The 55,783-nt window shown below is 61.2% G+C and carries 60 protein-coding genes and 1 pseudogene (1 of these 61 cut by a window edge); 29 read left to right on the forward strand and 32 right to left on the reverse strand.

Going from position 1 to position 55,783, the window contains the following annotated elements; all coding sequences use genetic code 11:
- Positions 1-108 precede the first annotated feature (108 nt).
- The 3 genes and pseudogenes from AB9K34_RS18030 to aat all read left to right on the forward strand — a co-directional run.
- A pseudogene (locus AB9K34_RS18030) lies at positions 109-450 on the forward strand (acetyl-CoA carboxylase biotin carboxyl carrier protein subunit); the annotation flags it as partial.
- A gap of 9 nt (positions 451-459) precedes the next feature.
- Positions 460-1,812 carry an acetyl-CoA carboxylase biotin carboxylase subunit gene (accC, locus tag AB9K34_RS18035; protein ID WP_369955816.1) on the forward strand — a complete coding sequence of 451 codons (1,353 nt, stop codon included), beginning with the start codon at positions 460-462 and terminating at the stop codon, positions 1,810-1,812.
- A 35-nt stretch (positions 1,813-1,847) separates the two neighbouring features.
- On the forward strand, positions 1,848-2,480 hold the full coding sequence (gene aat, locus AB9K34_RS18040; RefSeq protein ID WP_369955817.1) for a leucyl/phenylalanyl-tRNA--protein transferase: 633 nt from the start codon (positions 1,848-1,850) through the stop codon (positions 2,478-2,480).
- Here the strand turns inward: aat and AB9K34_RS18045 are convergent.
- The 3 genes from AB9K34_RS18045 to AB9K34_RS18055 are packed head-to-tail and all read right to left on the reverse strand — an operon-like array spanning position 2,444 to position 3,670.
- A complete protein-coding gene (locus AB9K34_RS18045) occupies positions 2,444-2,812 on the reverse strand; it encodes a DUF2155 domain-containing protein (RefSeq protein WP_369955818.1) in 369 nt (122 codons plus the stop codon). The two genes, aat and AB9K34_RS18045, sit on opposite strands and share 37 nt — an antisense overlap.
- On the reverse strand, positions 2,809-3,261 hold the full coding sequence (mlaD, locus tag AB9K34_RS18050; RefSeq protein WP_369955819.1) for an outer membrane lipid asymmetry maintenance protein MlaD: 453 nt from the start codon (positions 3,259-3,261) through the stop codon (positions 2,809-2,811). The genes AB9K34_RS18045 and mlaD overlap by 4 nt, the downstream gene beginning before the upstream one ends.
- Before the next feature lie 25 nt (positions 3,262-3,286).
- Complete coding sequence (locus tag AB9K34_RS18055; protein WP_369955820.1) at positions 3,287-3,670, reverse strand: NADH:ubiquinone oxidoreductase subunit NDUFA12; 384 nt, start codon at positions 3,668-3,670, stop codon at positions 3,287-3,289.
- A 301-nt stretch (positions 3,671-3,971) separates the two neighbouring features.
- Here AB9K34_RS18055 and AB9K34_RS18060 point away from each other — a divergent pair, with 301 nt between their 5' ends.
- The 4 genes from AB9K34_RS18060 (at position 3,972) to AB9K34_RS18075 (ending at position 6,843) form a co-directional block, all read left to right on the forward strand.
- Positions 3,972-4,850, forward strand: coding sequence for an S-methyl-5'-thioadenosine phosphorylase (locus AB9K34_RS18060; protein ID WP_369955821.1), 879 nt, complete (start codon positions 3,972-3,974; stop codon positions 4,848-4,850).
- A 102-nt stretch (positions 4,851-4,952) separates the two neighbouring features.
- Positions 4,953-5,582 (forward strand): LysE family translocator, encoded by a 630-nt coding sequence (locus tag AB9K34_RS18065; RefSeq protein ID WP_369955822.1) that lies wholly within the window; start codon positions 4,953-4,955, stop codon positions 5,580-5,582.
- Between the two features lie 68 nt (positions 5,583-5,650).
- Positions 5,651-6,190, forward strand: coding sequence for an adenine phosphoribosyltransferase (locus AB9K34_RS18070; protein ID WP_369955823.1), 540 nt, complete (start codon positions 5,651-5,653; stop codon positions 6,188-6,190).
- Between the two features lie 173 nt (positions 6,191-6,363).
- Positions 6,364-6,843, forward strand: a complete 480-nt coding sequence (locus AB9K34_RS18075; RefSeq protein ID WP_369955824.1) for a fasciclin domain-containing protein — start codon at positions 6,364-6,366, stop codon at positions 6,841-6,843.
- Positions 6,844-6,925: 82 nt separating this feature from the next.
- Here AB9K34_RS18075 and AB9K34_RS18080 read toward each other — a convergent pair whose 3' ends face one another.
- From AB9K34_RS18080 to coxB, 11 genes are all read right to left on the reverse strand, one after another.
- Positions 6,926-8,341: an FAD-binding oxidoreductase gene (locus AB9K34_RS18080; protein ID WP_369955825.1), complete on the reverse strand. Its 1,416-nt coding sequence runs from the start codon at positions 8,339-8,341 to the stop codon at positions 6,926-6,928.
- Between the two features lie 30 nt (positions 8,342-8,371).
- Positions 8,372-9,202, reverse strand: coding sequence for an MBL fold metallo-hydrolase (locus tag AB9K34_RS18085; RefSeq protein WP_369955826.1), 831 nt, complete (start codon positions 9,200-9,202; stop codon positions 8,372-8,374).
- 67 nt (positions 9,203-9,269) lie between these two features.
- Positions 9,270-9,854 carry a GNAT family N-acetyltransferase gene (locus tag AB9K34_RS18090; RefSeq protein WP_369956005.1) on the reverse strand — a complete coding sequence of 195 codons (585 nt, stop codon included), beginning with the start codon at positions 9,852-9,854 and terminating at the stop codon, positions 9,270-9,272.
- A 10-nt stretch (positions 9,855-9,864) separates the two neighbouring features.
- Entirely contained in the window at positions 9,865-11,127 is a 1,263-nt protein-coding gene (locus AB9K34_RS18095) for a M16 family metallopeptidase (RefSeq protein WP_369955827.1), read from the reverse strand.
- Entirely contained in the window at positions 11,124-12,512 is a 1,389-nt protein-coding gene (gene thrC, locus AB9K34_RS18100; RefSeq protein WP_369955828.1) for a threonine synthase, read from the reverse strand. The genes AB9K34_RS18095 and thrC overlap by 4 nt, the downstream gene beginning before the upstream one ends.
- Complete coding sequence (locus AB9K34_RS18105) at positions 12,509-13,189, reverse strand: SURF1 family protein (protein WP_369955829.1); 681 nt, start codon at positions 13,187-13,189, stop codon at positions 12,509-12,511. Before AB9K34_RS18105 ends, thrC begins: the two co-directional genes overlap by 4 nt.
- Before the next feature lie 93 nt (positions 13,190-13,282).
- On the reverse strand, positions 13,283-14,095 hold the full coding sequence (locus AB9K34_RS18110; RefSeq protein ID WP_369955830.1) for a cytochrome c oxidase subunit 3: 813 nt from the start codon (positions 14,093-14,095) through the stop codon (positions 13,283-13,285).
- 23 nt (positions 14,096-14,118) lie between these two features.
- The gene (locus tag AB9K34_RS18115) at positions 14,119-14,697 is read right to left on the reverse strand and encodes a cytochrome c oxidase assembly protein (RefSeq protein ID WP_369955831.1); all 579 of its coding nucleotides are present in this window, start codon (positions 14,695-14,697) and stop codon (positions 14,119-14,121) included.
- The gene (locus AB9K34_RS18120; protein ID WP_369955832.1) at positions 14,697-14,861 is read right to left on the reverse strand and encodes a hypothetical protein; all 165 of its coding nucleotides are present in this window, start codon (positions 14,859-14,861) and stop codon (positions 14,697-14,699) included. The genes AB9K34_RS18115 and AB9K34_RS18120 overlap by 1 nt, the downstream gene beginning before the upstream one ends.
- Positions 14,858-15,799, reverse strand: coding sequence for a heme o synthase (gene cyoE, locus AB9K34_RS18125; protein ID WP_369955833.1), 942 nt, complete (start codon positions 15,797-15,799; stop codon positions 14,858-14,860). Before cyoE ends, AB9K34_RS18120 begins: the two co-directional genes overlap by 4 nt.
- A 52-nt stretch (positions 15,800-15,851) precedes the next feature.
- A complete protein-coding gene (gene coxB, locus AB9K34_RS18130) occupies positions 15,852-16,691 on the reverse strand; it encodes a cytochrome c oxidase subunit II (protein ID WP_369955834.1) in 840 nt (279 codons plus the stop codon).
- 179 nt (positions 16,692-16,870) lie between these two features.
- On the opposite strand from coxB, the gene tldD reads away from it, so the two are divergent.
- The 5 genes from tldD to AB9K34_RS18155 all read left to right on the forward strand — a co-directional run bounded on the left by tldD (position 16,871) and on the right by AB9K34_RS18155 (position 23,840).
- A complete protein-coding gene (gene tldD / locus AB9K34_RS18135; RefSeq protein WP_369955835.1) occupies positions 16,871-18,292 on the forward strand; it encodes a metalloprotease TldD in 1,422 nt (473 codons plus the stop codon).
- 151 nt (positions 18,293-18,443) lie between these two features.
- Positions 18,444-19,595 (forward strand): DNA-processing protein DprA, encoded by a 1,152-nt coding sequence (gene dprA, locus AB9K34_RS18140; protein ID WP_369955836.1) that lies wholly within the window; start codon positions 18,444-18,446, stop codon positions 19,593-19,595.
- 207 nt (positions 19,596-19,802) lie between these two features.
- On the forward strand, positions 19,803-22,412 hold the full coding sequence (gene topA / locus AB9K34_RS18145; protein WP_369955837.1) for a type I DNA topoisomerase: 2,610 nt from the start codon (positions 19,803-19,805) through the stop codon (positions 22,410-22,412).
- A 97-nt stretch (positions 22,413-22,509) separates the two neighbouring features.
- Positions 22,510-23,214, forward strand: coding sequence for a CoA transferase subunit A (locus AB9K34_RS18150; protein WP_369955838.1), 705 nt, complete (start codon positions 22,510-22,512; stop codon positions 23,212-23,214).
- Positions 23,214-23,840 carry a 3-oxoacid CoA-transferase subunit B gene (locus AB9K34_RS18155; RefSeq protein ID WP_369956007.1) on the forward strand — a complete coding sequence of 209 codons (627 nt, stop codon included), beginning with the start codon at positions 23,214-23,216 and terminating at the stop codon, positions 23,838-23,840. The genes AB9K34_RS18150 and AB9K34_RS18155 overlap by 1 nt, the downstream gene beginning before the upstream one ends.
- Positions 23,841-23,957: 117 nt before the next feature.
- On the opposite strand, the gene AB9K34_RS18160 is transcribed toward AB9K34_RS18155, so the two are convergent.
- Positions 23,958-24,881: a lytic transglycosylase domain-containing protein gene (locus AB9K34_RS18160; RefSeq protein ID WP_369955839.1), complete on the reverse strand. Its 924-nt coding sequence runs from the start codon at positions 24,879-24,881 to the stop codon at positions 23,958-23,960.
- 354 nt (positions 24,882-25,235) lie between these two features.
- Between AB9K34_RS18160 and AB9K34_RS18165 the strand changes: the two genes are divergently transcribed.
- From AB9K34_RS18165 to pdeM, 16 genes are all read left to right on the forward strand, one after another.
- Entirely contained in the window at positions 25,236-25,421 is a 186-nt protein-coding gene (locus tag AB9K34_RS18165; protein ID WP_369955840.1) for a hypothetical protein, read from the forward strand.
- A gap of 406 nt (positions 25,422-25,827) precedes the next feature.
- Complete coding sequence (locus AB9K34_RS18170) at positions 25,828-26,022, forward strand: hypothetical protein (protein WP_369955841.1); 195 nt, start codon at positions 25,828-25,830, stop codon at positions 26,020-26,022.
- 97 nt (positions 26,023-26,119) lie between these two features.
- Complete coding sequence (locus tag AB9K34_RS18175; RefSeq protein WP_369955842.1) at positions 26,120-26,308, forward strand: hypothetical protein; 189 nt, start codon at positions 26,120-26,122, stop codon at positions 26,306-26,308.
- Positions 26,309-26,461: 153 nt separating this feature from the next.
- Positions 26,462-27,319, forward strand: coding sequence for a Flp pilus assembly protein CpaB (cpaB, locus tag AB9K34_RS18180; protein WP_369955843.1), 858 nt, complete (start codon positions 26,462-26,464; stop codon positions 27,317-27,319).
- Between the two features lie 193 nt (positions 27,320-27,512).
- Positions 27,513-28,937: a type II and III secretion system protein family protein gene (locus tag AB9K34_RS18185; RefSeq protein ID WP_369955844.1), complete on the forward strand. Its 1,425-nt coding sequence runs from the start codon at positions 27,513-27,515 to the stop codon at positions 28,935-28,937.
- 13 nt (positions 28,938-28,950) lie between these two features.
- Entirely contained in the window at positions 28,951-29,586 is a 636-nt protein-coding gene (locus AB9K34_RS18190) for an OmpA family protein (protein WP_369955845.1), read from the forward strand.
- Positions 29,587-29,795: 209 nt separating this feature from the next.
- The gene (locus tag AB9K34_RS18195) at positions 29,796-31,034 is read left to right on the forward strand and encodes a CpaE family protein (RefSeq protein WP_369955846.1); all 1,239 of its coding nucleotides are present in this window, start codon (positions 29,796-29,798) and stop codon (positions 31,032-31,034) included.
- 21 nt (positions 31,035-31,055) lie between these two features.
- Complete coding sequence (locus tag AB9K34_RS18200) at positions 31,056-32,519, forward strand: CpaF family protein (protein ID WP_369955847.1); 1,464 nt, start codon at positions 31,056-31,058, stop codon at positions 32,517-32,519.
- Entirely contained in the window at positions 32,519-33,487 is a 969-nt protein-coding gene (locus AB9K34_RS18205) for a type II secretion system F family protein (protein ID WP_369955848.1), read from the forward strand. The genes AB9K34_RS18200 and AB9K34_RS18205 overlap by 1 nt, the downstream gene beginning before the upstream one ends.
- A 10-nt stretch (positions 33,488-33,497) precedes the next feature.
- Positions 33,498-34,481, forward strand: a complete 984-nt coding sequence (locus AB9K34_RS18210) for a type II secretion system F family protein (protein WP_369955849.1) — start codon at positions 33,498-33,500, stop codon at positions 34,479-34,481.
- Positions 34,482-34,484: 3 nt separating this feature from the next.
- A complete protein-coding gene (locus tag AB9K34_RS18215; RefSeq protein WP_369955850.1) occupies positions 34,485-35,075 on the forward strand; it encodes a tetratricopeptide repeat protein in 591 nt (196 codons plus the stop codon).
- A gap of 32 nt (positions 35,076-35,107) precedes the next feature.
- A complete protein-coding gene (locus AB9K34_RS18220) occupies positions 35,108-35,956 on the forward strand; it encodes a tetratricopeptide repeat protein (RefSeq protein WP_369955851.1) in 849 nt (282 codons plus the stop codon).
- Between the two features lie 5 nt (positions 35,957-35,961).
- Positions 35,962-36,456 (forward strand): prepilin peptidase, encoded by a 495-nt coding sequence (locus AB9K34_RS18225; RefSeq protein WP_369955852.1) that lies wholly within the window; start codon positions 35,962-35,964, stop codon positions 36,454-36,456.
- Between the two features lie 109 nt (positions 36,457-36,565).
- Positions 36,566-37,873 carry an ATPase gene (locus tag AB9K34_RS18230; protein WP_369955853.1) on the forward strand — a complete coding sequence of 436 codons (1,308 nt, stop codon included), beginning with the start codon at positions 36,566-36,568 and terminating at the stop codon, positions 37,871-37,873.
- Positions 37,874-37,929: 56 nt separating this feature from the next.
- Entirely contained in the window at positions 37,930-40,338 is a 2,409-nt protein-coding gene (locus tag AB9K34_RS18235) for a ligase-associated DNA damage response DEXH box helicase (RefSeq protein ID WP_369955854.1), read from the forward strand.
- 102 nt (positions 40,339-40,440) lie between these two features.
- A complete protein-coding gene (gene pdeM / locus AB9K34_RS18240; RefSeq protein WP_369955855.1) occupies positions 40,441-41,109 on the forward strand; it encodes a ligase-associated DNA damage response endonuclease PdeM in 669 nt (222 codons plus the stop codon).
- 65 nt (positions 41,110-41,174) lie between these two features.
- On the opposite strand, the gene AB9K34_RS18245 is transcribed toward pdeM, so the two are convergent.
- From AB9K34_RS18245 to AB9K34_RS18320, 16 genes are all read right to left on the reverse strand, one after another.
- Positions 41,175-41,885, reverse strand: coding sequence for a LytTR family DNA-binding domain-containing protein (locus tag AB9K34_RS18245; RefSeq protein ID WP_369955856.1), 711 nt, complete (start codon positions 41,883-41,885; stop codon positions 41,175-41,177).
- Between the two features lie 320 nt (positions 41,886-42,205).
- A complete protein-coding gene (locus tag AB9K34_RS18250) occupies positions 42,206-42,790 on the reverse strand; it encodes an MOSC domain-containing protein (RefSeq protein WP_369955857.1) in 585 nt (194 codons plus the stop codon).
- A gap of 135 nt (positions 42,791-42,925) precedes the next feature.
- A complete protein-coding gene (gene ftsH / locus AB9K34_RS18255; protein ID WP_369955858.1) occupies positions 42,926-44,842 on the reverse strand; it encodes an ATP-dependent zinc metalloprotease FtsH in 1,917 nt (638 codons plus the stop codon).
- 75 nt (positions 44,843-44,917) lie between these two features.
- Positions 44,918-46,171, reverse strand: coding sequence for a tRNA lysidine(34) synthetase TilS (tilS, locus tag AB9K34_RS18260; RefSeq protein WP_369955859.1), 1,254 nt, complete (start codon positions 46,169-46,171; stop codon positions 44,918-44,920).
- Positions 46,168-47,007, reverse strand: a complete 840-nt coding sequence (ybgF, locus tag AB9K34_RS18265) for a tol-pal system protein YbgF (RefSeq protein ID WP_369956008.1) — start codon at positions 47,005-47,007, stop codon at positions 46,168-46,170. The genes tilS and ybgF overlap by 4 nt, the downstream gene beginning before the upstream one ends.
- Positions 47,008-47,015: 8 nt before the next feature.
- The gene (pal, locus tag AB9K34_RS18270; RefSeq protein ID WP_369955860.1) at positions 47,016-47,528 is read right to left on the reverse strand and encodes a peptidoglycan-associated lipoprotein Pal; all 513 of its coding nucleotides are present in this window, start codon (positions 47,526-47,528) and stop codon (positions 47,016-47,018) included.
- Between the two features lie 69 nt (positions 47,529-47,597).
- The gene (gene tolB / locus AB9K34_RS18275) at positions 47,598-48,917 is read right to left on the reverse strand and encodes a Tol-Pal system beta propeller repeat protein TolB (RefSeq protein ID WP_369955861.1); all 1,320 of its coding nucleotides are present in this window, start codon (positions 48,915-48,917) and stop codon (positions 47,598-47,600) included.
- A complete protein-coding gene (locus AB9K34_RS18280) occupies positions 48,914-49,936 on the reverse strand; it encodes an energy transducer TonB (RefSeq protein WP_369955862.1) in 1,023 nt (340 codons plus the stop codon). Before AB9K34_RS18280 ends, tolB begins: the two co-directional genes overlap by 4 nt.
- A gap of 12 nt (positions 49,937-49,948) precedes the next feature.
- Positions 49,949-50,419 carry a protein TolR gene (tolR, locus tag AB9K34_RS18285; protein ID WP_369955863.1) on the reverse strand — a complete coding sequence of 157 codons (471 nt, stop codon included), beginning with the start codon at positions 50,417-50,419 and terminating at the stop codon, positions 49,949-49,951.
- Positions 50,420-50,422: 3 nt separating this feature from the next.
- Entirely contained in the window at positions 50,423-51,118 is a 696-nt protein-coding gene (gene tolQ / locus AB9K34_RS18290; protein WP_369955864.1) for a protein TolQ, read from the reverse strand.
- A gap of 104 nt (positions 51,119-51,222) precedes the next feature.
- Complete coding sequence (ybgC, locus tag AB9K34_RS18295) at positions 51,223-51,618, reverse strand: tol-pal system-associated acyl-CoA thioesterase (protein ID WP_369955865.1); 396 nt, start codon at positions 51,616-51,618, stop codon at positions 51,223-51,225.
- A gap of 177 nt (positions 51,619-51,795) precedes the next feature.
- Positions 51,796-52,419, reverse strand: a complete 624-nt coding sequence (locus tag AB9K34_RS18300; protein WP_369955866.1) for a hypothetical protein — start codon at positions 52,417-52,419, stop codon at positions 51,796-51,798.
- A 50-nt stretch (positions 52,420-52,469) separates the two neighbouring features.
- A complete protein-coding gene (gene ruvB, locus AB9K34_RS18305) occupies positions 52,470-53,489 on the reverse strand; it encodes a Holliday junction branch migration DNA helicase RuvB (protein ID WP_369955867.1) in 1,020 nt (339 codons plus the stop codon).
- 41 nt (positions 53,490-53,530) lie between these two features.
- A complete protein-coding gene (gene ruvA / locus AB9K34_RS18310; protein WP_369955868.1) occupies positions 53,531-54,199 on the reverse strand; it encodes a Holliday junction branch migration protein RuvA in 669 nt (222 codons plus the stop codon).
- Positions 54,196-54,693 (reverse strand): crossover junction endodeoxyribonuclease RuvC, encoded by a 498-nt coding sequence (gene ruvC / locus AB9K34_RS18315; RefSeq protein WP_369955869.1) that lies wholly within the window; start codon positions 54,691-54,693, stop codon positions 54,196-54,198. Before ruvC ends, ruvA begins: the two co-directional genes overlap by 4 nt.
- Positions 54,674-55,036 carry a hypothetical protein gene (locus AB9K34_RS18320; RefSeq protein ID WP_369955870.1) on the reverse strand — a complete coding sequence of 121 codons (363 nt, stop codon included), beginning with the start codon at positions 55,034-55,036 and terminating at the stop codon, positions 54,674-54,676. Before AB9K34_RS18320 ends, ruvC begins: the two co-directional genes overlap by 20 nt.
- 4 nt (positions 55,037-55,040) lie before the next feature.
- Between AB9K34_RS18320 and AB9K34_RS18325 the strand changes: the two genes are divergently transcribed.
- On the forward strand, positions 55,041-55,259 hold the full coding sequence (locus tag AB9K34_RS18325; RefSeq protein WP_369955871.1) for a DUF1127 domain-containing protein: 219 nt from the start codon (positions 55,041-55,043) through the stop codon (positions 55,257-55,259).
- A 161-nt stretch (positions 55,260-55,420) separates the two neighbouring features.
- Here AB9K34_RS18325 and AB9K34_RS18330 read toward each other — a convergent pair whose 3' ends face one another.
- Positions 55,421-55,783, reverse strand: the 3' end of a protein-coding gene (locus tag AB9K34_RS18330; RefSeq protein ID WP_369955872.1) for a 50S ribosomal protein L11 methyltransferase. The gene runs 510 nt beyond the window's last position; only the last 363 of its 873 coding nucleotides appear in the window; the start codon falls outside the window, past its right edge — the gene reads right to left on this strand; it ends in the stop codon at positions 55,421-55,423.

Below are 55,783 nucleotides of genomic sequence, written 5' to 3' on the forward strand. Positions count from 1 at the left end.
TCTGGACTCCGCGTTGCGCGCGGCGGTCGAACGGCACAGCGGCGATCGTCAAGGTCCCGTCCACCACTTCCACGCGCAGTGGTCATGACGGACATCACCATCATAGGGGCCGGTGTCGCTCCACTCCCCGTCCGCGCGGCCCCCGCCCCCGGACGCGGGCCGCGCGCGGCCGCGGCAGCCGCGGCAAGCGACGTGATCGAGGACCCTGCCAGCGATCCGGGTGCGGTTCTGTCGCCGATGGTCGGCACGGTCTATATGCAACCCGAACCCGATGCCGCACCCTTTGTCACCGTGGGGGCCAGCATTTCCGAGGGTGATACGCTGCTCATCGTCGAGGCCATGAAGACCATGAACCACATCCCGGCCCCGAAGTCGGGCACGGTCAAGCGCATCCTTGTCGAGGATGGCGCAGCAGTGGAATACGGCACCCCGCTGGTCATCATCGAATAAGGCGATCCCATGTTTGACAAGATACTGATTGCCAATCGCGGGGAGATCGCCTTGCGCGTGGTCCGCGCGGCGCGTGAAATGGGCATCGGCTCGGTCGCGGTACATTCCACCGCCGACAGCGACGCGATGCATGTCCGCATGGCCGATGAATCGATCTGCATCGGCCCGCCGCAAAGCAGCCAGAGCTACCTGTCGCTTCCCGCGATCATTTCGGCATGCGAAATCACCGGCGCGCAGGCGATCCATCCCGGCTATGGTTTTCTCTCCGAAAACGCGAATTTCGTGCAGATCGTCGAAGATCACGGGCTGACCTTCATCGGGCCGACCGCCGAGCATATCCGCATCATGGGCGACAAGATCACCGCCAAGGATACCATGAAGGCGCTTGGCGTTCCCTGCGTGCCGGGCAGCGACGGTGGGGTTCCCGATCTCGCCACGGCCGAACGAATCGGTGCTGAAATCGGCTATCCGGTCATCATCAAGGCCACGGCCGGCGGGGGCGGCAAGGGCATGAAAGTCGCCAACAGCGCCGCCGAGATGGAGCGGGCGTTTCAGACCGCGCGCGCCGAGGGCAAGAGCAATTTCGGCAATGACGAAGTCTATATCGAAAAATACCTGACCACGCCGCGTCATATCGAAATCCAGGTCTTTGGCGATGGCAAAGGCAGGGCCGTGCATCTGGGCGAACGCGACTGTTCGCTGCAACGGCGCCACCAGAAGGTCTTTGAAGAGGCCCCCGGCCCCACGATCACCCCCGAAGAGCGGGCCCGGATCGGCAAGGCCTGCGCCGACGCAGTCGCCAAGATCAACTATATCGGTGCGGGAACCATCGAGTTTCTCTACGAAAACGGCGAGTTCTATTTCATCGAGATGAACACCCGCCTGCAGGTCGAGCATCCGGTCACCGAGGGCATTTTCGGGGTCGATCTGGTGCGGGAACAGATACGGGTGGCCGCCGGCCTGCCGATGTCGTTCACGCAGGACGAACTCGCCATCAACGGCCATGCGATCGAGGTGCGCATCAACGCCGAAAAGCTGCCCAGCTTCTCGCCCTGTCCCGGCAAGATCACCCAGTATCACGCGCCCGGCGGGTTGGGTGTGCGGATGGATTCGGCGCTCTATGACGGCTATTCCATCCCGCCCTATTACGACAGCCTGATCGGTAAGCTGATCGTGCATGGCCGCGATCGCCCCGAAGCGCTGGCGCGGCTGAACCGGGCCCTGGGCGAACTGATCGTCGATGGTGTGGACACCACGATTCCGTTGTTCCGGGCCCTGCTCGCCGAACCCGACATCCACAACGGTGATTACAACATCCACTGGCTGGAACACTGGCTGGAAACCAATCTTACCGACGGATAAGGCAGGAGCAGCCCGGCCGCTCTCATGATACGCGGATGACCCTGACACCCGAGATCCTGTTGCGCGGCTATACAATCGGGATTTTCCCGATGGCCGAGCAACGTGATGATGCCGAGATTTTCTGGGTCGATCCCAAACGTCGGGGCATCATTCCGCTGGACGGTTTTCATATCTCGCGATCCCTGCGCCGCCGCCTTCTGCGGTGCGGGTTCCAGATACGCGTGAATACGGCCTTTGCCGAGGTCGTGGACGGCTGCGCCGATCGCGCCGAAACATGGATCAACGCCGAGATTCGCGAACATTACATCGCTCTGCATCACGCGGGATACGCGCATTCGCTCGAGGTGTGGGACGATGACGAGCTTGTCGGCGGTGTTTACGGTGTCGCGATTGGTGCCGCGTTCTTTGGCGAGAGCATGTTTTCGCGCCGCACAGATGCGTCAAAAATCGCGCTCGCCTATCTGGTCGACCGGCTTCGCCTCGCCGGATTCCGATTGTTCGACACGCAGTTTCTGACCGATCATCTCGCATCGCTTGGCGCAGTCGAGATCCCGCGCGGCGATTATCATCACCGCCTGGACAAGGCGATCAGCGAGACCGGTGACTTTCTTGCACCGCAGGTGCCGGCCCCTCAGGACGTGATACAGCGCAACACCCACACATCGTAGCGACTGTGGTCAAGCGCGTTCAAGGCCGGAGATGAGGCGATCATCCAGCCCTGGAAGTCGATCTCGGTCTCACCGGTATCGCGGATTATCATATACGCAAAGGCATCCCCGGTCGGGTTCTCGGCCGGATACCGGCAATCGGCGAGTTCGACAGTCAGGCCGAATGCGTCAACAGCCCCGCCGGATTGCACGCTGAAATCGATTGTCTTGCCATCCACCTTGTCCAGCGCACGGAGCACCGCCCCCGCCGCCGAAACCGCATTCTGGTGCTGCGCCGCAACAGGCGACGCAACGAAGGCACAAAGCGCCAGCGCGGCCAGGTTGCGGATCACTCGCCGTCTCCGCTTCCGGCGACAAATTTGACGAGCAGCGAAATCAGGCTCACGGCCCCTTGCGTGTCCTCGATCGTATCGCCCGCCTCCAGGTAGAACGGAGAACCGCCCGGCATGATTTCGACGAAATTGCCGCCCAGCAGCCCCTCTGACGACACCACAACAGCACTGTCATCCGGCACCGGTATCCCGTCACGGACCGAAAATGTCGTATCGGCTCGATAGGTCTCGGGATTCAGGTCCACATTGGTCACGGTGCCGATCTTGACCCCGGCCAGTCGCACATCCGTGCCGACGCTGACACCCTCCAGCGACCGGAAACTCGCATTGAGTTCATACCCGGTTCCCGCACCGGAAAGACCCGTTGCCTGTCCGGCATACAAGGCAAATGCAAGGGCCCCTGCCAGAACAGCACCGCCAACGGCGATTTCAGTTGTATTATGCGACATGTCGCGCTCCGTTGATATGCAGGCCCTATTCCGGGCTCCATGCTTCGTAGTCACGCTGGGGTGCCGGATGCGCCCGACGAAGCGAACCCGGTGGCGCATAGGCCGAAGCGGTACCGGTCAGGTTTTCGTGGTGTGGCTTTTCCCAGGGTTTATGCGCAAGCGGTTGTTCGGTCGGAGGCGCATCCCAGGTGTGATGAAGCCAGCCATGCCAATCCGGGCCAACCCGGCTGGCCTCGACTTCGCCGTTGAAGATGACCCATCTCTTGCTGCCATCAGTGTTCCTGTAAAACACGTTGCCCTGGCTATCCTCTCCCACCCGGATGCCCTTGCGCCAGGTAAAGATCTGGGTGTTGAGTGTCTGACCGTTCCACCAGGTCACAGCGCGAAGCAGAGAGTTGAGAATGCCCATCGGAGTCTCCGTGAAATCACCACCGGTATGCCGTATCCATCAGCAAAGGTCCAGAGACAGCGCGTGCCGGTGTCGGGCCCTTCGACCCGATGCGCAGATGAACCCGGGTTCGACGCGACAATTGCAACCGGGCAAGCCGCTGTGAAGCGGCTTGGAAAACGTCTTTACAGACGTTTTCACGCGAATTCGAATTCGCGTATCCAAGGCCGTTCGAACGGCCTTTTCCGGGACCCGATATCAATGTGTTGATTTCCATAGACAACCTCGTCAGGGTTCAGGCGCAATATCATCGGAAGTAGCCATGACCAAAACCAAACTCGGTGTCATAGGTGGATCGGGTCTGTATCAGATCGACGGCCTGAAGCATGCCGCTTGGCAACACGTGGAGAGTCCCTGGGGTGCGCCCTCTGATGCGGTGCTCACCGGCATCCTCGAAGGTGTCGATATGGTATTCCTGCCACGACACGGCAGAGGCCACCTTCACGCGCCGGGCACCGTTCCCTATCGGGCCAATATCGATGCGCTGAAACGTCTGGGTGTCACGGATGTGATCAGCGTCTCCGCCTGCGGCTCTTTTCGCGACGAGATGGCCCCGGGTGATTTCGTGATCGTGGATCAATTCGTTGATCGTACCTTTGCACGCGACACGTCATTCTTCGGTACCGGCTGTGTGGGTCATGTCAGCCTTGCGCACCCGACGTGTCCCCGGCTCGGCGATGCCTGCGAAGCTGCGGCCCGTGATGCTGGCGTCAGGGTACATCGCGGTGGCACTTACCTGGCGATGGAAGGGCCGCAATTCTCCACGCTGGCCGAATCACGCATGTACCGTGAAAGCTGGGGCTGCGATGTCATTGGCATGACGAACATGCCCGAGGCGAAACTGGCCCGTGAAGCGGAGCTGTGTTATGCATCGGTGGCCATGATCACCGACTATGACAGTTGGCACCCGGACCATGGCGAAGTGGACATTTCCGACATCATCACCACCCTGACGGGCAACGCGGACAAAGCCCGGTCGTTGGTCCGTCGTCTGCCCGAACTTGTCGGGGCAGAGCGCGAGCCTTGTCCTCATGGATGTGACCGTGCGCTCGACCACGCGATACTGACCGCGCCTGATGCTCGGGATCCGGAACTGGTGGCACGTCTGGATGCCGTTGCCGGGCGGGTCCTCGGGCGCTGACATCGCTGCCGGCGTCGCTTGCGGACATCGCCACGGGATCTGTCTCGCTGGACAAATGCGATCGGGCATGGTGTCCTTCTGACGATAAACCCGGAGGAAACCATGCCATTCGATCTCTGGCTCGCCTTTGCCGCCGCCTCGACTGCCTTGTTGCTGATCCCCGGACCGACCGTGCTGTTGGTTCTCAGCTACGCGCTGTCCAAGGGCCGCAGCGTTGCGATCGCATCGGCCAGCGGCGTCGCCATGGGCGATCTCATTGCAATGACGGCCTCGCTCGCGGGGCTCGGGGCACTGGTGGCAGCCTCGGCAACCCTCTTCTCGATACTGAAATGGGCAGGTGCCGCCTATCTCGTCTATCTCGGCGTCAGGCTGGTGCGCAGCGCACCTTCGGCAGGGCTGGATACAGTCGCAACCGGACGGGACGTCACGCCCCGAGGCGTATTTCTTCACGCGGCGGGCGTTACCGCGCTGAACCCCAAATCCATCGCCTTTTTCATCGCCTTCGTGCCTCAGTTCATCCAGGCAGGTGAACCGATGCTGCCGCAGTTCGCACTCCTGATCAGCACATTCGTGAGTCTCGCGGCGATAAATGCGCTGGCCTACGCGTTGCTGGCGGACAAGCTTCGGAAAACCGTGCGCAAGCCGGGCGTGATCACCGCGCTGACACGTGGCGGCGGTGTGACGCTGATCGGGATGGGCCTGTTTACCGCATTCCTGCGCCGGCCTGCCTGAGCCACGGTTGCACCGCAACGCGCAATAGGCCAAACCGTGGGCGAGCGCCACAGCTAACCGGAGCGAACATGCCCAGAAACACCTCGGTCCGCGACTATATCCGCACGATCGCCGATTTCCCCAAGGAAGGGATCATGTTTCGTGACGTGACCACGCTGTTTGCCGATCCGCGCGGGTTTCGCATGGCAATCGACCAGATGCTGCACCCCTATGCCGGCGAGCAGATCGACAAGGTTGTCGGGCTGGAAGCCCGCGGCTTCATCCTCGGCGGGGCCATAGCGCATCAACTCAGTGTCGGGTTCGTGCCGATCCGCAAAAAAGGCAAGCTGCCCGGCACCACGATAAGTCAGGACTACAAGCTGGAATACGGTGAGGCGATTGTTGAAATCCATGACGACGCCATCCAGCCGGGCGAGAAAATCCTGGTGGTCGATGACCTGCTCGCCACGGGCGGCACCGCAGCCGCCGGCATCAGGTTGATCGAGCGTCTGGGCGGTGAGATCATCAGTTGCGCCTTCATCGTCGATTTGCCCGATCTAGGCGGCCGCAAACTACTCGAAAACCTTGGCATGGACGTGCATGCGCTCTGCGCTTACGAGGGCGACTGATCGCGAAGCCATCACAATCAGTTGACTGGATATCCCAAACTGCCGCTGCTTAGGGCCAAAGCGCCCAAGGTCAAGCGCATCGGCAACAAAAAAGGCATGATCCGGATAGGCTGACAGGACGTAATCCCCTCGATGTCACCAAGGGCATCTCTGATAAATCGAGGATGATTTCCATGTTCCGCAAGACCATACTCTCCGTTACCTCTGCCATGATGATTGCCGGAGCGGCATTTGCCGACGACGCGTCCAAGGATATTGTGGACACGGCGGTTGCGGCTGATGACTTCGACACACTCGTTGCCGCGGTGCAGGCCGCCGGGTTGGTCGAGACGCTGAAAGGCGAAGGACCGTTTACTGTGTTCGCGCCCACGGATGCAGCCTTTGCGGCGCTGCCAAAGGGTACCGTCGAAACGCTGCTTGAACCCGAAAACAAGGATCAACTGGTCGCGATTCTGACCTACCATGTGGTTCCGGGCAAGGTCATGTCCGGTGATCTCAGCGACGGCATGACCGCAACCACCGTACAGGGTGGCGATATCACGATCGATCTTGATAACGGTGTCATGGTCAACGATGCGACGGTCGTCGCCGCCGATATCGAGGCAGAGAACGGCGTCATCCATGTGATCGACAAGGTAATCATGCCCAAGTGATGTCTTGCTGTTGAAAAAGGTCACCCGGTTCCGGCCGGGTGACCGTCATCACCGGTCGCACCGCGACCGCCCGTCAGACCATTTAAAGTCGAAGGACCGCGCCGGGGTTCATGATGCCCTGCGGGTCCAGTGCCGACTTGATAGCGCGCATGGCCGCGATTTTCGTGGGATCGCCATAAATCTCAAGCTCTGTGACCTTGCTCCGCCCGATGCCATGCTCGGCGCTGATCGAGCCTTCAAATTCCGCGACCAGATCGTGTACCGCGCGCGCCACGATGCCGCTTTGCGCCTTGAATGCCGTACGATCCGCTCCCTTCGGCGGGAATATATTGTAATGCAGGTTGCCGTCGCCCAGGTGACCAAAGCAGTTGATGCGGAAATCTCCGATCTCGGAAATCCGTTCCGCTGCTTTCGCAATAAATTCGGGAAGCGCCCGCAGCGGGATCGAGACATCGTGGCTCGACACCGAGCCGATCCTGCGGTTTGCCTCTGGCACCTGTTCGCGTACCATCCAGAACCCATCGCGTTGGGCCTCTGATTGCGCAATCAGCCCGTCCGATGCAAGGTCGCGCTCAAGCGCCGCCTCGAACAGTTCGGCAAGCTGCTCTTGCGGGTCCAGTGCCGCGATCAGGCCAAGCTCGATCAACACACACCACTCCGGCGGCGTATCAAAGGGTTGCCGGATATCCGGTAGTGTTTCGGACAGGAAGTCGAACCCCTGCCCGCTGAGCAATTCGAAGGCGCTGATCCCTTCACCGACGCGATCACGAGCCAGCGACAACAGGTCGATTGCGGCGCGCGGCGACGCCACCACGAAAATCGCCGTTCCGCTGCGTGCCGGGATCGGGGCCAGCCTGAGCGCCGCTGCGGTGATCACGCCCAGCGTGCCTTCCGAACCGATCAGCAGGTTTCGCAGATCATAGCCGGTATTGTCCTTGCGCAGTCGCGTCAGCCCGTTCCAGATGCGCCCGTCCGGCAGCACCGCCTCAAGCCCCAGACACAAATCCCGTGTATTGCCATAGCGCAAGACATTGACCCCGCCCGCGTTGGTCGCGAGATTTCCGCCGATCCGTGCCGATCCCTCCGACGCAAGCGACAGCGGGAACAGCCGATCCGCAGCCCGCGCCGCAGCCTGCAAGTCGGCAAGGATCGCCCCGGCTTCCGCGACAATGACGTTCTCATCCGCATGAACCGCACGAATGGCGTTCATGCGCTCCAGCGACAGGATCAGAGGTGCCGGGCCTTCGGTCAGCACCTGACCACCGACAAGGCCTGTACCGCCCCCATAAGGCACGACCCCCACGCGCGCGTCATGCGCCGCGCGGATCAGCGCGGCAACCTCCTGCGTCGTGCGCGGGCAGGCGAGCAGGCCCGCCCGCCCCTGCAAGCGACCGCGCGGCTCTTCGAGATAGCGCGGTTCAATCTCGCGGAACACGCCGGATGGCACCACACCGTCCAGCGCAGCGGCAAAATCGGCGTCCGCCGGGTTCAACATCATGTCTTGTACCTGCAGGCAACAGAAAAGGGATCAGTCGTCGTCCGTGAGATAGGATGACTGCAGGACAACCACGGTAGGCCGATCAGGCAGGTCGCGCAGCGACAGTTCGATATGGGACGCGTTGGAACGCCGGATTGCGAATTCATCTGTCATGCCACCCAGAAATGTGTCGAGCGTATAGCTGCTGAACCAATGCATCGGAATGACCACCGACGATTTGAGCCGTTTCAGGATACTGATCATCTCGGGAAGCGGCAATGTCATACCGCCATCCACCGGCGCCATGACAACGTCCAGTCGCCCAATCGCAGCGAATTGCTCATCGTTCGGAATGTGATGCAGATGCCCCAGATGACCGATACAAAGCCCCGCAACCTCGAAGATGAAGATCGAATTGCCATTCTCCTCGACGCCCCCGGACCGGGAGCGGATGTCGGTCGAGACATTGCGCACCAGCATCTCGCCAAGATCAAGATGATGGTCGATCCCCTCACCGAACGGTCCCCAGCCCGGCAGCACATGCGGGATCGCCGGATCGGGAAAGGCGGTCCAGTGGGTTTCATGCGCGCGGTTCATCGTGACGATATCGGGGATCATGCGGGTCGAACCGATAAACCCGGTGAAATCGGTCACCGCACTCAGGCCGCCGGGGGTTTGCAGCAAAAAGCTCGAATGGTCGATATAGGACAGCCGCACCGAGAAATCCGGAAGCGGGTCGCGAAATGCCGTCTTGTAAACATAGCTGAGACCCGGTGCGGAATCGGCGATGGCGATACAGTGACTCGGCCTGCGCTCCTGCGCCGCCAGCGGCGCAATGCACAGGACCAGCAGCATCGACATAAAGGCACGCAAGACCAGCATCTGTGATAAAGATAGGCGAAACGGCGAAAAAGTCAGCCCCCACCGCGCGATTTCGCCGCTTTGGCGCCTAGCCTGCGTCGGTGCGCCCGCGTCGATCGCTGCGCAACGACGCGTAGAGGACATGGGTGCGCCAGCGACCGTTGATCTGCAGGTAGGACTGCGCCACACCTTCGTACTTGAAGCCCGATTTCTCGAGCAACCCGCGAGAGGCGGCGTTTTCCGGCAGGCAGGCTGCTTCGATCCGGCTGAGATCGAGTTGCGAGAACGCGTAATGTACCACCGCCCCGATCGCCTCGCGCATGTATCCCTGGCGGGCGAATTGCGCACCGGTCCAATAGCCCAGGGTCCCGGCCTGCGCCGGTCCGCGCCGGATGTTGTCGAGCGTGATCGCACCAACAAGGCTCTGGTCATGACGGCGGAACAGGAACAGCGGCACCGCCGACCCGTTTCCAATGGATCGCTGCGCCCAGTAGACGCGATTGGCAAACCCCTTGCGGCTGAGATGGTCCGTGGCCCAGCTGGGTTCCCACGGAACCAGGAAATCGCGACTGTCCTCGCGCATGGCCGCCCAGTCGCGGAAATCCGAATGCCCCGGAGGCCGCAGGGTCAGCCGCTCGGTTTCGAGCTTGAGCTTGCGTTTGGCCAGCAGCATCAGACCGTCATCAGGCGGCACGCCTTCCCTGCAATTCGGCCAGGGTCGGCGCCGCGTCGATTGGCCCATAGAGCGCCAGCGCAAGGCCGGCCCGGGCGGCGACGGTCTCGGCAAACTCGCGCACATCGCCGGTAGATACGGCATCGATGCGGGCCACCGTATCGTCCAGCGACGGCACCTCGTCCCAGATCTGGACCAGACGCGCCAGCCGCTCGGCGCGGTTGGACGGGCTCTCCAGTCCCATGAGCATCCCCGCCTTCATCTGGGCGCGGGCGCGGGCGACCTCTTGCGGGCTCATGTCCTCGGCGGCGCGCTTCATCTCGTCAAAGGTGATATTGGCCAGTTCGGCGATCTGTTCGGCGCTGGTTCCGGCGTAGATCGTCGTCGTGCCGGTATCGGCATAGGCACCGGTCTGCGCAAAGATCGTGTAACACAGCCCGCGTTTTTCCCGGACTTCCTGGAACAGGCGCGAAGACATGCCCCCACCCATCGCACTGGAATAGATCTGCGCCGTGTAGATTTCATCGTCGCGATAGCCGGGGCTTTCGACGGCAAGCGCGAAATGCGCCTGCTCCAGAGCCTTGGACCGCCGGGTTTCCCCGCCGGTGAAGCGCGCGGTTTCCGCCGCGAGCTCGGGCTTGGGTTCAAGATGGCCGAAAATGTCCTCTGCCATACGCACGATCTCGGCGTGATCGACAGCGCCGGCCGCCGACAGGATCATCTGCCCCGGCCCGTAATGCTCGGCGACGAAATCCGACAGGTCCTCTCGCGAGAAACTTCGCACCCGTTCGGACGGCCCCAGGATCGTGCGCCCCAATGCCTGATCGCGATAGCTGTCTTCCTGCAACCAGTCAAAGATCACATCATCGGGCGTGTCATGTGCCTGACCGATCTCCTGCAGGATCACGCCGCGCTCGACCTCGATCTCCTTGGGGTCAAAGACCGGATTGAGAACGATATCCGAAATCACGTCCATCGCCAGCGATACGTCATTCTGCAACACGCGGGCGTAATAGGCGGTCACTTCACGGCTGGTATAGGCGTTGATATAGCCGCCCACATCCTCGATGGCTTCGGCGATCTGCACCGCGGTGCGCTTGCGCGTGCCCTTGAACGCCATGTGTTCGAGAAAATGCGCGATGCCGTTCTGTTCGATCCGTTCGTGGCGGCCCCCTGCGGAAACCCAGATTCCGATAGCGGCGGATTGCAGGCCCGGCATGTGTTCGCTGACGATGCGAAACCCGTTGCCCAAAGTATGCTGTTCAACCGTCACTTGGCGATATGTCCCCTGATATAATCCTTCATGGCAGCGAGATCATTGGCGATCCGCGTCACCCGTTCCGGCCTGTCATACAGATCGGACATGCGCGGGGGAAGAGGCGGATGAATGCCGCTGGCCTGCTCGACCGCGGCAGGGAATTTTGCCGGATGCGCCGTGGCGAGCGTGATCATCGGCACATCGGCCGTGCGGTGTTCATTGGCGACCTTTACCCCGACCGCCGAATGCGGACACAACAATTCGGTACTGCTCGCGAGCGTGCCCGCAATGGTGGCCAGCGTTTCCTCTTCCGACGCGCGCCCGGACGCGAAATTTTCCTGCAGGTAGCCAAGCGCGCCCTGCGAAAGGTCAAAGCCGCCCTGCCGCAGTTCTTCCATCAATTGCGACACCGCGCGCCCGTCGCGCCCATAGGCGTCAAACAGAACCCGTTCGAAATTGGAACTGACCTGGATGTCCATCGACGGGCTGATCGAGGGGTGGGTTGGCCCCTTGTAATAGCCCTGCCCGCTCAGGCAGCGATGCAGGATGTCGTTCTGGTTGGTCGCAACCACCAGCCGGTCGATCGGCAGGCCCATCTGCCGGGCGATATAACCGGCAAAGATGTCGCCGAAATTGCCGGTCGGGACGGTAAAGCTCACCTCGCGATGCGGAGCGCCCAGGCTGACCGCCGAGCTGAAGTAATAGACCACCTGTGCCAGCACCCGAGCCCAGTTGATCGAATTCACACCGGCGAGCTTCACGCCGTCACGAAACTCGAAATCGTTGAACATGTCCTTGAGAGCAGCCTGACAATCGTCAAAATCCCCGTCCACGGCGAGCGCGTGGACATTTGCCTCGCTCGGCGTGGTCATCTGGCGACGCTGCACCTCGCTGACGCGGCCATGCGGAAAGAGGATGAACACGTCAACATTGGACAGCCCCTTGAATGCTTCGATTGCCGCCGACCCGGTGTCGCCGCTTGTCGCACCGACGATGGTGACACGGTCGCCCCGACGGGCCAGCGCCGCCTGGAACAACTGACCGATCAGTTGCATGGCAAAATCCTTGAACGCCAGCGTCGGGCCGTGGAACAGTTCCAGCAGGAAATGGTTGGAATCCAGTTGCACGAGAGGCGCACGCGCGGCATGGCCGAACGGGGCATAGGCGCGGTCTATGATGGCGCGAAATTCGGCATCGGTGAACGTGTCGCCGATAAAGGGCCGCATGATGCGAAACGCCGTTTCCTCATAGCTGAGCCCGGCAAGCGCCGCGATGTCTTCCCGGCTCATCTGCGGCACCTCGGAGGGCACGTACAGCCCGCCATCGCGGGCCAGACCGGACAGCATCGCCTCTTCAAAGCTCAGTTCGGGCGCGGTACCGCGCGTGGATACGTATTTCATTGGCCTCGGCTCTCGGATGGTGTGCGGGTGCGCCACAGGAAATATGCGGTCATCGCCGCCCAGATCAGGGCAAGTGAAAACCAGGTGATTGCGTACTGCAAGTGATCGTTGGGCACCCCGGCGGAGTCAACCGGCAGCGGCCTGACATTCGGGTCGGTTTGCGAGCGCGCGATCAGCAGAACGGGTTCCGTACCCAGAGCCTCTGCCATACGCGGCACATCACGAGCGAACCAGATGTTGCCGGCGATATCCGGCTCGGGGGTATAGCTGTCGATCTCGTCGGGCCAGTGCAGGTTGCCGGTGACCGTCATCCGGCCCGTCTGACGCGGGCGGTCCTTGTCTTCGGTGGCGACAAAACCACGGTCCAGAAGAATCGTGCGGCCCGTATCATCCGTGAACGGCGCGATGATGCGGTATCCGGGACCGACATACTTGACGGACACCAGCACATGAAGTTCCTGCGCGCCCACGGTTCCGGACACCGATACCGGCATGTATTTGTCATTCTGCACATCCGGCGACGCCGGCAGGGGCTGAAACCCTGCCGAGATGCGGCTGTCGATCTCGGCCAGAATGCCCCGCTTCACATCCAGCCGCTGCATCTGCCAGATTCCGAGCGCGATCAGAATGGCGAATCCGGCCACACCGAAAAACAGCAGAAAAACAGTTCGACGCATTGTCAGCACGACCCCGAAAAGAAACATGGCGCGCGGTAAACCGGCGCGCCATGCTTGATACGTCCTGTCAGCGGAGATTCAACCGCAATCGACCTAGGTGATTTGCGACGTACCCCAGATGTAGACGACGAAGAACAGGAAAAGCCAGACCACGTCGACAAAGTGCCAGTACCATGCCGCCGCTTCAAAGCCGACATGCTGCTTGGGCGTAAAGTCGCCCCGCTTGGCCCGCACGAGGCAGACAATCAGGAAGATCGTACCGATGATCACGTGAAAACCGTGGAAGCCCGTGGCCATGAAGAAGTTGGAATAGAAGATGTCTTCGCCGAACTTCCAGCCTTCGTGCAGCAGTTCCATGTATTCATAGGCCTGCAGGCCGGTGAAGGCGATCCCCAGTGCCACGGTCAGTGCCAGGCCAGTGATCAGGTCCTTGCGCACGTTGCCATGCACCAGCGCATGGTGCGCCCAGGTTATGGTACAGCCCGACAGCAGCAGGATCACCGTGTTGATCAGCGGCAGGCTGAACGGATCCACCGGGTAGATGACGGGGATCACATATTCGCTGCCCTCGTAGTCGCTCATCGAGTACATCAGGTGTTTGAACACCGACCAGAACCACGCCGCAAAGAACATCACTTCGGACATGATGAACAGGATAAAGCCATAGCGCAGACCGATCTGGACCACAGGTGTGTGATCGCCGGCATGGCTTTCGTGCACCACATCGGTCCACCAGCCGAACATGGTGTAAAGAACACCGGCCAGGCCGATCCAGAAGAGATAAGGCGTGATCGAATGCATCCACAGCACGGCACCGAACAGCATGGCAAAGCCGAACAGGGCACCGAGCAGCGGCCAGATGGACGGGGGCAGGATGTGGTAGTCGTGGTTCTTAGCGTGTGCCATTGAGTGTCCCTTACCTTGCGGCGTTAGTTCGTAGTGTTATTGCCTGCCCCGGTTTCGAGAGCGGCAAAGCCCTCCGGCAGGTCGATTTGATAGAATGTGTACGACAATGTGATCGAATGCACGTATTTTGCGTCCCGGTCGGTGACGATTTCCGGATCCACGAAGAACGTCACCGGCATCTGGACCCGCTCGCCCGGTTCCAGCACCTGCTCAGTGAAACAGAAACACTCGATCTTGTTGAAGAAGCCACCCGCCTCGTAGGGAAAGACGTTGTAGCTCGCCTGTCCGGCCACGGGAACGTCGGTCGGATTGTAGGCTTCGTAAAAGGCCAGTCCGGTTTCGCCGATGCGGATTTCCATTTCGCGTTCGACCGGCTTGAAGGTCCATGGCATGTCACGCTCAAGCGAGGCATCGAACTTGATCTTGATGGTCCGATCCAGCACATCGGCGGAATCCGCCGTGGCGACAGCTGTGGTTCCGCCAAAGCCCGTGACACGGCAGAACCAGTCGTAAAACGGCACCGACGCCCAGGCCAGCGCGCCCATGGTGACAACCACCGCGACCAGTTGCACAACGGTCTTGCCCGGACCGGAGAGTGCCATCAGTTCTGTTCTCCGGTTGTCATCATGGCGTCGAAGTCACCGCGTGTCACCTTGACGACAGTCAGACCGAAGACGATCACGACAAACGCCAGCAGGGCGAGACCAACGCCCAGGTTTCGACCAAACCGCCGTTCATGAATCTCGTGTGTGGCGCGAATGCTCATCCCCAACCTCCAAGCCCGTAGGGCCATATCAATGCCTCGACCAGAATCGCGCCGAAATGCACGAACAGGTACAAGAGCGACAAACGAAAGAACCCGCGTTCGATCGCAAAGTTATCGGCCTCTGCCGCCGCTTCGTCACGGCGCCAGATACGGATCGCACCGCGCAGGAACATCAGGTTCACCACCAGTGACGCCGCGAGATAGATCGGCCCGCCGATTGCACTGAAGGCCGCGCCAACCGCCAGCACCGCCAGCAGAACGGTATAGATAAGGATGTGCTGGCGGGTCGCGCGACGACCGTGGGTCACGGTGAGCATCGGCACGCCCGCATCGTCGTAGTCGCTACGCATGAACAGGGCGAGCGCCCAGAAATGCGGTGGCGTCCACATGAATATGATCGCGAACATGAGCCAGGGTTCAACCGCCATGGAACCGGTTGCGGCGAGCCAGCCGACGACCGGCGGGAACGCTCCCGCAGCACCGCCGATGACGATATTCTGCGGCGTCAGCCGCTTGAGCCACATGGAATAGACGACAACGTAAAAAAAGATGGTAAAGGCAAGCATCGCGCCCGCCATCATGTTGGTCGCCAACGTCAGCATCGTGACCGACAGCACTGACAGCCCCAGACCGATGGCCATTGCATCGGATGCCGCAACCTTGCCCGACGGGATCGGACGATTGCGGGTCCGCCGCATGACGCGGTCGATATCCTCGTCCCACCACATGTTCAGGGCGCCCGACGCACCGCCGCCCAGAGCGATGAACAGGACCGCGCAAAACCCGACCACCGGATGCACCGGCACCGGTGCAGCCACCAGGCCGACAAAGGCCGTGAATACGACAAGCGTCATCACGCGCGGTTTCAGCAGCGCAAAAAAGTCGCCGAAGCCCGCCTCGTCCTCGCGGATGGCGCTGTTGATGCTGACGTCGCTCATCGCTGGCTCCTTGCCGTAGCTAGCGGGCGGGATGGTGTCCCGCCCCTCCCGATCAGTTCGATGCCAGTTTCACGCTGCGGGGCGCTTCGGCATATTCCTCGATCGCACCGTCCAGCCATTCGGCATACGCCTCTTCGCTCACGACCTTGACGGTGATCGGCATATAGGCGTGATCCTTGCCGCAGAGTTCCGAACACTGGCCGAAATAGATGCCTTCCTTTTCCGCAGCGAACCAAAGTTCCGCCAGACGACCGGGAACAGCATCCTGCTTGACGCCGAATGCCGGGATGGTCCACGAATGAATGACGTCGGCGGCGGTAACCTGCATCACGACCGTCTTGCCGATCGGCACGACCACCGCGGTATCGGTCGCCAGCAGGTATTCATCCGGCCCATAGCCATATTCTTCCAGTTCGTCGCGTTCGAGCTTGAAGCTTTCGAAGCCGAATTCGTGATCGACATATTCATAGCCCCAGTACCACTGATAGCCCGTGACCTTGATGGTGATGTCAGCCTCGGGAATTTCCTGTTGCTTGAACAGAACCGGCAGGCTGAACGCACCGATGAAGATCAGGATCACGATCGGCACCACGGTCCATGCGATTTCGAGCGGGGAGTTGTGCGTGAACTTGGCCGGTGTGGGGTTCGCGCGGCTGTTGAACCGGACGATCGCATAGATGAGCAGCAAGGTCACAAAGACGCAGATCGCGGTGATGATGACCAGGATCAGCCAATCCAGCGATTGCTGGTCGCGCGCCAGTTCCGAGGCGGCTGGCTGGAAACCCATTGCGCCGTCGACCGGCGCACCGACGATCTCAAGGCCGTCCTGCGCCATCGCGGGGAGGACCGATAGGGAGCTGAAAAGCCCTGCAAGCGAAAAAGCGTTCTTCATGTTCCATCCTGATCGGTTGATCGTTTTTTGGGGCTGCCAGCGGCATGATTCACCAAACGCACCTGCCCCGTTGTATTTGCTGCCTGTAGAAATCATATTCCGCGAAGCAGATAAACCCATCAGATTGCGTCAAAGAGCCGCTTTTTTTGATTCAGATCATGGTCCGAGGCCAGCCGCACATGCAAAACACACCGTTCAGACCGTTTGAAACCACCTTGCCGCGCGACGAAGCGTTGCGCGAATTGCGGTCCGCGACCGCAGGTGCAGAGGACGGCGAGATATTTGCCGAGCGGCGCAAGTCCGAAGCTCTGGTCTTTGACGACGGTCGCCTGCGCAGCGCCAGCTATGATGCGTCCGAAGGGTTCGGGCTGCGTGCGGTCAACGGTGAAGTCACCGGCTACGCCCATTCCACCGAAATGAGCATCTCTGCCCTTGAACGGGCGGGCCAGACCGCGCGGCTGGCGGTTGGCGCCGGTGGCGGAACGCTCGCCGACGCGCCGGCACCGACCAACGCACGGCTATACACCGATGCCGACCCCACGAGCGGTCAGCCCTTCCCGGTCAAGATCGAAACCCTGCGCGAGATCGACGCATTTGCGCGCGATCTCGATCCGCGGGTCGTGCAGGTGTCGGCCACCCTGGCGGCGAGCCTGCAGGAAATCGAGATCCTGCGTCCCGATGGGGTTCAGGTGCGCGACGTGCGCCCGATGACGCGGGTCAATGTTTCGGTCATCGTCGAGCAGAACGGACGCCGCGAGACCGGCACTGCCGGAGGCGGCGGGCGCATCGGACTCACAGGATTGATCGCGCCCGCCGACTGGCAGGCCAAGGCGCGCGAAGCGTTGCGTATCGCGCTGGTCAATCTCGATGCGGTTCCCGCACCCGCCGGCGTCATGGACGTCGCGCTTGGCCCCGGCTGGCCCGGCATCCTGTTGCACGAGGCCATCGGTCACGGGCTGGAGGGCGATTTCAATCGCAAGGGCGCCAGCGCTTTTGCAGGTTTGATGGGCAAGCAGGTTGCGGCACGCGGCGTGACCGTGCTCGATGACGGCACCTTGCCCGACCGGCGTGGCTCGATCACCGTCGATGATGAAGGGACCCCGTCCCGGCGCAACGTGCTCATCGAGGACGGGACGCTTGTGGGCTACATGCAGGATCGCCAGAACGCCCGGCTGATGGGTGTGCCCGCGACGGGCAACGGCCGGCGGCAAAGCTATGCCCATGCGCCGATGCCACGCATGACCAACACTTACATGATGGGCGGCGATGCCGATCCCGCCGACCTCGTCTCCGAGATCAGGGACGGCATCTGGGCGGTCGGCTTCGGCGGCGGCCAGGTCGACATCACCAGCGGCAAGTTCGTGTTTTCCTGCACAGAGGCCTACAGGGTCGAGAACGGCAAGGTGGGGGCACCGGTCAAGGGGGCGACGCTGATCGGTGACGGTGCCACCGCCCTCACCCGGATTCGCGGACTTGGCAACGACATGCAGCTTGATCCGGGTATGGGAAACTGTGGCAAGGAAGGCCAGTGGGTGCCGGTCGGCGTCGGCCAGCCGACCGTGCTGATCGGTGGGCTGACAGTGGGCGGTTCCGCCGCCTGACGGGCGCGGGTTCGTCCCGTGCCGCGACATGTTCGGCGCGGTGTCGGGTCATTGATTGGTTTTCCGGAAAATCCTCAAAGAATTTTCCACGCTTTACGTCCTGTTAACCGGGCGGGCGCTACACCGGTCTTGCAACAAGGCGGAGCGATGGATGACCGAGGAAACCAATTCTTCCACTCACCCCCCACTCCTACCCACCACGGAAGACGATCGGTTTGCGTGGCTTCGCCTTTTGCGCTCGCGCAGGGTTGGTATCTCGACATTCTACCGCCTGCTGGCAGAGCATGGCACAGCGCAGAAGGCGCTGGCCGCGTTGCCCGAAGTGGCGCGCGCCGCCGGGGTCCGGGACTATGAAATCTGTCCTGCCGGTGTGATCGATGCCGAAATCAAGGCCGCAAAAGCCGCGCGTGCGCGGCTTTTGTGCCTTGGCGATCCGGATTATCCGGCGCTCCTGGCGCAATTGCCGGACGCGCCGCCCATGCTGTGGAGCGTGGGGAATACAGCGATCCTGTCGCGCCCGGTCATCGCGCTGGTCGGTGCGCGCAACGCCTCATCGCTGGGCACCCGCATGGCCCGCGCGCTGGCGCATGAACTGGGCGAAAGAGGATATTGTGTGGTGTCGGGCCTCGCTCGCGGTGTCGATACCGCTGCCCATATCGGGGCCATCGGCACCGGCACGGTCGCCGTGATGGCAGGCGGTGTCGACGTGGTATATCCGGCCGAAAACGAGGCTCTGGCACAGGATATCGCCGCGACCGGCCTGCTCATCTCCGAACAGCCGATGGGCACCACGCCACAGGCCCGCCATTTCCCATGTCGCAACCGGATCATTTCCGGCGTGGCGCAGGCGGTCGTGGTGGTCGAGGCCGCAGTAAAGTCCGGCAGCCTGATCACCGCGCGCGACGCGCTGGATCAGGGCCGCGAGGTGCTGGCCGTGCCGGGGCATCCCTTCGACGCGCGTGCGTCGGGGTGCAACCTATTGATCCGCGATGGCGCGACTCTGGTGCGCAACGCGGACGACATCATTGCCGCCCTGCCCGACATGACCGAACTTGTCGCATCACCCCGGCGCGATCTGCTGTCGGACCTGCCCCCACCGCCCCCCGAGCGGCGCAGCCTGGCGGAAACGGCAAAGCTGCACGACCAGATCCTCTCGCGGCTCGGCCCATCACCGGTCGCCGAAGACCAGCTGATTCGCGATCTGGAGGAGACGGCCGGAAATGTGGGACCCGCCCTGGTTGATCTGGAGCTTGACGGCAAGATCCGCCGCCAGTCGGGCGGGTTGCTATCGCTGGAAACCTGACCTCGAAACGCGCGAGCAAAGCGATAAATATTCCCGTATAACAGGTATTTTGCGCTGCGCCTGCCGTCCCGCCCCATCGAATAATCGCGCCAACTCAAGACCGTAAGCGATGCGCCCAAATCACGCGGATTGACAATCGCCCCTTGCACCCCACATCTTGCCTCGCCATAGAACGCGCATCAATCGCCGCATGAGGTTACTGGGTAAATGCCTGTAGTTGTTGTAGAATCACCAGCCAAAGCAAAAACGATCAACAAATATCTCGGCTCTGACTACACGGTTCTGGCATCCTACGGGCATGTGCGCGACCTTCCACCAAAGGATGGATCGGTCGATCCCGAGCATGATTTCGACATGAAATGGGAGGTCGCCAGCGACAGCAAGAAACACGTGAAGGCGATTGCCGATGCGCTTGCCGAAGACAACGCCCTGATCCTCGCGACCGACCCCGACCGCGAGGGCGAGGCGATCAGCTGGCACCTGCAGGAAGCGCTGACCAAACGCCGTTCGATCAAGAAGGACACCGCCGTTTCGCGGGTGACGTTCAACGCGATCACCAAGGACGCCGTGACCCAGGCGATGAAACAGCCGCGTCAGGTCGACATGCCGCTGGTCGAGGCCTATCTCGCCCGCCGGGCGCTGGATTACCTCGTGGGATTCAACCTGTCGCCCGTGTTGTGGCGCAAGCTGCCCGGTGCCAAATCGGCCGGCCGCGTGCAATCGGTCTGCCTGCGCCTGATCGTCGAGCGCGAAATGGAGATCGAAGCCTTCCGCCCGCGTGAATACTGGTCGGTCAAGGCGCTGCTCGGGACGCCGCGCGGCCAGGAATTCGAAGCCCGACTGACGGTTCTGGCCGGCAAGAAGCTCGACAAGTTCGATATCGAGAACGAGACCCAGGCCGAACTCGCCGTTCAGGCGATCAACAGTCGCGATCTTGAAATCACGTCGGTGGAAGCAAAACCGGCCAACCGCAATCCGAGCGCCCCGTTCATGACATCGACGCTCCAGCAGGAGGCCAGCCGCAAGTTCGGCATGGGCGCGCGCCAGACGATGAGCGTGGCGCAACGTCTCTACGAGGCAGGTCACATTACCTATATGCGGACCGACGGAATCGACATGGCCCCCGAAGCGGTCCACGCGGCACGGGATGCGATTCGGGACCGCTATGGCGATGATTATGTTCCCGACAGCCCGCGCATGTACAAGAACAAGGCCAAGAACGCGCAGGAAGCCCACGAATGTATCCGCCCGACGGACATGACCCGGGACGCCGCTGCGCTCAAGCTGACCGATGCGGATCAGCGCAGGCTCTATGATCTGATCTGGAAACGGACTTTGTCCTGCCAGATGGCAGCCGCGCGTCTTGAGCGGACCACCGTCGATATCGGCAGCAAGGAGGGGCAGGTCGAACTGCGCGCCACGGGTCAGGTTCTGTTATTTGACGGATTCCTGCGTGTTTACGAGGAAGGCCGGGATGACGCCGTTGTCGATGATGACGACAGGCGCCTGCCACAGGTCGCGGTCGGCGACCGCACAGACAAACGCAGCGTGACCCCGGAACAGCATTTCACCCAACCGCCGCCTCGATATACCGAGGCGACCCTGGTCAAGCGCATGGAAGAGTTGGGGATCGGCCGCCCCTCGACCTATGCCAGCATCGTCACGACGATCCAGGACCGCGGATATGTGCGCAAGGACAAGAACCGGCTGATCCCGGAAGACAAGGGCCGGTTGGTCACCGCCTTTCTGCAGAATTACTTCCGCAAATATGTCGGCTATGATTTCACCGCCGGACTCGAGGACGAGCTGGACCAGGTCAGTGCCGGCGAAACCGACTACAAGACCGTGCTGAACCGCTTCTGGCGCGATTTTTCCGCAGCCATCGCCGAGACCAGCGAATTGCGCATCACAGATGTGCTTGAGAAGATCAACGAGGTACTCGAACCCCACCTGTTCCCGCCCAACGAGGATGGCAGCGATCCGCGCCTGTGCCCGAATTGCGGCGTCGGTCGGCTCAGCATGCGCACCGCGCGTTCGGGCGGTGCGTTCATCGGTTGCTCGAACTACCCGGAATGTCGATATACACGCGCGTTCGGTCCTCCGGGCACCGAAGAGGAAAGCTCGATTCCCCCCGAGGGCAAGCTGCTGGGCGAGGACGCCGGCGACGAGATCCGTGTGTTCAAGGGACGGTTCGGCCCCTATGTACAGCGCGGAGCCGTGACCGAGGACAACAAGAAACCGCCGCGCCAGTCCGTGCCAAAGGACTGGCCGCCGGAAGAGCTTGAGCTCGAACGCGCGCTGATGTTGTTGTCCCTTCCGCGCGAAATCGGACCACATCCCGAGGATGGCGTGATGGTCTGGGCCAATATCGGACGCTATGGGCCCTATCTGAAACATGCCGAGAGCACCTCGCACAGGGGCGGCACCAATGCCAATCTGGAAAGCCTCGACGAGGTGTTCACCGTAGGCATGAACCGCGCGGTACAGCTTCTTGCGGAAAAGGTGGCCAGCCGTGGACGGCGCGGCGGGGCGGCCAAGACGCTGCGCTCGCTCGGTGATCACCCGCAAGAAGGCGGACCCATCGACATCATGGAAGGCAAGTACGGCCCCTATGTGAAATGGGACAAGATCAACGCCACATTGCCCAAGGACGTCGAACCGGACGCGCTGACCCTGGAGCAGGCCGTCGACCTCATTGCCGCCAAGGCCGCAACCAAGGGCAAACGCAAGAAACCTGCGGCCAAGGCAAAGAAAGCGCAGGCCAAGAAATCCGCGAGCAAGAAGAAAACCGTGTCCAGCAAATCAGCGGCAGAGTAAGACGTCAGGCCCTCTTCGGATTGACCCTCCCGCGTTTGTTGACTCTATTGCTGCAGCGCGTCAAAACCGCTGAGACACCGTTTGGAGGGAGTTTTTCATGAAGAAGGTCTATGGCAGCGCATCGGAAGCGCTGGACGGGGTGCTGTTTGACGGCATGCTGATCGCGGCTGGCGGGTTCGGGCTATGCGGTATTCCGGAATTGCTGATTGCGGCGATCCGGGATGCGGGAACCAAGGACCTGACCGTGGCAAGCAACAACGCGGGTGTCGATGATTTCGGCCTGGGTTTGTTGTTGCAAACCCGGCAGGTCAGGAAAATGATCAGCTCTTATGTCGGCGAGAACGCGGAGTTCATGCGGCAGTATCTTTCAGGCGAACTCGAACTCGAATTCAACCCGCAGGGCACATTGGCCGAACGCATGCGGGCGGGTGGCTGTGGTATTCCCGGCTTCTACACCAAGACCGGCGTCGGCACGGTGATCGCCGAGGGCAAGGACGTCAAGGAATTTGACGGCGAAGAGTACATTCTCGAGCGTGGCATCGTCGCGGATCTCGCGATTGTCAAGGCATGGAAAGCGGATGACACCGGCAACCTCGTGTTCCGCAAGAGCGCGCGCAATTTCAATCCGCCGGCTGCGATGTGCGGCAAGATCTGTGTCGCCGAAGTCGAGGAAATCGTACCGCGCGGCAGCCTTGATCCCGATCACATTCACCTGCCGGGCATCTATGTGCACCGCCTGATCCAGGGCGAACACGAAAAACGCATCGAACAACGCACGACGCGCAAGCGGGAGGACGCATGATGGGCTGGGACCGCAACCAGATGGCCGCACGGGCGGCGGAAGAACTCGAAGATGGCATGTATGTGAACCTCGGCATCGGCATTCCGACGCTGGTGGCGAACTATGTCGGCGACAAGGACATCACCCTGCAATCGGAAAACGGCATGCTCGGCATGGGTCCGTTTCCCTTCGAAGGTGAAGAGGATCCCGACCTGATCAACGCGGGCAAGCAGACGATCACGGAACTGGCGCGCACATCGTATTTCGACAGCGCCACCAGCTTTGGCATGATCCGCGGCGGCAAGATCGCGGCAGCGATCCTGGGTGCGATGGAAGTGGCCGAGAACGGTGATCTGGCGAACTGGATGATTCCGGGCAAACTGGTCAAGGGCATGGGCGGCGCGATGGATCTGGTCGCGGGCGTCGGGCGCGTGGTGGTGGTGATGGACCACACCAACAAGCATGGCGACAGCAAGGTCCTGCGCGAATGCACCCTGCCGCTGACCGGCAAGGGCGTGGTCGACCGTATCATCACCAATCTCGGCGTGCTGGACGTGGTCGAGGGCGGTCTCCGGATCGTCGAATGTGCCGACGGCGTCACCGAAGACGAACTCCGCGCCGCGACCCAGGCAACCATTGTCGATTGACCACGTCGTCAAGCGGCATGATGAAAACATCCGCCGGGCAGCGCGCTGCCCGGCTTTTTTATTGTCGAAAATTGCATTTCGACTTTGGCGGCGAACTGCGCAACAGGCGCGACGCGATCAGTTCAGCGTGCGAAACACGCATCCGTCGCTGATCAGTTCGGGCGGGGTCGTGCACAAGCCGCTGGCCACCTGAAACGCCGCGAGAACCTTTGGGACATAGTCGCGTGTTTCCGCGTAGGGCGGCACGCCCGCGTGGGTCATGACCGATCCCTCGCCGGCGTTATATCCGGCCAGCACGAGGATGGGATCGTTGTTGAACTTGCCCATCAGCCAGTCGAGATATTTGACCCCTCCGGCGATGTTCTGCGCTGGAACCATGCTGTCTGTGACGCCAAAGCGCGCAGCGGTATCCGGCATCAACTGCATCAGCCCCTGCGCGCCCGCATGGCTTGTCACCGATGCGCGTCCCGAGGACTCAACCGCGATCACCGCCAGAACCAGAGCCGGCGACACACGGGTGCCGACGGTCGATCTCAAGATCGAGATACCCTGCTCTCTGGCGATCTCCTGCATCGCTTGCAGGCGTGGGGCGGCGATCTTTCCGGAGGTGTTCAGGGTGATCAGCGCCTCTTCCAGACGACCGGGGCGGCTATTGGCAATGTCGGGCGATACCCGATCCCAGAACCAGGTGTATTTTCCAATGGGTTCGACCGGCGCAAGCGGCACACTGGCGGCGGGCACCGGCTTTGCTACGGGTGGCGGCGCAAGGCGTCGCCTCTGCTCGTCCGGGTCGATCTGAATGGTTATGCGCCGCGTGGTGCCCGGTTGAGGCGGCTTGACCCTGCGCGCCGTGAAATCGCTGAACGGGCGCGGCGCGGACCCTGTTGCATCGTCACGCGCGACGGCGGGCACATCGGTCGACAGGTCGGTTTCGGTCGCATCCCGGGACGCATCGCGGAACACAAGACGCTCTGCCCCCGAAAGACTCGGGAACAATAAGGCGACGGCCAACATAGGTGCAATCAGCACAGGCCTGTTCATGTCTCTGTCTCACTGCTCGTGTTTTTTGCGCAGTGTTCCCCCAGTCGGACCGCAAAGCCAGACTTGTTGGCCGGAATCTGTCATTTTTGCCAGATTTGACTCCGATTTGCATCGCATGACACCGCGCACCGGCGGGCGCACAAGCGGCATTAGTTACGGAAATTCAAATATGTGCGCGAGCTATTATCGCAACGTTAACCATCACTCGCGGTTTATCCGTGTTGCCCAATTCATGACATCGCGCATTGGTTAAGTGTTTCTACACAACGGACGACGCGGGCCAGGTGAGAGACGGCCCACCAAACCGTCGCCGCTTGATGTTGCAATGTGAGATCCTTTTGGAGGGACGAAACGATGATCAAACTCTTGAAAAACTTCCGCAAAGACGAAAGTGGCGCCGTGACCGTGGACTGGGTCGTGCTGACCGCAGCCGTCGTGGCGCTGGCTGGCGCGGCCTACACGGCCATTGAAACCGGGTCCGAAACCCTGACCACCAATACCGGCGCGTTCATCACGGCCCAGTCACCGACCACGCAGTAACACAACGCACCCTCGGCCGTTCGATACCCCCGTGGGACAGCCCCCTACAACCGGAGGCAGTTCCCGGGGAGACCCACGAATCGGGCTGGCGCAGGGCAACACCACTCCAGGTTGATGGGAAATTCAGGTGAATTCAGGCACATTGCCCGCAAAGCACGGGGATGATCGATTCGCGGCCAACTCAACCTATGAGACAGATTTTCCGACGACTGCCAGGAGAAAATTCGTAAGAAAACCTGCTAAAAACCCCGAAAAGCATCAAAAAGGTGGATTGTAGTCAAATTGCTGCCTTATTCCGCCTCAATTATTAGAGCAAGTTAAACGAAAAGCCGATCCAGCCGAACTTTTGCACACACGGGTGGGACGGAAACGAACTCTAACAATGATCCTTTGAGGGGACAAAGCCATGATCAGAGTGTTCAACAAGTTCCGCAAGGACGACGATGGTGCCGTCACCGTCGATTGGGTTGTTCTGACCGCAGCAGTCGTTGCGCTCGCCGCCGCCGCATACAGTGCCATTGAAACTGGCACTGACGATCTCAGCACGAGGATTCAGACAGAACTTGATGAGATCACGCCAGATGCCAGTGGCGGCAATTGATCGCTGGCAGCGATATAAAGACTATGTGGGGGCTGCGTCTTTTACGTAAGGCGCGGCCTTTTTCAAAAGGCCCGCCGCAGCAAACCTAGAGGTTTCCATGCGAAACAATCTGAAAACACTCCTTCGGGACCAGAGCGGCGCGGTTACGGTTGACTGGATCGTTCTGACCGCAGCGGTCGTGGCCCTCGCCGCCGTCACCTTTGCATCCCTGCAATCCGAATCCGGCGGGGTAGGCGTCAGCCTTGGCGAATATCTCTCCACACTGCCGGTTGGAGCGAAAGACTAATCCGCTTCGCGGATGGATGTGCATCAGGCCGAATGCATGTTCCATGGCGCTTATTGGTAGCGTTGTTGACACAATCTTTGTAAATCAGGCCGATCATGCATAAATAGGCAGCATCAATAACAAGAGCTATTGGTTCTTGGAGAGGTCACGACGATGCGAGCGATATTCGGTTTGGTTCTGGTTGTCGGCATCGTGCTTGCGGGCGCGGCCGTGATGATGGCCAAGAATTATATCTCGGCCTATCAGGCCGAGTTGCAGAAAGAGCGGCAGGCACATGCAATGATCGTGCCGACCGTAGACGTATTCGTGGCAACCCGCGCGCTCAGATATGGCGAAACACTCGAACGCGATGACGTGCGCAAGGTACGGTGGCCACAGGACGCGATCCCGAAAGGTTCGTTTACCGACATCGCCAAACTCTTCCCGCCCGAGGTGACAGGGAATCGCGTGGTCTTGCGCGCAATCGAGGAAGACGAAGCAATTCTCGCCGCAAAAGTCACCAGACCCGGAGAAGACGCCGGGCTGACCTCGCAATTGTCGCGGGGCATGCGGGCCTTTGCCATCCGGGTTGATGTCGCTTCCGGCGTGTCCGGTTTCCTGCGACCGGGCGACCGGGTCGATGTCTATTGGACCGGCAGCGTTAGCGGCGCCATCGAAGGCGTTCGCGGGGACGTGACCCGCCTGATCGAGGCCAATGTCCCCCTGATTGCCGTCGATCAGACGGCGAGCGGCGATCTTGACGGCGCAACCATCGCCCGCACCGTCACCGTTGCCGCCCGGCCCGAACAGGTGGCCGCCCTCGCACAGGCGCAATCCACCGGCAGGTTGTCCCTGTCGCTGGTGGGTGCGCGCGACGACACGATTGCATCGGCCATCGAGGTCGATCAACGCTCTCTCCTGGGGCTTGGCGCCATCGAGGCCGCCCCGCAGCAGATCGAGGAAAAGGTCTGTACCATCCGCACACGACGTGGGGCCGAGGTCTTCGACATCCCGATCCCCTGCACAAACTAGAGCGTTTGCAACGCTTTAGAACGCCGCCGAACCTGTGTATGCGCGCCGCGATTGTGGCTTTGTTGCCCTAACTCCACATTCGTATGTCTGCGGAAACCATTGATTCTTGAAATAAAATGGGAACTGACGCAGAGTGTTGCAAAATTCGGGCAACAAGACCCGGCAATGAGGCGTGATCGGAGAGGCGGGTCACATGAAATTCGAAGAGTTCCTGAAGGCGGCGGTCTTGGGGGTCGCGTTGACCTGCACGGCCCTGAGCGCGCCGCTCGGCGCCGAGGCATTGACCGTTGTCAAGACCGGCTCCGAAAGCACGCTCGACATCCCGATGAACCGCGCCATAGTCGTCGAAAGCGAGGTTCCTTTTGCCGAACTCAGCATCGCGAATCCCGGCATTGCCGATATTTCGTCGCTTTCGGACAGGACAATCTATGTCCTGGGGAAATCCCCCGGATTGACCACCCTGACGCTGCTGGATGCGACCGGACGCCTGATCACCAACGTCAATGTCAGGGTTGCGGCGGATGTGACCGAGTTCAAGGAACGGCTCCGTCAGATCCTGCCCGGCGAAAAGATCGAGGTGCGCACAGCCAATGACGGCATCGTTCTGTCGGGCGTCGTGTCGAGTTCTGCCCGTCTGCAGCGCGCGCTCGATCTTGCAGAACGGTACGCGCCGGAACGGGTCTCGAACCTGATGAGTGTCGGCGGCGTTCAGCAGGTTATGCTCAAGGTGCGGTTTGCCGAAATGCAGCGTTCGGTCTCGAAATCCCTGAGTTCATCTCTGGGCTTCAACGGATCCATTTTCGGCGGTGACACCGGCCTGAACGGCGGCACCGGCACCTTGAACAACCAGGGCGCACTCATCAATTCGAGTGCAGGCAACATTCCTTTCGCGAATGAAAACACAGGGGCGGTCTTGTTCGGCTTCAACGCCGGATCCGTGCAGGTCGGGCTGCTGATCGAAGCACTGGAACAGAAGGGTGTTGTCCGCACCCTGGCCGAACCCAACCTCAGCGCGCTGTCCGGTCAGGAAGCCAAGTTTCTCGCCGGGGGCGAGTTCCCGATCCCGGTGGCACAGCGCGACGGTCTTTTTTCGGTCGAATACAAAGCCTTCGGGATCGAGTTGAACTTTGTACCACGCGTCGTGGACCAGGGTGTCATCAATCTCGAACTGATGGCGGCCGTGTCCGATATCGACCCGACCCAGGGCGCGAACATCAACGATCTCACCGTCCCGGCATTTTCCCGTCGCGAGACGTCGACCACTGTCGAAATGCGCGACGGCGAGAGCTTTGCAATCGCCGGTTTGATCGAGGACGAATTTCTCGACAACGCGGCGCAGATGCCCTGGCTGGGTGACGTACCCGTGCTCGGTGCCCTGTTCCGCAGCGCGGAATACGAACGAAAACAGACGGAGCTCGTGATCATCGTGACGGCACATCTCGTTTCTCCGACACTGGGCGAGGCGCTGGCATTGCCCACCGATCGGATCACGCCGCCGAGCGAAAGCGATCTGTTCCTGTTCGGCAAGATGAGCAAAGAACTGCGGGGATCGACACAGGGCGCGCAAGAGGTCGCAAAGCAGGATTTCAGCGGCTCCTACGGCTATGTGATGGACTAGGCGGAGAGACGGGATGAAGAGAGAACTGATCCTTGCGACCGGCCTGGCCATCGCCCTGGCGGGGTGCGAGGAAACCGCTGGCGACTTTGTCACCACCACGGATTTCGGCAATGCAACCGAGAACAACGCGCTGGTCATGCGAGGGGTGCGCAGCTATGCTGTCGCTCTGGGCCAGAGGTTCGCGCGAGACGTCCCGACGACCGTGAATTTCGCCTTCAACAGCGACGTTCTGGACGCATCGGCACGTCAAATCCTCGATCGGCAGGCAGACTGGATCCGGCAATTCCCGGAAGTGCGCTTCAACGTCTACGGATATACCGATCTGGTCGGTTCTCCGTCCTACAACTACGGTCTCGGGGAACGCCGCGCCCGCGCGGTCGTGCGGTATCTGTCAACCCGCGGCATCAGCACATCGCGCCTGCAGGCACTTGTCTCCTATGGTGAAACGCGCCCGGTGATCGATTCTCCGGACCCTGAGCGCGCCAACCGGCGCAGCGTCACCGAGGTGAGCGGATTTCTCGAGCGCCATCCAACGGTTCTGGATGGCAAATATGCCGAAATCATCTATCGTGATTATGTCGAGAGTGCGCGGCCCGTCGACGGTCTGACCCGTCGTAGCAACACAGAAGGCTTTGGCGACGTACAATAGTCCGATTTTTGATGAATCGTGTCCCAATTTCAGACAATTGGGTTTATTTAGTCTAACTCTCGCCTAGATTATCGGCAATATTCATAATCATCAGGAGAGGTGCGTCCAGTTGTGGGCGCGCGTTGGTGACGGTGGGGCGAGACGATCGGGGCATCCCGGCAAAGTGCACCGATTCCGCTTGCCAAATAAGGGCCACGAGGATCACGGCAATGAGCAGTCGACTGCCACACAGCGAAAGCAACCCCATCGTGGCCTGCACGGTCAGCCGGGATGTACAGAATTTCGACCTGCTGATCGAAGACATGGAAGCCGCGCTCGGAGAAAGCTGGGGCGATCTTGGGTTTGCCGAAGCGTTGACCTTTCTCGACCAACCGGACGCCAGGGCGCTTGATTTCCTGGCGATCGCGCTGGATGCGCGGGACGAAGACAATATTGCCCTTGTTGGAGAAATCATCACGCAGGCCAAGGCGCAACAGATCGGCGTGATCCTGATCGCCGAAGATGTCTCTCCCGCATCGCTGCACAGGATGTTAAGGCAGGGCGCCGATGAATTTGTCCCCTACCCGCTTCCGGAAAACGAATTGCAATCCGCGATTGACCGGCTGCACGCGCCGCCGCCGCAGGCGGAGTCTTCGCGCCATCAAAAAATGCACCTGCAATCGGGCACTTCACGCGAGGGCGCGGTGATCGTCGTTCATGGTCTTGCCGGCGGCGTCGGAGCGACCACGCTGGCGGTGAACCTGGCCTGGGAATTGGCAACAACCGGTGGTGAAGACGCGCCCAGCGTCTGCCTGCTCGACCTGGACCTGCAATTCGGAAGCATCGGAACCTATCTCGACCTGCCGCGGCGCGAAGCCATCCTCGAAATGCTGACCGACACAGAGAACATGGACGAAGAGGTGTTCGGTTACGCCCTGCAGAGTTTTGAAGACAAGTTGCAGGTGCTGACCGCGCCCTCGGATATCGTGCCACTCGACATTGTCTCGAACGAAGATGTCGAACGGGTGATTTCTCTTGCGCGCAGCCATTTCGACTATGTGATCATAGACATGCCCACGACGCTCGTTCAATGGACCGAAACCGTGTTGCAGGCTGCGCATGTCTATTTCGCGCTGATCGAACTCGACATGCGCTCGGCCCAGAATGCCCTGCGGATGAAACGGGCCTTGCAGTCCGAAGATCTCCCCCTGCAGAAACTCCGCTTTGCGCTGAACCGTGCCCCGAAATTCACCGACCTGTCCGGCAAGGGGCGGGTCAAGCGGATGGCCGAAAGCCTGAGCATTTCGATTGACCTGCAACTTCCCGAGGGTGGCAAGCAGGTCACGCAATGCGGCGACCACGGGCATCCGATGGCGATGTCCGCCGCCAAGAACCCGCTGCGCAAGGAAATCGCCAAACTCGCGCAATCGCTGCACCAGCTCGGCCAGGCCGAGGCCGAAGCGGCGTAACATCCCGGAGGACTTGTTCATATGTTTTCCAAATACAAGAAGCCCAACGCCGCCAAGAAAGCTGCAAAGCCCACCGCGAAGATCACCAACCTCGCTGAGGTGAAACCCGAGTCCGCCACCCCGGCCCGCCAGCCGAGCGTATCGCTGCGCCGTCCGATGCCGCTCAAACCGGACGAGGCCGGAATTCCGGACAAGGATCGCAAACGCAAGGAACGGCTGGGCGAAATCAAGATCGAACTGCACCGCTCTCTCCTTGATAACCTCAACCTCGCGGCACTGGACAGGGCGAGCGAAACCGAGCTGCGAAACGAAATCGGAAGCATTGCCGGCGAAATCCTCGAAGAGCAGGGGATCGTGCTGAATCGCGAAGATCGGCAGACCCTCAACAAGGAGCTTTATGACGAAGTGCGCGGGCTGGGTCCGCTCGAAGCGCTGCTGCAGGACGACTCGATCAATGATATTCTCGTCAATGGACCGCAGCAGGTCTTTGTCGAACGCAATGGCCGGCTCGAACTCAGCGAGGTCACCTTCAAGGACGAACGTCACCTGCTGCGGATCATCGACAAGATCGTCAGCGCCGTGGGTCGCCGCGTGGATGAATCCAACCCCTATGTCGATGCCCGGCTTGCCGATGGATCGCGCTTCAACGCCATGGTGCCACCGATCGCCGTGGACGGGAGCCTCGTATCGATCCGCAAGTTTCGCAAGGACAAGCTCGGAATCGACGACCTGGTGAATTACGGTGCCTTTTCCGAGGAAATGGCCGCCTATCTGCAAGCGGCGGTGGCGACACGCCTGAACGTCATCGTTTCTGGCGGCACCGGGTCTGGTAAAACCACGACACTCAACGCGTTGTCCTCGTTCATCGACAATGGCGAACGCATCCTCACGATCGAGGATACCGCCGAACTGCAACTGCAACAGACCCATGTGGGCCGGATGGAAAGCCGACCACCCAATGTCGAGGGAAAGGGCGAAGTCAGCCCGCGCGACTGTCTGAAAAACGCGTTGCGGATGCGCCCGGACCGGATCATCGTCGGCGAGACGCGCGGCGAAGAGGTCATCGACATGTTGCAGGCGATGAACACGGGCCATGACGGCTCGATGACGACGATTCACGCGAACAGTGCGCGCGACGGGATCAGCCGGCTTGAAAACATGATCGCCATGGCGGGCATTGAAATGCCACTCAAGGCGATGCGCAGCCAGATCTCCTCGGCGGTCAATCTGATCGTGCAGGTGTCGCGCCTGCAGGACGGAAGCCGCCGGATGACTTCGATCACCGAGATTACCGGGATGGAGGGCGATGTCATCTCGATGCAGGAGATTTTCCGCTATCAGCGTGTCGGCCTTACACCCGACAACAAGATCGTCGGCCGTTTCACCGCGACCGGAGTACGCAGCCATTTCTCCGAGCGTTTCCGCATGTGGGGATACGATCTGCCGGCGGCGATATACGAGCCTACAGTGGTGGAAAGCTTCTGATGCAGATCAGCCCGGAACCGATCATATACGGACTGATCTTCATCGGTGTTCTGGTGCTGGTCGAGGGCATCTACCTTGTTGCCTTTGGCAAATCGATCAGCCTGAACAACAAGGTCAACCGCCGGCTCGAAATGCTGGACAAGGGGGCCGGGCGGGAACAGGTGCTGGAACAGCTGCGCAAGGAAATGCGCCAGCACATGAGGTCGCGCTCGATCCCGCTTTATTCGCTGCTCGCGGACAAGGCGCAGAAGGCGGCGATTGCCTTTACCCCCAGACAGCTGGTCATGATCATGGCCGCGCTCGCCACCGTCGCCTTTATCGGTCTCAGCCTGGTAACAGCGGCGGAACTCGGGGTACGGATCGTGGCGTCGGCTGTGATCGGCGTGGGGGCTGTCTATGTCTGGATCAATTCCAAGGCCCGCAAGCGCCTCAGCATGATCGAGGAGCAACTGCCGGACGCCGTGGAACTCATCGTGCGCAGCCTGCGTGTCGGACATCCGTTTTCGTCGGCGATTGCCATTGTTTCTCAGGAAGCCGAAGACCCCCTGGCGACCGAATTCGGGATCATCGCCGACGAAAACGCCTATGGCCGCGACATCGGTGAAGCACTCAAGGAAATGGCGGAACGGCTCGACATGCAGGATCTGCGCTTTCTGTCGGTGGCGGTTTCGATCCAGCAGCAATCCGGGGGAAACCTGGCCGAGATCCTGGCCGGGTTGGCAAAGGTGATCCGTGCGCGTTTCCGGCTGTTTCGGCGGGTGAATGCCATCACCGCCGAGGCCAAATGGTCCGGCAAGTTCCTGTCCGCTTTCCCGGTTTTCTGCCTGATTGCCATCACGCTGAAAGATCCGCATTATTATGATCAGGTTCTGGACCATCCCTGGTTCATACCTGCCTGTTTTCTGGTCGCCATATTGCTGATCGCGAACCTGATCGTGATGCGCATCCTGACCGATATCAAGGTTTAGCGAGGAACCGATGGAGTTCATTGCCGAAATCAAGACACTGTTCACCGACTCGCTTGGTGATTTCGGTCCGGTGATCGTGATCGGTGTACTTGGACTGTTCATGATCCTGCTGGCGGTCTCCCTGATCCTGAACCAGCCGGAAGACCCGCTCAAAAAACTCAAGCGCGCCAATACGCCCGAAAAACGCAGCACGCCGCAAAAGGAGCGGCTGCGCCAGCGCGGACGCAATGTGCAACTCGACAAGTTCGCGACATTTCTCGAACCCAAGAACCAGGCCGAATTATCCGCCGTACAACTGAAGCTGCGACAGGCCGGCTATCAATCCAAGGACGCGGTGCGCATCTATCACTTTGCCCAGTTTGCCCTTGGCATTTTCGGTCTCATCCTCGGGACCGCCTATGTGATCCTGCTGACATCCCAGGGGCAGGTCGTCGAAAACCAGCGCATGATCCTCTATGTTCTGGGGCCCGGCGGTGCGGGCTATCTGCTGCCCAAATACTGGGTCACGCGGCGCGTCCAGACCCGGAAGGAAGCCATCGAGCGCGCCTTTCCCGATGCGCTGGACATGATGCTGGTCTGCGTCGAGGCGGGCCAGTCACTCGATCAATCCATCGTAAGGGTTGCCGCAGAGCTGCACGCCTCCTACCCGGAACTGGCCGAGGAATTCGAGATCGTCGCCTACGAGATGAAGGCCGGCAAGGAAAAAACAGCGGTTCTGCGGGATCTTGGAACGCGCTGCGGCGTGCAGGATGTCTCCTGTTTCGTCACTGTGCTGATTCAGTCGGCCTCGTTCGGTACGTCGATCGCCGAAGCGCTGCGGGTCTATGCCAGCGAAATGCGCGACAAGCGCGTGATGCGCGCCGAAGAAGCCGCCAACAAGCTGCCCACCAAGATGACACTGGCAACGATGACCCTGACGGTGCCGCCGCTGTTGATCATTCTGGTTGGCCCATCGGCGCAGGGCATCGCCAACCTTGGTAACATGGGCAAGTAGCGTATGGGATCGCTGCGCGCGCGGGCCGGCGCAATGCCGCACAGGTTGGTTCTCGCAATTGCGACCAGCCTGGGCATCTCGGCCTGTGACACGTTCAGGGAACCCGATACGCCCGCGGGTGTGGATGCGCCGGGTGTCGATCTGAGAAAAGAGGCGGCTGACGGGTTGGAAGTGGGCAACCGGTTGCTGGCGGCGTCCGAGTACGAGCTTGCAATCGATGCCTTTACCCGCGCGGCGCTGAAACGCGGGCTGACTCCCGAAATTCTGAACGGCATGGGAACCGCCAACCTCGGACTTGGCCGGCTGGGGCAATCCGAGGAATTGCTCCGCCGCGCGGTCGAGGCGGCGCCGGACTGGCCCGAGGCTTGGAACAATCTCGGCGTGGTTCTTCTCGAACGGGGCGAGATCGGAGAAGCAGAGCAGGTCTTTCGCAAGGCCTATGCGCTGGACAATGGCGAAAGTGACGCAATCCGCGACAATCTGCGCTTAGCCCTCGCAAAAACCGAAAATTTCGGTCATACTGAGCCGCAAAACCAGGAATATAAAGTGGTGCGGCGGGGCAGCAGCGAATATCTGATCCGCAAGACACCATGACAGAGGCATAAGAGCAGTAAAGGACGCAACCAATGCGCCACCTCACCCTGATTCCGGCCGCACTTGTCATGAGTTTGGCCGTTTCCGCTTGCGCGAAAAAGCCGGACGAGACCGTTGAGCGCGCTTTTCAAGAGGTCAATGTGGTCGATGAAAACGACCTGAACGATGTCATGCTGACCGTCGCGGATCCGAATGAAGCGGTGACATATTTTACCCGCAGTCTCAAGCAATCCCCAAACCGGATCGACCTGCAACGCGGGCTTGCCCTGTCGCTGATACGGGCCAAGCGAAACGTCGAAGGCGTCGCCGCGTGGAAAAAAGTCGTCGGCATGAGCGGGGCAACGTCAGAAGACAAGGTCGCCCTCGCCGATGCCCAGATCCGCGTGGGCGAATGGGCCGCCGCCGAAAAGACACTCGACAGCGTTCCACCCACCTATGAAACCTTCAGGCGCTACCGGCTGGAAGGCATGGTGGCCGATGCCAACAAGGAATGGAACAAGGCTGACAGCTATTACGAAACCGCACTTGGCCTGACCACCAAGCCGGCAGGCGTGATGAACAACTGGGGGTATTCCAAGCTTTCGCGCGGTGATTTCGCCGGGGCCGAACGTCTGTTTGGTCAGGCGATCCGGCAGGATCCCGGCCTGTTCACCGCCAAGAACAACCTCGTTCTCGCGCGGGGTGCGCAGCGGAACTATTCGTTGCCCGTCATACCGATGGATCAGGTCGAGCGCGCCGAACTGCTGCACACCATGGCATTGACCGCGATCAAGCAGGGTGACGTGCAAACCGGCGAAGCGCTGTTGCGCGAGGCAATCGACACGCATCCGCAGCATTTCGAAGAGGCCGCCAGGTCCCTGCGTGCCATCGAAAACGGCTAGGCCGGATGTCGGTATCCGCCGAAGCAGCACTCTGGTTCCTGCCCTTTGTCCTTCCGATCTGCTTTTTCGTGGCGCTCTCGGACCTGCGGGACATGCGCATCCCCAACCAGGCGGTTCTGTTGCTCGTCGTGGTCTTTCTCGTTGTCGGGCTCTTCGTCCTGCCGCTTGCGACCTATGGAACCCGCCTGCTGCAGCTTGGCGTCGTTCTGATCATCGGCATCGTGCTCAACGCCGCCGGTGCCGTCGGGGCCGGCGACGCCAAATTCGCGGCGGCAGCCGCACCCTATATCGCGATCGGGGATCTGCGTCTGGTCATCGCGATCTTTGCCGCCAATCTTCTCGCGGCCTTCACGACCCATCGGCTCGTCAAATTCACGCCGCTGCGCCGCATCGCGCCAACCTGGAAAAGCTGGGACGCCGGCGGGAAGTTCCCCATGGGCCTGTCACTGGCCGGAACATTGGCGATCTACCTGATCCTTGGGGCATTGATCGGCAGCTGACGCCCCTTTCCGCCCCTGACACTACACTTTGGGACGCCGCATTCTTGCCAGAAACAATCACTAGTAGTGCTGTCATCACTGGTTTCACCCTTCGATACAGGCCGAGCAGATGAACACGCAGGCAAACGCTGTCTCCGCACCCCCCAGCCCGACCACCATAGATGACATGCGCCTGCCGCTGGTGATGATGCGGGACATCCTGCTCAAGACCGTCTTTCGCAAGACCATTGAAACGGTCACGGAAATCGCGGCGGCCATCTGCCTGCCCATGCAGACGACGCAGGAACTGATCGATCTTGCACGCGAACAGCGTTTGCTCGAAGCGACCGGCACGCTCAATGCCAATAACGGCAATGAAATGGGATACCGGCTTACCGATGCGGGAAAATCGCGGGCACTGGATGCGCTGTCGCAATCCGAGTATTTCGGCGCGATGCCGGTGCCGCTGGCCGTCTATCGCGAACAGGTTGCGCGCCAGTCGATCCGCAACATCCGGATCACCCGCGAACAACTGACCGGCGCGATGAAGGATCTGATCCTGCCCGATGCGCTGCTCGATCATCTCGGTCCCGCAGTCAGCGCGGGCCGTTCGATTCTGATGTATGGTCCGCCCGGCAACGGAAAATCGTCAATCGCAAACGGCATCCGCAAAACTCTGGGTCATCGCATCTATGTTCCGCGCGCCATCGAATATTCCGGGCAGGTCATCACCGTCTACGATCCGATCGTACACACCGCCGTGGATGACATACCGGACGACCCGAATGCCTTGCGCCGAACCCGGCGGTTTGACACACGCTATGTCTGTTGCGAGCGGCCCACTGTGGTGACGGGCGGGGAACTGTCGCTCAAGATGCTGGACCTTGTCTATAATCCGACCGCACGGACCTATCAGGCGCCGCTGCAACTGAAATCGACGGGTGGTATCTTTATTATCGACGATCTCGGCCGGCAGGAGGAGTCGCCACAGGCGCTGATCAACCGCTGGATCGTGCCGCTTGAGGAAGGCAAGGATATTCTCGGGCTGCAATCAGGAGAGAAATTCGAAGTCCCGTTCGATACTCTGCTGATCTTTTCGACAAACTTTCACCCGAACGAGATTTTCGATCAGGCGGCGCTGCGGCGGATTTTCTTCAAGATCAAGATAGACGGACCGAGCAAAGAGAACTTTCTCAGGATTTTCGCGCTCGTCGCACGCAATAAGGGGATGCCGCTGGACGAGGCCGCGCTGGTTCACCTGCTGAAGGTCAAATATCCGACCATCGGCAATATCTATGCAAATTATCAACCGGTCTTCCTGATCGATCAGATGATCGCCATCTGTGAATTCGAAGGCATCCCGTATCGGATGAGCCCCGAGCTCATCGACCGGGCCTGGGCCAACATGTTCGTGCGCGACGAAAATATCGTCAGATAAGAGCTCGCGCGTGACGAAGGCTGGTCCTCGTGCGGCACCGCGCTAGACTGTCGATCATGACACTTCCACCACAGCTTCAGGCATGGTTCGACGGCAAGGGCTGGTCGCCACATCCGCACCAACTCGCCATGCTGGACCGCGCCGATGCGCCCGCGACCCTGTTGATTGCCCCCACCGGCGGCGGCAAGACATTGGCCGGTTTCCTGCCCACGCTCGCGGATCTGGCCAATGACGCCCATGAGGGTCTTCACACGCTCTATGTCAGCCCGCTCAAGGCACTGGCAGCGGATATCAAACGCAATCTGCGCACGCCGGTCGACGAGATCGGGCTGGATATCCGGATCGAGGATCGCACCGGAGATACCTCGGCCACGCAAAAGCGACGCCAGCGTGTCGACCCGCCCCACATCCTGCTGACCACCCCCGAGAGCCTCGCTTTGATGATCTCGTACGAGGACGCGCCACGCATCTTCAACGGATTGAAACGCATCGTGGTGGATGAAGTCCATGCCCTTGCCGAGAGCAAGCGCGGCGATCAACTGATGCTTGCCCTCGCGCGGATCAATGCGCTTTGCCCGGATCTGCGCCGCGTGGGCCTGTCGGCCACGGTCGATGATCCCGCCGCCATCGCGCGTCTGCTCGCGCGTCACCCCGACCGCTGCGACATTCTCGTCGCCGACCCCGGCCCGGCGCCCGACATTGCCATGCTCGAAACAAGCGAAGAGCCGCCCTGGGCAGGCGGCGGTGCAGCCTATGCGATCCCCGCCGTGATGGAGCAAGTCCGGCAGCACAAGACCACGCTGATTTTTCACAACACGCGCGCGCAGGCCGAGATTTTCTTTCACAATCTTTGGCTCGCAAATCCCGACGGCCTGCCCATCGGCATTCATCATGGCAGCCTTGACCGGCAGCAACGCCAACGTGTCGAGGCGGCCATGGTACGCGGAGAATTGCGGGCCATCGTCTGCACCGGAAGCCTTGATCTGGGAATAGACTGGGGCGATGTGGACCTTGTGATCCAGATCGGTGCCCCCAAGAACGTCAAGCGGCTGGTGCAGCGCATCGGCCGAGCCAATCATCAGTACAATGCCCCCTCCAAGGCGCTGCTGGTCCCCGCGAACCGGTTCGAAGTGGTCGAGTGTATCGCCGCGCTCCAGGCCGTGCAGGAAGGCGATCTGGATGGTGAACCGCGCGGGCCGGGTCCGTTGGACGTGCTTTGCCAGCATATTCTGATCACGGCCTGTTCCGGGCCGTTCCATGCCGACGACCTCTATGCAGAAGTCACGACCGCGGGCGCCTATGCCGATCTGTCCCGCGCCGATTTTGATCGCTGTCTCGAATTCGCGGCCACCGGAGGATATGCGCTGCGTGCCTATGATCGCTGGCAACGCCTGTTGCAACGCGCGGACGGACGGTGGCAATTGCGCGACCCCCGTGCCAGCCGGGACATACGCATGAACATCGGTACCATCCAGGACAGCGACACGGTCAAGGTCCGGCTCAGGCGCAATCGCGGTGGCAAACCGCTGGGCGAAGTCGAAGAGGGGTTCGCGGCCACCCTGTCCACGGGCGATACCTTTCTCATCGGCGGGCAGATCGTGCGCTTTGAAGGGTTGCGGGAGATGACGGTCGAAGTGTCTCGCGACGCCGCGCGCAAACCGCGCATCGCCACCTTTTCGGGCACCAAATTCGCCACCTCTACACAGCTGAGCGCCCGCATCCTCGCGCTGCTGCAGCAACCGGACTGGCCCGGCTTGCCTGCCCACACGGCAGAATGGCTGAACCTGCAACGCGAGAAAAGCCGGCTACCCGAATTCGGGCGGCTACTGATCGAGAGTTTTCCCCATGACGGGCGCGAGCATTGCTGTGTCTACGGGTTTGCCGGGCGCAACGCGCAACAGACACTGGGCCTGTTGTTGACGAAACAAATGGAAGAGGCCGGGCTCGATCCGCTGGGTTTCGTCGCCACCGATTACGCGACGCTGATCTGGGGGCTGGAACCACTGCGGGATCCCGAAATTCTCTTTGATCGCGATACCTTGCGCAACGGGCTGGCCAACTGGCTGGCGGGAAATGCCGTCATGAAACGCACGTTTCGCGCCAGCGCCACGATTGCCGGCCTCATTCAGCGCAACACGCCGCAGGCACGCAAGACCGGCAGACAGGCGACCTTTTCATCTGACATTCTCTATGACACGTTGCAGAAATACGATCCCGATCACCTGATGCTGGACATCACCCGCAGCGAAGCGCAGCGCGGGTTGGTGGATTTCGGCCGCATCGAGGAGCTTCTGGATCGCGTGGGCGACAGGCTGGACCTGCTGCGGCTGGATCGTGTCACGCCGCTTGCGGCTCCATTGCTTCTCGAAGTGGGCAAGGTGCCGATCAAGGGTGCCGCCGAAGAACGACTTTTGGCCGAGGAAACCCGGCGGCTGATGCAGGAAGCGGGGCTTGCGGAACTCTGAGCAATCCGCGAACCAGCACCGAAACAGGTCACCGCGGACCATCTGTACCGATGTGAAAAGCGATGTTTCAAACCAAGGAAGAAACGCGATAGACCCGGCTTCATGAATGGGTATGTCTTTACATTTTCCGGTGCCGAGCTGGTCGCCCTGGGGTCCGGCGCGCTCTGGTGGCGGGATCACGGGTTGCTCTGCGTATCCGATCTGCATCTGGGCAAGTCCGAACGTATCGCGCGGCGTGGGGGCGTATCGCTCCCGCCCTATGACACCCGTGCGACGCTTGATAGGTTGGCGGCGGATCTGGACTCCTGCAATCCGGCAACCGTGGCCTGTATCGGTGACAGCTTTGACGATCTGGAGTCCGCAGATGCCCTCCCCGAATACGAGCGGCTCTGGATCGCGCGCCTGCAAGCGGGTCGCGAATGGATCTGGATCGAAGGTAACCACGATCCCGGCCCCGTCGCGTTGGGCGGTGCCCATCATGCGATATTGCGGGTCGGGCCGCTGACCTTCCGGCATATTGCCGATCCTGCCGCGCAGGCCGAAGTGTCTGGCCATTATCATCCCAAGGTCCAGCTGCGTCTGCGCGGGCGTACCATCGCACGTCCGGCCTTTCTGGTGGATCGCGATCGCATTATCCTTCCCGCCTACGGAGTTTATACGGGCGGGCTTCGCAGCGATGCGGGGGCGCTTTGCAGTCTCATGCGGCCGGACGCGATTGCCCTTGTCACGGGATCGTCGGTGTACCCGGTTCCGATGCCGCGCAATGCCTGAAGCGTGTCACATTGCTTTCGCAGCCATATCTGCTTCAATCACTCGGTAGCGTCATTTGGGTCGGATCAGAGTTTGAGCACACCTGCTTCTTCCAATGCGGGCCTGTATTTGCGGCTGACCGGCACCTGATCTCCGTTGGTCAGCTTGAGATAAATCTTGCTGCCATCGCGCCCCACCCCGATGACCGCATCCTGCACCACCCAGTGTGACCGATGCGTGGTAAATCCGATAACAGTATCCATCTCATCGATCGCATCCGCGAATCGCATGCGGATGGTCTCGACCCCGCTCGCCGAAATGACATCGACAAAGTGATCCCGGACGAAAAGCCGAAGGATCGGCCCCTCGAACCCCGGCGACAAGCGACGCGCCAACCGGGGTCCTTCAGGTGGGTCTTCGGTCGTCTTGGGAAAATAGCCGACCGCCTCAAACCCCGGAATGATCCGCCGCAGGACACAGATGCTCAGCGTGATCGCGGCAATGTCATAGCTCATGTCGAGGAGCGAGGGGGCAAGCAACGGATTGCGAAACGCCAGGTTCCGGGTGAGGAACCAGAGCGGCGGCGAGAAAAAGGCTACCATCAGGCAGATCATCAACACATCCTGCAAAATCGGATGCGCGTCCTGCGCGCAATACCGCGTCAGCCGGCGACAGACGCGTCCGATCAGGATGGACGCCACCGATACGCATGACCAGTAAAGCAACCGCTCCGGAAACGAATGGGTCTCATAGGTGCCAAAAGGCCCCATGATCGCCCCGAGGAACGATACAAGCATCAATATCGAGATATTGAACCGACTGGTCAGCGGCCGCCAGAAATCTTTAAATAATGTAAACATCTACGACTGGGGCACTGTCCAAAATACTCGGTAAAACAATGGCATCTTAAAAAATGTGCCCGGTGAGGTCATGGGGCAAATCGATCCGGTATTCCCCTTTGAACATCAAGTAGCGGGGAGTTTAAGTAGTGCAAGAGACGAGCGCAAAGAAATCCCGCACATTCTGGCGAAAACGTGAGCGAATGTGCGACACCGTGTTGCCCGGCGAATTTTCGGGGAAAAGCCGATCTGTCCCGAACGTTGCGACAATTGGCCAATCACGGAGACCAGGGCGGTTGCGTCGGAACGAACAGGCGCATTCTGTCGCCCCGTGACAACGATCCGGGATGCTCGACCCAGGCCGTCACTCCCCGTCGCCCCGCCGCCGCAGGTTTGAACGCCTTTCCAAACCCGGGATGTTCCCGTTCGATTTCGCGTCCGGGCAGGACACAGGGTAGATTCTCCATATCGACCGTCAGCGTCAGCCCCGACGTGCTTTGCAGCCGCGACGATGGTGGCACATGGCTGAGGTCCGGAATGCCGCGAAGGACGATCGACGCACCGAGCCAGGCAGGGTCAAACCGGTCCAGCCCCATCCTTTCCGCAATCGTATCCAGATCTTCCTGTGCCAGGATCGAGACCTGCCGCACGTTCCTGATCCGGGTTCCCTTGGCATAGAGCATGGTGACCCGCACACAGGACGCACGCGTCTCGCCATAGTGATGCTCGCCCCTGGCACCGCCCATGTCAAAATCCAGCGCCGGGCGCGGCTCCGCATGGATGCGGTCACTCGCGATGCCCTCCGGAACCAGTCCGAGCCAGGTCACTTCGCCCTCATAGGCCGCTTCTTTCATCGTGCTCACTGCGGGATCCTCCTGATCGGTGGGCGCATTTTGCAGAATGCCGGGACCGGTACAAGATATGGCGACGGCAAAACGAAAACACCCGGAACGCAGAGGCCGATCCGGGTGTTCTATCGTTTTCTTCAGGGGGAGCCGTCAGGCGCTAGGCTCTGGCTCAAGTCCGCCCTCAGGAGGCGTTTTCTTGGGCTTGGTCTTGGGGATCGCCGTGACGCTGGGCGCGTTGCCCTCGTCGGCGGCATCGTCACCATCATCACCCGGTTGTGGTGGATCGCCGGCCATGACGCGCTTGATCTCGTCACCTGTCAGGGTCTCATACTCCAGCAAACCCTGTGCGAGCCGTTCCCACTCTTCGTTCTTTTCCTGAAGGATGGAATAGGCACGCTGATAGGCATCCTCGATAAAGCGTTTGACCTCTTCTTCGATCAATTCCTTGGTGTGCGCCGAGACCGAGAAGCCGGGCGTCTGACCGGAATAGCCCTCATGCGCCTCGGCGTAGTCGATATTGCCGACCTTTTCGGACATGCCCCACCGCAGGACCATGGCCCGCGCCAACGCACTCGCCTGCTGGATATCACCAGCCGGACCGTTGGACACGGCATCTTCGCCCCATTTGAGTATCTCGGCCGCCTTGCCCGCCATCGTCATCGCGAGTTTCTGTTCGCATTCGGACTTGTGCCAGTTCAGCCGGTCGATTTCCGGCAGGCTCACCACCATGCCCAATGCGCCGCCACGCGGGATGATCGTTGCCTTGTAGACAGGGTCGCATTCGGGAAGCGCCATTCCGACCACGGCATGACCGGCTTCGTGATAGGCGGTCTTTTCCTTCTGCTCAGCGGTCAGAACCATGCTGCGGCGCTCGGCCCCCATCATGACCTTGTCCTTGGCATTTTCGAAATCTTCCATCGTGACGAACCGCCGCCCGACACGCGCGGCCATCAGCGCCGCTTCGTTCACGAGGTTTGCAAGATCGGCCCCCGAGAAACCGGGCGTGCCGCGCGCGATGATCCGCAGGTCGACATCAGGGCCAAGCGGGGTCTTGCGGGCATGAACACCCAGGATTTTCTCGCGACCCTTGATATCCGGATTGCCCACCGTGACCTGGCGGTCAAACCGTCCGGGGCGCAGCAACGCAGGGTCCAGCACATCCTTGCGGTTGGTGGCCGCCAGGATGATCACACCCTCGTTCGCCTCGAACCCGTCCATTTCGACCAAAAGCTGGTTCAGCGTCTGTTCACGCTCGTCATTGCCGCCGCCATAGCCGGCACCACGATGACGACCCACGGCGTCGATCTCGTCGATAAAGACGATACAGGGGGCATTCTTTTTGGCCTGTTCGAACATGTCGCGAACGCGGGACGCACCCACACCGACGAACATCTCAACGAAATCGGAGCCCGAGATGGTAAAGAACGGCACGCCCGCCTCGCCGGCAATCGCCCGCGCCAGCAGCGTCTTACCGGTGCCCGGAGGACCGACCAGCAACGCGCCCTTGGGGATCTTGCCGCCCAGCCGGCTGAATTTCTGCGGATTGCGCAAAAACTCCACAATCTCTTCCAGTTCTTCCTTGGCCTCGTCGATCCCGGCCACGTCGTCAAACGTGACCCGGCCATGTTTCTCGGTCAGCATCTTGGCCTTGGACTTGCCAAACCCCATCGCGCCGCCTTTGCCGCCGCCCTGCATCCGGTTCATGAAATAGACCCACACGCCGATCAGCAGAAGAAAGGGAAGAAGCGTCACCAGGAACGACTGGAACCCGGATTGTTGTTGTTTTTCCGCACGCACCGGAATGTTGTTCTCGATCAGCAGATCGGTGATTCCCGCATCTTCCGGCTTGATAGCGATATAGTCGCTGCCATCCGCCCCGCGGAACCGTATCTGTTCGCCGTCCAGCGTTACCTGGCTGACATCGCCGGCTTCGACCGAGGCAACGAATTGCGAATACGGGATTTCACGGCTTTGCATCGTGCCGCCCGACCCGCTGAACAGGTTGAACAGCGCCAGGATCAACAGGAACAGAACGACCCAAAAGGCGATATTGCGTGCATTTCCCAAGGAAACTCTCCTAAATTCTGGATCGAACAGGCTCTCGATCCGCTTCTGTATAAAATAGAGATGAAATGCCGAGGTTCAATGCGATATTAGTGTCGCAAAGAACTCCTCTTCGCCTGCGGCCAATTGCGCTGTCCATCCTTCGGCCCTCCCGGCCAGAGGTGCCGCGACCAACCTGTCGTCGTGCCAGAGCGCCGGAGAAGCGATCAGCGCCGCAAGGGGCCTGCCGGTTGCGCGCCAATCCCGGCACTCACACAAACCCTCCTGCCCGAGCGCACGCACGCTCAGACCCGGCACATCCGGCCCAGACAACTGCCAGCGCCGATCCCACACCGTGCCGGTCGCACAACGCTCCGACTGGATGGCATTGTACTCGCGACACACCCAGACCCGATCATTGTGCCGCACCACCGTGCAACCGCCCAGCGTCATGGCCCGGCCTGCGCGAATGCTCTCGAGAGCGAGGCTCACCGGCGCACGGCGGGGTCCGCGCAAACTCCCGCTGATCCAGGCCACTGACCGCACGAGCAGGCGGCGCGCGATCTCGCTCGGCAGCGCGCGAAACTGCCGGAGGTCAAACACGACATTGCCGCCATCCACCTCGGCCAGATCACGCGCAGCCAGAAAGGTATACCAGTCCAGCGCCTCGCGCGCCTGCTCCATGTTTCTGGCCACATCCGAAAGCACCGTTGGCGTGACCCCCAGCGGAGCCAGCAGCCTGAGCGCCTCGCGCGTTCTGACGCGTTCATAGGCTTTATCATCGTTCGACGGGTCCTCTGACCAGTCAATTCCGTTCCGTGTCAGATAGTGTCGCAAGTCCTGACGCGGCACGCCGAGAAGGGGACGAATCAAGGTGATACCGAACATCGTGCGGTTGAGCGGCATCGCCGCAAGCCCATCGACCCCGGAAGAGCGGGCAAGACGCATCAACATGGTTTCCGCCTGGTCATCGGCGGTATGCCCCACCGCAAAGGCCGCAATATCGAGGGTTCTGGCCCAGTCGCTGATCAACCGATACCGCGCCTCGCGCGCGCGCTCCTGCAGGTTGCCGACGCCATCCCAGGTCGTCCAGTGCAGCGTCGTATGCGGAACCATGAGGTCATCACACAGCGCACGCACCCGTCGCGCTTCGTCCGCGGCCTCGGGCCGCAATCCGTGATCCACCGTCACCGCAAAGAGTTCAACCGAACCCGGTGCGAAACATCGTGTCAGAACATGCAGCAGCGCGATGGAATCGCCGCCTCCCGACACCGCAACCCCCAGACGGGAAGGCGGGGCGTTCCCGAAGGCTGACCTGACCTGCGCCAGAATATCGGCGTCAGCCTTGCTCAAGAGCAGCCCAGTGCGGCCATTTCCTGTTGAGCGGAAGACACCATGCCGGACGATGGAAAGCGCACTCCGACCTCGGCGAGCGTCAGACAGGCCTGACTGGTCTGTCCCAATGTTCCAAGCGCCGCGCCAAGTTCGTAGAGCGCGACCGGTGCATCGGGTCCGGTGCCATCTGCCGAGAAGCTGGCGAGAAAGGCCCGGGCCGCCTCGCGCATGTCTCCGGTGGCGGCCAGCGCCCGGCCACGGTTCAATTCCGCCCGGGCGGCAAGCGGACTGCCGGGATAGGACTGGTTGAACTGTGCGAACAATTCCGCAGCTCGCGCATTGTCACCCGACTCAAGGGCTTGCGTCGCGGCCTGGTAGTCGGCCTCTTCACCGACCGCCAGCTCGCTGCCGGGTGTTACGCCCGTACCTGCGGGGGGAGGTGTCGCGACCGCCGGCGCCGAAGTTCCCGCATCGCCACCAAGGGTGGTGGTTTCCCCGAGCTTGCTGACATCTCCGCCTTCCAGTTCGACCAAACGGAATTCGAGATCGCCGATCCGGTTTGTCCCGTCGGTCACGACCCGGTTTACACGGTTTTCCAGTTGCTCGGATTTCGCGGTCAGGCGCTGCAGTTCCGACTCCATGGCCGCGACCCGCTCCAGAACGCTGTCACCGGTGACATTCACCGATGGTCCACCCGTCGTGGACAGTTCGCGTTTGAGCTTTTGCACTTCGACATAAAGCACGGTCAGTTCCTGCCGGATGTCGGCGAGGGTCTGTTGATCCTGCGCAGCGGTGCCCGTGGCCAGCGCAGAGGACAGCAACGCGACGGTAAACCCGACTCTCAGAACGCGCATCATCCGCCCTACCCGGTCAAGCCACCCGCGAGAACAGTCACGGCGCGGCGATTCCGCGCATAGCAGCTTTCCTCGCTACAGATTTCGATCGGACGTTCCTTGCCATAGGTCACGGTCCGCAAGCGGGTTCCGCTCACACCGCGTGATACCAGGTATTCACGGACCGCGTTCGCCCGCCGCGCGCCAAGCGCGAGGTTATATTCGCGGGTGCCTTTTTCATCGGCGTGTCCTTCGATCACCGCCGTGTAGTCCCCGTTCCGGATCAACCAGTTCGCCTGGGCATCCAGCGTTGTCTGCCCCTCGGGCGTGATGGTCGATTGGTCCACGGCGAACAGCACGCGATCCCCGACAGCCTGTTGGAAATAGGCAATCGACGTGGGGTCGGAGACCGATCCCGCGGCACCAATTCCGCCGCTCGCGCTGCCTGAACCGCCGACACCGCCGCCAAGCTGGGACGGATCGTTACACGCCGCCAGCGCCAGAAACGCGCCAACCGTGATGAACTTCTTCAGAAAACTCATGCCCGATGCCTCACCATCTTATTTTGTTAAAACTATTTAGCACAGCTTGGTTTCATTGTGAACGCGAGACTATTGCTGAAGCGGCGACCAGGATGGGTCCGACCCGCCGTCAGGCGTGCGAACCGGCCGCAGATTGCGCCCGGAAATGTCCACGGAATAGAGTGAAGAGCGCCCCCCCGCCCCTTGCGTTTCCCGCGCGAACATCAACACCCGGCCATTGGGTGCCCATGTCGGGCCCTCATCAAGGAACGACGCGGTCAGCAGGCGCTCTTCGCTGCCATCCACGCGCATGACGCCGATGTGGAACCGCCCGTTATTCTGCTTGGTAAAGGCAATCATGTCACCGCGCGGCGACCAGACGGGCGTGCCATAGCGACCCTGCCCAAAGCTGATCCGGCGGGCCTCGCCCCCGCGGGCGGGCATAACGTAAAGCTGCTGATTGCCCGAGCGGTCGCTTTCGAAAACGATCTGCGCGCCGTCCGGCGAGTAGCTGGGCGCGGTTTCGATAGACGGCGCATTGGTGAGCCGCGTGCGATTTCCGCTTGCCAAATCAAGGGTATAGAGATCGGTATTCCCGCCCTGTTCAAGCGAATAGACCACGGTTTGCCCGTCCGGAGCAAAGCGCGGTGCGAAACTCATCGTTCCTTCGGACTGCTCGAGAACCCGCTGCTGCACGTTCCCGACATCAAGAACATGGATATGCGGAAAACCGCTCTCGTAGCTGGTGTAGAGCACCTTGTCGCCTCGCGGCGAAAACCGGGGGGCGAGCACGATGGACGAGCTGTCGGTCAGGTATTGCACGTTCGCACCGTCATAATCCATGATCGCCAGACGCTTGCGCCGGTCGTCCTTGGGGCCGGTCTCGGACACGAACACCACACGGCTGTCGAAATAGCCGCCCTCTCCGGTGATACGGCTATAGACCTGATCGGCCACCTTGTGCGCCATCCGCCGCCAGCCGTCGGTCGATCCCACGAACTGCAACCCACTGCCCAGTTCTGCCCCGGAAAATACGTCCCAGACCCGGAAACGCACCGTCACGCGATTGCCCGAAACCCCGACCGATCCGGTGATCAGCGCCTGCGCATTGATCGCCTTCCAGTCGGCATATTGAATCGGCGCGGAAAAATCCGTGATCTGCCCGATATGCGCATCAGCGGTAATCTCCCTGAACAACCCGGTTCCGGTCAGGTCTGCGGCGATCACCCTGGTCAATTGCTCGGCCTGCGACGCGGCTGCGGGTGATTCGGGTACGAAACTTGGCACGGCAAACGGCAGCGGCTCGATGACGCCTTCGGTGATTTCGATCCGAAGCGGCCCGTCCTGCGCCGAGAGCGGCGAAGAGAACAGGGTCGCACCAAGCAGGAGGCTGGCCAGGATTTTCTTCATTTGATCCGCATCCTTTCGGGGTTGAACGTCATCTCAATTTCACGCCACTGCGCATATTTCTCGGCCGGCAGGTCATAACCGTCTTTCTGACAACGCAGGATGGCGCGCCGCGCGGCCTGATAGGCGGTCTGGACCGACTGATCGTTGCCACCCTGGGAATCGATAAGCCGGATGCTGTTTCCGACCACCTTGCCGGATTGATCCAGCGACATGCCCACCGTCACCACAACCTGCGCGGATCGTCCGCCGACGTCAACGTTCCAGCATTGCGAGACCGCGACGCGCAACGCCTCTTTTTCACCCGCCGACAAGGGCGGACCGACCGGGGCATCCGGTTCCGCGGCGGGCCCGGCGAGGGCCTCTGCCAGGGCGGCATCCACCGCCGTGGAGCGATCGGGGGCGGCCGCCGGCTCGGGCTCCGTCGTGGGTTCGGCCTGCGCAACCGGTGTCGGCGTCGGCGCGGTCGGGCGCGTGCGGGGCGGACGGGGCGAGCGTGTCGGAGCGGTTTCGACCGCTTCGGTCACGATCCGGTCGGTCGCCTGTTCGGGCGCCGTGGCCTGCTGTGCCTCCTGCGGGATGTCCGCGCCCTCGTCCGGCGTGACCTCGGTCTGCTCGACAACATCCGGCCTGGCATCCTGCGGCGGTGTGGGCACAGGTTCGGGTGCAACCCGGTCGACATCCGGCGTCGCGGCATCTTCGGGCGGCAAGGCCGGCTCGGGCGCGTCCGGTTCCGGAGCAGGTTCTGGTTGCGGCGGCACCGGATCACGCTCGGGCCGCGCGACGGGCGTGGGCGTTTCGGCCACCGGTTCTGCCGGTTCTGGCTCGGACGGCGCGGTCGGTTGTTCCGCGATCTCTGGTGGCCGGCTCGGATTGCTCAGCGCCGCGTATTCCTCGGACGAGATCACCGACACCTCACGCACCTCGAACGGCAGGGGTTCGCTGCGAAACGCACCGCCAAAGATGGCGATGGCGATCAGCCCGAGATGGGCAATACCCGAAATCTTGGTGCCGGTCTGCAATCCGCCACCTCACTACTTGTCATCATCCAGCGTCGGGCCGCCGACATCGGTCACCAGGCCGACATTGGAAAACCCGCCCGCATTCAGCGCACCCATGATCTGCATCACGTCTTCATAGGGAACACGGCCATCCGCCCTCAGAAACACCCGGTCCGTCTCACGCTCTGCCGCAATCGCCCGCAACTTGCCGACCAGACCATCACGCGGGGTGGTGGTGGTCTGGATCTGCACCTCGCCGGTCGCGGTGATCGTAACGGTCAAAGGTTCTTCTGAATCGGTCGGCAACGCGTTTGCGGCAGTCTTGGGCAGTTCGACAGGAACCCCGACAGTCAGCAGCGGCGCGGCGACCATGAAGATGATCAGAAGCACCAGCATGACATCGACAAACGGCGTCACGTTGATTTCCGACATCGGCCGCGCGCGGTTGCGGCCACGGCCACGACGACGCCCGCCCCGCTCGGCCTGTTGTACAGCGGCGCCCATCTGTCAGGTGTCCAGCTGGCGGGACAGGATCGTCGCGAACTCGTCTGCAAAGGCTTCATAGCCCGACACGATACGTTCGCTGTCCGCGCTCAGCTTGTTATAGAAAATCACCGCCGGAATCGCCGCCAGCAAGCCCAGTCCGGTCGCCAGCAGCGCCTCGGCAATCCCCGGCGCGACAACCGCCAGGTTGGTGTTCTGCTGCTCCGCGATTTCGATAAAGGCGTTCATTATGCCCATCACCGTGCCGAACAGACCCACGAATGGCGCAGTGGAACCGATCGTCGCGAGGATCGGCAGACCCTTTTGCAGGGCTTCGGCCTCCTTGTTGATTGCCACATCCATCGACCGGTCGATGCGCGACTGTGCACCGGCGATCAATCCGCCATCCCTGCGATGACTGCGACGCCACTCGATCATCCCGGCAGCAAACACCTTTTCCGAACTTCCGTCCGGCTGGGCGCCGATCTGGTCAAAGAGGCCGTCCAGCGGCTCCCCGGACCAGAAGGCACGATCGAAAATGCCGGCCTCGGTCCGCGCCGCGCGGTAGGCAATCAGTTTCTGGATGATGATCGCCCACGACCAGAACGACGCCAGAATCAGCATCAGCATGACCAGCTTGACGGTAAAGGTTGCACGCGCGAATAGGCCCCACAGGGAGAAATCAATCTCCTGCGCCAACGCAAGGGTTTCTGCTTCCATCTGCCTGCTCTTTTCTCGCGACCGTTTGTTCCCGGTCTTTTTCTTGTCCGGACGTTAACCGATCTGATCGGCCATTGCCAATAGAACCCGCGTTCACAAATGCATCATTGCATCAATGCGCGAATCTCCGCTGGCAAACGCACAGGCTGGCCTTTGGCGGTCATGCAGACCGCCGTCACGACCGCCGCGAAGATCGGCTGTCCATCGCGCTTGACCACCTGATCCATCACCAGCCGCGCCGGTGTCACCTTGCGCACGGTGCTCTCGACGACCAGCGTGTCCTCGAACCGGGCCGTCGACAGATAGTCCGCCTCGATCCTGCGCACGACCCAGACCAGCCCGCCGTCCCGCATCGCGTTCTGGTCATTCCCCAATGCCCTGACCCACGCGCTGCGCGCCCGCTCGATATAGCGCAGATAATTGGCATGATAGACGATGCCGCCCATGTCAGTGTCTTCATAATAGACCTGGACCGGAAAACGATGGATCGGTTCGGACATGGCTTTGGGTCTCCTGTCGTCTTTAACGAATGCCAACGCCCGGAATCCAGAGGCACTCGGAGCACATGATCATGGCTGGCCTACCGATGCACCACCTTGATTCTCGGCGCAATGCTCATGATCGATCCCAAACCCTGAAGGGATGGCTCATTGCGACCATGATCCCAATCCGACAGATCAGGATGCCTCACCCAGGCGCGCGAACAGGCGCAAGGCATGCGCGCCATCCGCCGCGGCGACCGGCATCGCCGGATCATAGGCCGCCCGGATCACGCTGGCGATATCCGGACGCAAGATCGTGGTATCCTCCACCAGTGCCAGGGGCGACCGCTCCCGAAAGGCGACGTCCGACCATAGCAGAATGACCTGCACCACCTGCCCCAATGCCAGGGTCTCGGCGGGCAGCTCCGACAGGGCGTCATCCATCCGCACGAAGACAAAGGCTGCCTTGATCGCCCCATCCGCGTCAAAGCGGAACAACCGGTATTGATTGGCCCCTGCCGCCTGCAAACGCGCCACCAATGGAGCGAGTTCCGGGATCAGCCGGTCAAGATCCGGCACCTCCAACAGTTCCGCCCAATCCCTGAAAAAGAACACCATGCAATTGGTGCCCAGTTCCGGATCGGTCTCGGCCATCTGATGCCCGGCAAGCGCGCAGACCGCCTCGAACGCCCCCTTGATAACCGGCAGCGTCTCCTCTTCGACCCCGAAAATCACCGGCACGATCGGCCGCCCCCACCGCGCAAACCTGTATGCGCCTGCCGCCGAGGTAAAACACGCTTCGATCTCGTCTGGAGTCACGCCCGTTCCTTCATCTTTGTCCAAATACTCACGCCGGAGGCATCCGACGCTTACTCGAAAAGATCGCTCTGCGCCCTGGGCGGTGTCATGCCCAGATGCGTCCAGGCCTTGTGCGCCAGCATCCGGCCGCGCGGCGTGCGCTGGATCAGCCCCTGCTGCAACAAGAACGGTTCGATCACATCCTCCAGCGAATCGCGACTTTCGCTCAGTGCCGCGGACAGGGTTTCGATCCCCACCGGGCCGCCGTGATAGTTTTCCGCAATCAGGTGCAGGTATCTCCTGTCCGCACCGTCCAGCCCGAGGTGATCGACCCCAAGACGGGTCAGCGCGCCATCGGCAAGATCGCGCGTGATGGTACCGTCGCCTTCGACCACGGCAAAATCGACCACCCGGCGCAGCAGACGTCCCGCGATTCTCGGCGTACCGCGCGCACGCCGCGCGATCTCTCTCGCACCGTCCGCATCCGCTGGCGCGCCCAGCTTGCGCGCATTGCGGCTGACGATCTCGTGCAATTCGTCGACCGTGTAGAATTGCAGCCGTGTCGGAATACCAAACCTGTCGCGCAGCGGCGTGGTCAGCAGACCCATGCGCGTCGTCGCCCCGACCAGCGTAAAGGGCTGCAATTCGATCCGCACGGTGCGCGCGGCGGGGCCTTCGCCGATGACAAGGTCCAGCTCGAAATCCTCCAGCGCGGGATAGAGCACCTCTTCCACCGCCGGGTTCAACCGGTGAATTTCATCGATGAACAACACATCGCGGGCTTCGAGATTGGTCAGGATAGCCGCCAGATCCCCAGCTTTGGCCAAGACCGGGCCGCTGGTCATGCGGAAATTGACCCCGAGTTCACGGGCCATGATCTGCGCCAGCGTCGTCTTGCCCAATCCCGGCGGCCCGTGAAACAGCGTGTGATCCATCGCCTCGCCCCGCCGTCGCGCGGATTCGATGAAAATCCGAAGATTGGCGCGGGCCTCGGCCTGTCCGATGAATTCGTCCAGCGCCTGCGGCCGCAACGCCCGGTCGTTGTCTTCGGGCAACGGGTCTGGCCGGACTGTCGGGTCCGAGTCCATCATGCGGCAACTCCGGGGCGGTGAATCAGATCAGTCATGCCGCCCTACCCTTTCGGTGCCAGCAGTTTCAAGGCCGCGCGGATCAGGTCCGCTTCGTTCGCGTCGGGCGCGGCGCCCGCCGCCTCGGCCACCGCCGCCGCCGCGTCGCCCGGCGAATAGCCAAGGTTCGACAGCGCGGACAGCGCGTCGGCCTGCGCCGACATCGTGACCACGGGCCTGGGTGCCGGGGTTGCGGCGACAACCCGTTCGGTCTCGACGACCGGCTCCGGCCCCTCGACCGCCTCGACCATCGTGCCGCCCATCGCCATGACTCCTGGGGCCTTGTCCTTCAGGTCCAGAACCACCCGCTGCGCGGTTTTCTGGCCGACCCCCTTGGCCACGGTCACGCTTTTCCAGTCGCCAAGCGCAATGGCCCGCCCGACACCATCGGCGCCAAGTGCTCCGAGAATGGACAGGGAGGCCTTGGCACCGATCCCCTGCACGCTCATCAGCAGGCGATGCCATTCCTTTTCAATCAGGCTGGGAAAGCCGAACAGCTGCATCAGGTCTTCGCGCACCACCAGATCCGTGAACAGCGCGACCGGCGCGCCGGGTCCGGGCAGCGTCGCAAGGGTCCGGTCGGAACAATAGACGATATAGCCGACCCCCTGAACATCGATGAGCACGTGGTCGGCCCCGCGATATTGCAGCCGTCCGCGCAGATAACCGATCATACCCGCACCTCCCGTCGTTCGATCTCTGCCGCCGGACCATAGTAGGCATGACAGATCGCGATCGCCAGCGCATCCGCCGCATCCGGTCCCGCCGGTTCGCAGCCGGGCAGTTGCAACCGCACCATGTGCAAGACCTGCGCCTTGTCCGCATGTCCCACGCCCACGACCGTCTTCTTGACCCGGTTCGGCGCGTATTCCCCGATCGAAAGTCCGGCCTGCGCCGGCACAAGCAAGGCAATCCCCCGCGCCTGGCCCAGTTTCAGCGTCCCGGCACCATCCTTGTTGACAAAGGTCTGCTCGACAGCGGCGGCATCCGGCGCGAACCGGTGCAACACGTCCTGCAACTGGCCATAGAGCGACAACAGGCGCACCGGCAGATCCTTGCCCTCGGAGTGAATTTGCCCGTTCGCGACATGGCTCAGCTTCGAACCGTGCGAATCGATGATCCCCCATCCCAGGGTTCGAAGCCCCGGATCAATGCCCAATATCCGCATGTCCTGCCCGATCCTGCCTGTCTGCCCGCTCTGCCGCGCTGGCTTGTTGCTTTTTTGACGCATTAGCACGAAACGCGAACATGGTCCACGCGTTTTGCAGCCGGTTGCCAAAAACGGCATCTGCAGGCTCGGCAGCGACCTCGCTGCATATTTCCGACATCGGGCAGTCTGAAAGCGACACCAATAATGCTAATTTTCCATTAAATTGCAAATATTTACACGCATAGGGACACATGCGGAAATTGCATGGAACCCATGCAATCTTGTGGCTTGCGCGGCCCTGCATCGCTCCATATCTGCGCTCGGACGAAACGAGCAACTGAACCATCAAATCAGAGGACAAGGATATGGCTGCTTTTGACACGAACCGCACCACCCACGGCTCATTCGGCCTGATCGGCCGTATTGGCACTCTTATCGTATCGGCACGCGACGCCGTCGTTGCATGGAACGACGCGCGCATGACCCGCAACGCATTGTCGCGCCTGAGCAATCGTGAACTGGACGATATCGGGCTTGTACGCGGAGATATCGATGCAGTCGCCACGCGCACCTGCCACCTCTGATACTTTCCACCTACACCACTCATCACGACAAAAACGCCGTGACCTCCTCGGGGTCACGGCGTTTTTGCAATCAGAAACTCCATAGTCGATCCATGCACCGACGCCGGCAACCTGGACTGCGCATTTGCCGAACCGGAAACGGTTGCAATCCGAGACGCGCCTCAGGCGGTCTTTTTGAGAATGAGCGTGGACCAGTCGCCAATCTCTTCGTGAGAGACCAGTTCGGTTCCGCTTGCAAGATACACACCGATCACCTCGCTCGCCTGCTCGTTCAGGATACCCGACAGGATCGCGTAGCCGCCGGTTGCCAGATGCGCCACGATGTCCGGCGCCAGCGCGACCAGCGGACCTTTCAGGATATTGGCAAAGATCAGGTCATACGGGGCGTTTTCATGCAGGGCCGGATGATCGAACCCCGCCGCCTCGACGCATTCGACCCCATTCTCGATGCCGTTTGCGCGTAAATTCGCCCGCGCCACGTCAACCGCGACCTGATCGATATCGCTTGCCAGAATCGTTGCGTC

This window comes from Sedimentitalea sp. XS_ASV28 (assembly GCF_041224545.1).
In the GTDB taxonomy this organism is placed as follows: Bacteria; Pseudomonadota; Alphaproteobacteria; order Rhodobacterales; family Rhodobacteraceae; genus Sedimentitalea.

What these genes read in the sequence shown, in the direction of transcription:
- accC (WP_369955816.1), top strand. Translation starts at nt 460, where the DNA reads ATGTTTGACAAGATACTGATTGCCAATCGCGGGGAGATCGCCTTGCGC.
- aat (WP_369955817.1), top strand. Translation starts at nt 1,848, where the DNA reads ATGACCCTGACACCCGAGATCCTGTTGCGCGGCTATACAATCGGGATT.
- mlaD (WP_369955819.1), bottom strand. Translation starts at nt 3,261, where the DNA reads ATGTCGCATAATACAACTGAAATCGCCGTTGGCGGTGCTGTTCTGGCA.
- AB9K34_RS18055 (WP_369955820.1), bottom strand. Translation starts at nt 3,670, where the DNA reads ATGGGCATTCTCAACTCTCTGCTTCGCGCTGTGACCTGGTGGAACGGT.
- AB9K34_RS18060 (WP_369955821.1), top strand. Translation starts at nt 3,972, where the DNA reads ATGACCAAAACCAAACTCGGTGTCATAGGTGGATCGGGTCTGTATCAG.
- AB9K34_RS18065 (WP_369955822.1), top strand. Translation starts at nt 4,953, where the DNA reads ATGCCATTCGATCTCTGGCTCGCCTTTGCCGCCGCCTCGACTGCCTTG.
- AB9K34_RS18070 (WP_369955823.1), top strand. Translation starts at nt 5,651, where the DNA reads ATGCCCAGAAACACCTCGGTCCGCGACTATATCCGCACGATCGCCGAT.
- AB9K34_RS18075 (WP_369955824.1), top strand. Translation starts at nt 6,364, where the DNA reads ATGTTCCGCAAGACCATACTCTCCGTTACCTCTGCCATGATGATTGCC.
- AB9K34_RS18080 (WP_369955825.1), bottom strand. Translation starts at nt 8,341, where the DNA reads ATGATGTTGAACCCGGCGGACGCCGATTTTGCCGCTGCGCTGGACGGT.
- AB9K34_RS18085 (WP_369955826.1), bottom strand. Translation starts at nt 9,202, where the DNA reads ATGCTGGTCTTGCGTGCCTTTATGTCGATGCTGCTGGTCCTGTGCATT.
- AB9K34_RS18090 (WP_369956005.1), bottom strand. Translation starts at nt 9,854, where the DNA reads ATGCTGCTGGCCAAACGCAAGCTCAAGCTCGAAACCGAGCGGCTGACC.
- thrC (WP_369955828.1), bottom strand. Translation starts at nt 12,512, where the DNA reads ATGAAATACGTATCCACGCGCGGTACCGCGCCCGAACTGAGCTTTGAA.
- AB9K34_RS18105 (WP_369955829.1), bottom strand. Translation starts at nt 13,189, where the DNA reads ATGCGTCGAACTGTTTTTCTGCTGTTTTTCGGTGTGGCCGGATTCGCC.
- AB9K34_RS18110 (WP_369955830.1), bottom strand. Translation starts at nt 14,095, where the DNA reads ATGGCACACGCTAAGAACCACGACTACCACATCCTGCCCCCGTCCATC.
- AB9K34_RS18115 (WP_369955831.1), bottom strand. Translation starts at nt 14,697, where the DNA reads ATGGCACTCTCCGGTCCGGGCAAGACCGTTGTGCAACTGGTCGCGGTG.
- AB9K34_RS18120 (WP_369955832.1), bottom strand. Translation starts at nt 14,861, where the DNA reads ATGAGCATTCGCGCCACACACGAGATTCATGAACGGCGGTTTGGTCGA.
- cyoE (WP_369955833.1), bottom strand. Translation starts at nt 15,799, where the DNA reads ATGAGCGACGTCAGCATCAACAGCGCCATCCGCGAGGACGAGGCGGGC.
- coxB (WP_369955834.1), bottom strand. Translation starts at nt 16,691, where the DNA reads ATGAAGAACGCTTTTTCGCTTGCAGGGCTTTTCAGCTCCCTATCGGTC.
- tldD (WP_369955835.1), top strand. Translation starts at nt 16,871, where the DNA reads ATGCAAAACACACCGTTCAGACCGTTTGAAACCACCTTGCCGCGCGAC.
- dprA (WP_369955836.1), top strand. Translation starts at nt 18,444, where the DNA reads ATGACCGAGGAAACCAATTCTTCCACTCACCCCCCACTCCTACCCACC.
- topA (WP_369955837.1), top strand. Translation starts at nt 19,803, where the DNA reads ATGCCTGTAGTTGTTGTAGAATCACCAGCCAAAGCAAAAACGATCAAC.
- AB9K34_RS18150 (WP_369955838.1), top strand. Translation starts at nt 22,510, where the DNA reads ATGAAGAAGGTCTATGGCAGCGCATCGGAAGCGCTGGACGGGGTGCTG.
- AB9K34_RS18155 (WP_369956007.1), top strand. Translation starts at nt 23,214, where the DNA reads ATGGGCTGGGACCGCAACCAGATGGCCGCACGGGCGGCGGAAGAACTC.
- AB9K34_RS18160 (WP_369955839.1), bottom strand. Translation starts at nt 24,881, where the DNA reads ATGAACAGGCCTGTGCTGATTGCACCTATGTTGGCCGTCGCCTTATTG.
- AB9K34_RS18165 (WP_369955840.1), top strand. Translation starts at nt 25,236, where the DNA reads ATGATCAAACTCTTGAAAAACTTCCGCAAAGACGAAAGTGGCGCCGTG.
- AB9K34_RS18170 (WP_369955841.1), top strand. Translation starts at nt 25,828, where the DNA reads ATGATCAGAGTGTTCAACAAGTTCCGCAAGGACGACGATGGTGCCGTC.
- AB9K34_RS18175 (WP_369955842.1), top strand. Translation starts at nt 26,120, where the DNA reads ATGCGAAACAATCTGAAAACACTCCTTCGGGACCAGAGCGGCGCGGTT.
- cpaB (WP_369955843.1), top strand. Translation starts at nt 26,462, where the DNA reads ATGCGAGCGATATTCGGTTTGGTTCTGGTTGTCGGCATCGTGCTTGCG.
- AB9K34_RS18185 (WP_369955844.1), top strand. Translation starts at nt 27,513, where the DNA reads ATGAAATTCGAAGAGTTCCTGAAGGCGGCGGTCTTGGGGGTCGCGTTG.
- AB9K34_RS18190 (WP_369955845.1), top strand. Translation starts at nt 28,951, where the DNA reads ATGAAGAGAGAACTGATCCTTGCGACCGGCCTGGCCATCGCCCTGGCG.
- AB9K34_RS18195 (WP_369955846.1), top strand. Translation starts at nt 29,796, where the DNA reads ATGAGCAGTCGACTGCCACACAGCGAAAGCAACCCCATCGTGGCCTGC.
- AB9K34_RS18200 (WP_369955847.1), top strand. Translation starts at nt 31,056, where the DNA reads ATGTTTTCCAAATACAAGAAGCCCAACGCCGCCAAGAAAGCTGCAAAG.
- AB9K34_RS18205 (WP_369955848.1), top strand. Translation starts at nt 32,519, where the DNA reads ATGCAGATCAGCCCGGAACCGATCATATACGGACTGATCTTCATCGGT.
- AB9K34_RS18210 (WP_369955849.1), top strand. Translation starts at nt 33,498, where the DNA reads ATGGAGTTCATTGCCGAAATCAAGACACTGTTCACCGACTCGCTTGGT.
- AB9K34_RS18215 (WP_369955850.1), top strand. Translation starts at nt 34,485, where the DNA reads ATGGGATCGCTGCGCGCGCGGGCCGGCGCAATGCCGCACAGGTTGGTT.
- AB9K34_RS18220 (WP_369955851.1), top strand. Translation starts at nt 35,108, where the DNA reads ATGCGCCACCTCACCCTGATTCCGGCCGCACTTGTCATGAGTTTGGCC.
- AB9K34_RS18225 (WP_369955852.1), top strand. Translation starts at nt 35,962, where the DNA reads ATGTCGGTATCCGCCGAAGCAGCACTCTGGTTCCTGCCCTTTGTCCTT.
- AB9K34_RS18230 (WP_369955853.1), top strand. Translation starts at nt 36,566, where the DNA reads ATGAACACGCAGGCAAACGCTGTCTCCGCACCCCCCAGCCCGACCACC.
- AB9K34_RS18235 (WP_369955854.1), top strand. Translation starts at nt 37,930, where the DNA reads ATGACACTTCCACCACAGCTTCAGGCATGGTTCGACGGCAAGGGCTGG.
- pdeM (WP_369955855.1), top strand. Translation starts at nt 40,441, where the DNA reads ATGAATGGGTATGTCTTTACATTTTCCGGTGCCGAGCTGGTCGCCCTG.
- AB9K34_RS18245 (WP_369955856.1), bottom strand. Translation starts at nt 41,885, where the DNA reads ATGCTTGTATCGTTCCTCGGGGCGATCATGGGGCCTTTTGGCACCTAT.
- ybgF (WP_369956008.1), bottom strand. Translation starts at nt 47,007, where the DNA reads ATGCGCGTTCTGAGAGTCGGGTTTACCGTCGCGTTGCTGTCCTCTGCG.
- pal (WP_369955860.1), bottom strand. Translation starts at nt 47,528, where the DNA reads ATGAGTTTTCTGAAGAAGTTCATCACGGTTGGCGCGTTTCTGGCGCTG.
- tolB (WP_369955861.1), bottom strand. Translation starts at nt 48,917, where the DNA reads ATGAAGAAAATCCTGGCCAGCCTCCTGCTTGGTGCGACCCTGTTCTCT.
- tolR (WP_369955863.1), bottom strand. Translation starts at nt 50,419, where the DNA reads ATGGGCGCCGCTGTACAACAGGCCGAGCGGGGCGGGCGTCGTCGTGGC.
- tolQ (WP_369955864.1), bottom strand. Translation starts at nt 51,118, where the DNA reads ATGGAAGCAGAAACCCTTGCGTTGGCGCAGGAGATTGATTTCTCCCTG.
- ybgC (WP_369955865.1), bottom strand. Translation starts at nt 51,618, where the DNA reads ATGTCCGAACCGATCCATCGTTTTCCGGTCCAGGTCTATTATGAAGAC.
- ruvB (WP_369955867.1), bottom strand. Translation starts at nt 53,489, where the DNA reads ATGATGGACTCGGACCCGACAGTCCGGCCAGACCCGTTGCCCGAAGAC.
- ruvA (WP_369955868.1), bottom strand. Translation starts at nt 54,199, where the DNA reads ATGATCGGTTATCTGCGCGGACGGCTGCAATATCGCGGGGCCGACCAC.
- ruvC (WP_369955869.1), bottom strand. Translation starts at nt 54,693, where the DNA reads ATGCGGATATTGGGCATTGATCCGGGGCTTCGAACCCTGGGATGGGGG.
- AB9K34_RS18325 (WP_369955871.1), top strand. Translation starts at nt 55,041, where the DNA reads ATGGCTGCTTTTGACACGAACCGCACCACCCACGGCTCATTCGGCCTG.